Origin of the sequence: Pandoraea cepalis (assembly GCF_902459665.1) — a bacterium.
In the GTDB taxonomy this organism is placed as follows: Bacteria; Pseudomonadota; Gammaproteobacteria; order Burkholderiales; family Burkholderiaceae; genus Pandoraea; species Pandoraea cepalis.
The window spans coordinates 1-52,197 of the sequence record NZ_CABPSL010000028.1 but is presented as its reverse complement, the minus strand read 5'-3'; the positions used below and the strand labels follow the sequence as shown (position 1 = coordinate 52,197).

General features: G+C 62.4%; 48 protein-coding genes and 1 tRNA gene. 18 read left to right on the top strand and 31 right to left on the bottom strand.

The window, feature by feature from the left end; translation table 11 throughout:
- Window positions 1–31: 31 nt before the first annotated feature.
- The 18 genes from PCE31106_RS22795 to PCE31106_RS22710 form a co-directional block, all read right to left on the bottom strand.
- Complete coding sequence (locus PCE31106_RS22795; protein ID WP_150564778.1) at window positions 32–547, bottom strand: GHMP family kinase ATP-binding protein; 516 nt, start codon at window positions 545–547, stop codon at window positions 32–34.
- The gene (locus PCE31106_RS22790) at window positions 544–2,433 is read right to left on the bottom strand and encodes an HAD-IIIA family hydrolase (protein WP_150564777.1); all 1,890 of its coding nucleotides are present in this window, start codon (window positions 2,431–2,433) and stop codon (window positions 544–546) included. The genes PCE31106_RS22795 and PCE31106_RS22790 overlap by 4 nt, the downstream gene beginning before the upstream one ends.
- 36 nt (window positions 2,434–2,469) lie before the next feature.
- Window positions 2,470–3,282 (bottom strand): glycosyltransferase, encoded by an 813-nt coding sequence (locus PCE31106_RS22785; RefSeq protein ID WP_150564776.1) that lies wholly within the window; start codon window positions 3,280–3,282, stop codon window positions 2,470–2,472.
- A 15-nt stretch (window positions 3,283–3,297) separates the two neighbouring features.
- Complete coding sequence (locus PCE31106_RS22780) at window positions 3,298–4,308, bottom strand: SDR family NAD(P)-dependent oxidoreductase (RefSeq protein WP_254441280.1); 1,011 nt, start codon at window positions 4,306–4,308, stop codon at window positions 3,298–3,300.
- A gap of 285 nt (window positions 4,309–4,593) precedes the next feature.
- Window positions 4,594–5,688, bottom strand: a complete 1,095-nt coding sequence (locus tag PCE31106_RS22775) for a hypothetical protein (protein WP_150564775.1) — start codon at window positions 5,686–5,688, stop codon at window positions 4,594–4,596.
- Window positions 5,689–5,705: 17 nt separating this feature from the next.
- Window positions 5,706–6,788 carry a rhamnosyltransferase WsaF family glycosyltransferase gene (locus PCE31106_RS22770; RefSeq protein ID WP_150564774.1) on the bottom strand — a complete coding sequence of 361 codons (1,083 nt, stop codon included), beginning with the start codon at window positions 6,786–6,788 and terminating at the stop codon, window positions 5,706–5,708.
- A gap of 8 nt (window positions 6,789–6,796) precedes the next feature.
- A complete protein-coding gene (locus tag PCE31106_RS22765; protein WP_174975397.1) occupies window positions 6,797–7,855 on the bottom strand; it encodes a hypothetical protein in 1,059 nt (352 codons plus the stop codon).
- Between the two features lie 430 nt (window positions 7,856–8,285).
- Window positions 8,286–8,361 (bottom strand) — tRNA-Ala (locus tag PCE31106_RS22760).
- 91 nt (window positions 8,362–8,452) lie between these two features.
- Complete coding sequence (gene soxB, locus PCE31106_RS22755; RefSeq protein ID WP_150564772.1) at window positions 8,453–10,162, bottom strand: thiosulfohydrolase SoxB; 1,710 nt, start codon at window positions 10,160–10,162, stop codon at window positions 8,453–8,455.
- Between the two features lie 312 nt (window positions 10,163–10,474).
- Window positions 10,475–10,981: a TlpA family protein disulfide reductase gene (locus PCE31106_RS22750; RefSeq protein ID WP_150564771.1), complete on the bottom strand. Its 507-nt coding sequence runs from the start codon at window positions 10,979–10,981 to the stop codon at window positions 10,475–10,477.
- Window positions 10,982–11,281: 300 nt separating this feature from the next.
- On the bottom strand, window positions 11,282–11,932 hold the full coding sequence (soxX, locus tag PCE31106_RS22745) for a sulfur oxidation c-type cytochrome SoxX (protein WP_017233573.1): 651 nt from the start codon (window positions 11,930–11,932) through the stop codon (window positions 11,282–11,284).
- A 19-nt stretch (window positions 11,933–11,951) separates the two neighbouring features.
- Entirely contained in the window at window positions 11,952–12,827 is an 876-nt protein-coding gene (soxA, locus tag PCE31106_RS22740; RefSeq protein WP_083902279.1) for a sulfur oxidation c-type cytochrome SoxA, read from the bottom strand.
- A gap of 165 nt (window positions 12,828–12,992) precedes the next feature.
- On the bottom strand, window positions 12,993–13,304 hold the full coding sequence (gene soxZ, locus PCE31106_RS22735) for a thiosulfate oxidation carrier complex protein SoxZ (protein ID WP_017233575.1): 312 nt from the start codon (window positions 13,302–13,304) through the stop codon (window positions 12,993–12,995).
- Window positions 13,305–13,335: 31 nt separating this feature from the next.
- Window positions 13,336–13,803, bottom strand: a complete 468-nt coding sequence (soxY, locus tag PCE31106_RS22730; protein ID WP_017233576.1) for a thiosulfate oxidation carrier protein SoxY — start codon at window positions 13,801–13,803, stop codon at window positions 13,336–13,338.
- Window positions 13,804–13,939: 136 nt separating this feature from the next.
- A complete protein-coding gene (locus PCE31106_RS22725) occupies window positions 13,940–14,269 on the bottom strand; it encodes a c-type cytochrome (RefSeq protein WP_017233577.1) in 330 nt (109 codons plus the stop codon).
- Between the two features lie 83 nt (window positions 14,270–14,352).
- The gene (locus PCE31106_RS22720) at window positions 14,353–15,546 is read right to left on the bottom strand and encodes a c-type cytochrome (protein ID WP_150564770.1); all 1,194 of its coding nucleotides are present in this window, start codon (window positions 15,544–15,546) and stop codon (window positions 14,353–14,355) included.
- Window positions 15,530–16,897, bottom strand: coding sequence for a sulfite dehydrogenase (soxC, locus tag PCE31106_RS22715; protein ID WP_150564769.1), 1,368 nt, complete (start codon window positions 16,895–16,897; stop codon window positions 15,530–15,532). Before soxC ends, PCE31106_RS22720 begins: the two co-directional genes overlap by 17 nt.
- A gap of 157 nt (window positions 16,898–17,054) precedes the next feature.
- On the bottom strand, window positions 17,055–17,402 hold the full coding sequence (locus PCE31106_RS22710; RefSeq protein WP_017233580.1) for an ArsR/SmtB family transcription factor: 348 nt from the start codon (window positions 17,400–17,402) through the stop codon (window positions 17,055–17,057).
- 254 nt (window positions 17,403–17,656) lie between these two features.
- Here PCE31106_RS22710 and PCE31106_RS24120 point away from each other — a divergent pair, with 254 nt between their 5' ends.
- Complete coding sequence (locus tag PCE31106_RS24120) at window positions 17,657–17,812, top strand: hypothetical protein (RefSeq protein WP_174975395.1); 156 nt, start codon at window positions 17,657–17,659, stop codon at window positions 17,810–17,812.
- Here the strand turns inward: PCE31106_RS24120 and PCE31106_RS22705 are convergent.
- From PCE31106_RS22705 to PCE31106_RS22680, 6 genes are all read right to left on the bottom strand, one after another.
- Window positions 17,795–19,429 (bottom strand): ShlB/FhaC/HecB family hemolysin secretion/activation protein, encoded by a 1,635-nt coding sequence (locus PCE31106_RS22705; RefSeq protein ID WP_232424604.1) that lies wholly within the window; start codon window positions 19,427–19,429, stop codon window positions 17,795–17,797. The genes PCE31106_RS24120 and PCE31106_RS22705 overlap by 18 nt on opposite strands.
- A 328-nt stretch (window positions 19,430–19,757) precedes the next feature.
- Window positions 19,758–21,053, bottom strand: coding sequence for an NAD(P)/FAD-dependent oxidoreductase (locus PCE31106_RS22700; protein WP_150564767.1), 1,296 nt, complete (start codon window positions 21,051–21,053; stop codon window positions 19,758–19,760).
- 10 nt (window positions 21,054–21,063) lie between these two features.
- Window positions 21,064–21,579, bottom strand: a complete 516-nt coding sequence (locus PCE31106_RS22695) for a c-type cytochrome (protein WP_150564766.1) — start codon at window positions 21,577–21,579, stop codon at window positions 21,064–21,066.
- Window positions 21,580–21,611: 32 nt separating this feature from the next.
- Window positions 21,612–22,379 carry a BON domain-containing protein gene (locus PCE31106_RS22690; protein ID WP_017233585.1) on the bottom strand — a complete coding sequence of 256 codons (768 nt, stop codon included), beginning with the start codon at window positions 22,377–22,379 and terminating at the stop codon, window positions 21,612–21,614.
- 118 nt (window positions 22,380–22,497) lie between these two features.
- Window positions 22,498–23,085, bottom strand: a complete 588-nt coding sequence (locus PCE31106_RS22685; protein ID WP_017233586.1) for a phosphoheptose isomerase — start codon at window positions 23,083–23,085, stop codon at window positions 22,498–22,500.
- A 154-nt stretch (window positions 23,086–23,239) separates the two neighbouring features.
- Window positions 23,240–23,593, bottom strand: a complete 354-nt coding sequence (locus PCE31106_RS22680; protein ID WP_017233587.1) for a YraN family protein — start codon at window positions 23,591–23,593, stop codon at window positions 23,240–23,242.
- A 95-nt stretch (window positions 23,594–23,688) separates the two neighbouring features.
- Between PCE31106_RS22680 and rsmI the strand changes: the two genes are divergently transcribed.
- From rsmI to PCE31106_RS22665, 3 genes are all read left to right on the top strand, one after another.
- The gene (gene rsmI / locus PCE31106_RS22675; protein WP_150564765.1) at window positions 23,689–24,573 is read left to right on the top strand and encodes a 16S rRNA (cytidine(1402)-2'-O)-methyltransferase; all 885 of its coding nucleotides are present in this window, start codon (window positions 23,689–23,691) and stop codon (window positions 24,571–24,573) included.
- 178 nt (window positions 24,574–24,751) lie between these two features.
- Window positions 24,752–24,994 (top strand): type II toxin-antitoxin system Phd/YefM family antitoxin, encoded by a 243-nt coding sequence (locus PCE31106_RS22670; RefSeq protein WP_017233589.1) that lies wholly within the window; start codon window positions 24,752–24,754, stop codon window positions 24,992–24,994.
- On the top strand, window positions 24,981–25,271 hold the full coding sequence (locus tag PCE31106_RS22665) for a type II toxin-antitoxin system RelE family toxin (RefSeq protein ID WP_150564764.1): 291 nt from the start codon (window positions 24,981–24,983) through the stop codon (window positions 25,269–25,271). Before PCE31106_RS22670 ends, PCE31106_RS22665 begins: the two co-directional genes overlap by 14 nt.
- A gap of 59 nt (window positions 25,272–25,330) precedes the next feature.
- Here PCE31106_RS22665 and PCE31106_RS22660 read toward each other — a convergent pair whose 3' ends face one another.
- From PCE31106_RS22660 to PCE31106_RS22645, 4 genes are all read right to left on the bottom strand, one after another.
- Entirely contained in the window at window positions 25,331–26,125 is a 795-nt protein-coding gene (locus PCE31106_RS22660; RefSeq protein WP_017233591.1) for an ABC transporter ATP-binding protein, read from the bottom strand.
- Window positions 26,126–26,127: 2 nt separating this feature from the next.
- Complete coding sequence (locus PCE31106_RS22655; RefSeq protein WP_150564763.1) at window positions 26,128–27,033, bottom strand: ABC transporter permease; 906 nt, start codon at window positions 27,031–27,033, stop codon at window positions 26,128–26,130.
- Between the two features lie 234 nt (window positions 27,034–27,267).
- Window positions 27,268–28,254 (bottom strand): ABC transporter substrate-binding protein, encoded by a 987-nt coding sequence (locus PCE31106_RS22650; protein WP_150564762.1) that lies wholly within the window; start codon window positions 28,252–28,254, stop codon window positions 27,268–27,270.
- A gap of 445 nt (window positions 28,255–28,699) precedes the next feature.
- Window positions 28,700–29,317, bottom strand: a complete 618-nt coding sequence (locus PCE31106_RS22645; protein ID WP_017233594.1) for a septal ring lytic transglycosylase RlpA family protein — start codon at window positions 29,315–29,317, stop codon at window positions 28,700–28,702.
- 234 nt (window positions 29,318–29,551) lie between these two features.
- Here PCE31106_RS22645 and PCE31106_RS22640 point away from each other — a divergent pair, with 234 nt between their 5' ends.
- Window positions 29,552–30,208: an MBL fold metallo-hydrolase gene (locus PCE31106_RS22640; RefSeq protein WP_150564761.1), complete on the top strand. Its 657-nt coding sequence runs from the start codon at window positions 29,552–29,554 to the stop codon at window positions 30,206–30,208.
- On the top strand, window positions 30,205–30,966 hold the full coding sequence (locus tag PCE31106_RS22635) for a 3'-5' exonuclease family protein (RefSeq protein WP_150564760.1): 762 nt from the start codon (window positions 30,205–30,207) through the stop codon (window positions 30,964–30,966). Before PCE31106_RS22640 ends, PCE31106_RS22635 begins: the two co-directional genes overlap by 4 nt.
- 73 nt (window positions 30,967–31,039) lie before the next feature.
- Here PCE31106_RS22635 and arsC read toward each other — a convergent pair whose 3' ends face one another.
- On the bottom strand, window positions 31,040–31,396 hold the full coding sequence (arsC, locus tag PCE31106_RS22630; protein ID WP_150564780.1) for an arsenate reductase (glutaredoxin): 357 nt from the start codon (window positions 31,394–31,396) through the stop codon (window positions 31,040–31,042).
- Window positions 31,397–31,694: 298 nt separating this feature from the next.
- Between arsC and PCE31106_RS22625 the strand changes: the two genes are divergently transcribed.
- From PCE31106_RS22625 to PCE31106_RS22610, 4 genes are all read left to right on the top strand, one after another.
- Window positions 31,695–32,201, top strand: coding sequence for an energy transducer TonB family protein (locus tag PCE31106_RS22625; protein WP_150564759.1), 507 nt, complete (start codon window positions 31,695–31,697; stop codon window positions 32,199–32,201).
- 57 nt (window positions 32,202–32,258) lie between these two features.
- A complete protein-coding gene (gene otnI, locus PCE31106_RS22620; protein WP_017233599.1) occupies window positions 32,259–33,047 on the top strand; it encodes a 2-oxo-tetronate isomerase in 789 nt (262 codons plus the stop codon).
- A gap of 731 nt (window positions 33,048–33,778) precedes the next feature.
- Window positions 33,779–34,273 (top strand): CoA-binding protein, encoded by a 495-nt coding sequence (locus PCE31106_RS22615; RefSeq protein ID WP_254441278.1) that lies wholly within the window; start codon window positions 33,779–33,781, stop codon window positions 34,271–34,273.
- A 36-nt stretch (window positions 34,274–34,309) separates the two neighbouring features.
- Window positions 34,310–35,248 carry an alpha/beta hydrolase gene (locus PCE31106_RS22610; protein ID WP_150564758.1) on the top strand — a complete coding sequence of 313 codons (939 nt, stop codon included), beginning with the start codon at window positions 34,310–34,312 and terminating at the stop codon, window positions 35,246–35,248.
- A 20-nt stretch (window positions 35,249–35,268) separates the two neighbouring features.
- Here the strand turns inward: PCE31106_RS22610 and PCE31106_RS22605 are convergent, their stop codons facing one another.
- On the bottom strand, window positions 35,269–36,090 hold the full coding sequence (locus PCE31106_RS22605) for a transporter substrate-binding domain-containing protein (RefSeq protein ID WP_150564757.1): 822 nt from the start codon (window positions 36,088–36,090) through the stop codon (window positions 35,269–35,271).
- A 245-nt stretch (window positions 36,091–36,335) separates the two neighbouring features.
- On the opposite strand from PCE31106_RS22605, the gene hemE reads away from it, so the two are divergent.
- The 7 genes from hemE to PCE31106_RS22570 all read left to right on the top strand — a co-directional run bounded on the left by hemE (window position 36,336) and on the right by PCE31106_RS22570 (window position 49,602).
- A complete protein-coding gene (gene hemE, locus PCE31106_RS22600; protein ID WP_302476069.1) occupies window positions 36,336–37,406 on the top strand; it encodes a uroporphyrinogen decarboxylase in 1,071 nt (356 codons plus the stop codon).
- 394 nt (window positions 37,407–37,800) lie between these two features.
- A complete protein-coding gene (locus PCE31106_RS22595; protein WP_150564755.1) occupies window positions 37,801–40,308 on the top strand; it encodes a primosomal protein N' in 2,508 nt (835 codons plus the stop codon).
- A gap of 130 nt (window positions 40,309–40,438) precedes the next feature.
- On the top strand, window positions 40,439–41,752 hold the full coding sequence (sorA, locus tag PCE31106_RS22590; RefSeq protein WP_017233605.1) for a SorA family sulfite dehydrogenase catalytic subunit: 1,314 nt from the start codon (window positions 40,439–40,441) through the stop codon (window positions 41,750–41,752).
- 15 nt (window positions 41,753–41,767) lie between these two features.
- Complete coding sequence (sorB, locus tag PCE31106_RS22585) at window positions 41,768–42,106, top strand: SorB family sulfite dehydrogenase c-type cytochrome subunit (protein ID WP_150564754.1); 339 nt, start codon at window positions 41,768–41,770, stop codon at window positions 42,104–42,106.
- 117 nt (window positions 42,107–42,223) lie between these two features.
- Window positions 42,224–46,204, top strand: a complete 3,981-nt coding sequence (gene putA, locus PCE31106_RS22580; protein ID WP_437343846.1) for a trifunctional transcriptional regulator/proline dehydrogenase/L-glutamate gamma-semialdehyde dehydrogenase — start codon at window positions 42,224–42,226, stop codon at window positions 46,202–46,204.
- Between the two features lie 502 nt (window positions 46,205–46,706).
- Window positions 46,707–48,251 carry a sodium/proline symporter PutP gene (gene putP / locus PCE31106_RS22575; protein WP_039830227.1) on the top strand — a complete coding sequence of 515 codons (1,545 nt, stop codon included), beginning with the start codon at window positions 46,707–46,709 and terminating at the stop codon, window positions 48,249–48,251.
- 208 nt (window positions 48,252–48,459) lie between these two features.
- Window positions 48,460–49,602 (top strand): branched-chain amino acid ABC transporter substrate-binding protein, encoded by a 1,143-nt coding sequence (locus PCE31106_RS22570; protein ID WP_150564752.1) that lies wholly within the window; start codon window positions 48,460–48,462, stop codon window positions 49,600–49,602.
- Window positions 49,603–49,798: 196 nt separating this feature from the next.
- Here the strand turns inward: PCE31106_RS22570 and PCE31106_RS22565 are convergent, their stop codons facing one another.
- Window positions 49,799–51,214 (bottom strand): alanine/glycine:cation symporter family protein, encoded by a 1,416-nt coding sequence (locus PCE31106_RS22565; protein WP_150564751.1) that lies wholly within the window; start codon window positions 51,212–51,214, stop codon window positions 49,799–49,801.
- Between the two features lie 633 nt (window positions 51,215–51,847).
- On the opposite strand from PCE31106_RS22565, the gene PCE31106_RS22560 reads away from it, so the two are divergent.
- On the top strand, window positions 51,848–52,135 hold the full coding sequence (locus PCE31106_RS22560) for a hypothetical protein (protein WP_150564750.1): 288 nt from the start codon (window positions 51,848–51,850) through the stop codon (window positions 52,133–52,135).
- Window positions 52,136–52,197: the final 62 nt, after the last annotated feature.

Genomic DNA, 52,197 nt, shown 5'->3' with positions numbered 1-52,197 from the left:
GCCTCGCGAGTTCAGGCGAGCAGCGGCGTCATCAACCTAACGGTGTCCACGTGTCCTGAGTTACAGGGGCAACTCCATTCAATCCGCCATAGGCCGCTGCATATTGATCCTGTTTACCAATGGGCTCACCACATCTATCAATCTCAATATGACATGCTTGGCTTGCGAGCGTCTCCTTGTCCGCATACTGCGACTTATACGCGTATAGGGCGTGTAACAAACCAACCACATACGAGCTTGACGAGCCCAAGCCCGCCCCCTTGGACGGAATGTCTGCCATCGAAGCAATCTCGATACCACCATCGATACCGACCAGTCCAAGGGCCTCACGTACAAGCGGATGCTCAATGTCGGATATCTTCGCGACTTCCTCTGTTTTGGAGTAACTGAGGCGGATGCTGCCGTCAAACTTCCGGTTCAGCGCGATGAAGATGTATTTGTTGATAGAGGTCGAGAGGACGGCGCCCAATTCGTCCCGATAGAACGCAGGCAGATCACTTCCTCCGCCAACATAACTCATGCGCAACGGTGTCTTGCTTACAATCATGCTAAACCTCGGATGAAAATCTGGAATTTCGCGGAATCCGCCTGACGGCGTATTAAATCGACTTCGTCAAGTTCCCGAGACTCAAATTTTTCATCGATCTGCCGCTGCGACAGCCCTCTGGCTTGATACGCGCGTTGAAAACGTGCTCGCCGCTCAACACCATCCAGCCCAAGGTACACGGTGTCACCGGTCAATTCTCTGAGCCTCTCATCAACCAGCGCGGTAACACCCTCGACAATCAGAACGTCCTTAGGTCCAATAGACACAGTACTGAGTATTCCTTCGGCCATGGGAATCAAAAGCTGCTCTCTTCCCCCAACGACGACCACCTCTGTCAACGCCTTAACGTATCCGTCGGTATCGTACCTCGCCAACAGTCCGATTCCGTTTTTCCTCTCGAGCTCCGGTCTCAGCCAAGCATCAAGAGAAATAACGTGCGCCGTTCGACCAATTTGGTCGTACAGGTGCGCGAGAAGTCGGGAGGTCGATGTCTTTCCCGTCTTGGATGCGCCGCCGATCAACACCATCCGGCTTTCGGCCAGACTTCCGACAATCGGCAAAAGTGCACGCACCATCCGACTGCGCCCAGTCAATATCCAGTCGATCGCGTCATCGAGGGTGTCAGCTTCAAAATCAGCCGTTGCGGGATATTTCCTATCCGTTCCACCGTATCCCGTTCGGACCAAGGCGGTTTGCAGGCCCGCCCTTTTCCCGGCCAAAATGTCCGAAGTTGTATCGCCAACGATCCAGGAACCTTTGCGATCAATGGCAAAATCCTTGATCGCCGTGTCCAGCATGCCGGTTTCCGGTTTCCGGCAAGTGCACACTATCTTCAACTCCTTCACTTCTCCCTCGAATCCGGACTCAGGATGGTGAGGGCACGCATAAATGCCATCCAGAAATGCCTTTTCCCTGCCGAGTAACTCGTCCAGGCGCGCGTGAATCGAATCAAGGTCTTCAAAGCTAAGTTCCCCACGGGCGATGACCGGCTGGTTGGTGACACATACAGCCAGAACACCCGAGCGATTCAGGCGATGCACCGCCTTCGCCGCCCCCGGTAGTAGCTCCAACTGAGCGCAGTCACTCAAATGGTTGACTTCTTTGTTGAGCGTCCCATCCCTGTCCAGAAAAACCGCTGTCCTGTGGTGCCGAGTCGACAGCCGCTCCGGCAGTCCTGAAACGATATCTCTTTCCACTTTATCAAGGCGCTCCGGCGTACCCATATCCTTGATGTACTCGGGCGTTACGTATCCACGAAGCAACAAGCCGCGCCGCAACATCTCGGGAAACGTATGTTTGGCAAGATCATGCTTTCCAGTCGCGGGAATGACTTTAAACAGTGGCGCCTTTTCGAGAACGTAGAGGGCAGCGTTTACGAGATTCCGATACGTTGCACCGTCCGGATGAGGGTAGGGATGGATTGCGCTCACCAAGGAGTCCCGAGTGAGTGACACGAGATCCGAATCCTGGGGATGATCGTTAGGATGAAGTAGCAGAGTTCCAGCGGACGAAATCTCACGATCAAACGCCCACAAGCGCGCTAGATCGATATCTGCGTAGGTATCTGCGTACAATACGACGAACCGATCATTCATTACATCGAGTGCGTCGCGCAAAGCCCCTGCTGTCCCCCTCGCTTCTTGTTCGAGAACATAGGTCAGCGATACGCCGAACCTCGAGCCGTCACCGAAATACTCCTGAACCGCGTCCGCTCGGAAATGCACCAGTAGCGCAATCTCGTCAAATCCAAAGCGCTTGCAGAGTTGGATCTGATGTTCAAGTATGGGCCGTCCCAATACGGAGGCCATAGGTTTCGGGAGATCGCCGGTGCGCTCTCGTAAGCGGGTTCCCATCCCCCCCGCAAGAATTGCCACTTGACAAGCCATTGTTACATCCAGTGAAGTCGACGTTAAATCCCATGCTTACCGAACTTTACGTTGCAAGATTGCTCGTATCCCCGACCCTTGAACTACGCTCGGCAGCAAATTCCATACAGCAAGTCCGGCGAAGCCAAATATTCTTTCAAAGAAGTAGCGAGACGAAAAATTCTTCGAGCGCGCTCGAAGATTGAATTTGCCGTGGGCGCTATTTCGAATTGCTTCGATTTGACGATAACAAACGAGTGATTCCGACAAGTTCGCAAAACGCGCACCGCGATTCAGCAGTCTGAGCCAAAGCTCCAAATCCTCAGCATATCGAAATGACTCGTCATACCCACCCGCCGCAACCACCACAGAGCGACGGAAGATAACGGAAGGATGCGCAACTGTGCACGTGAATTGCATGCGGCGGGCGATCGACGAATGACCGATAGGGTATGAGCGAGTCGCGAATACGCGGCCGCTTGCATCCATTAGCGCAAGCCCAGTTCCAAGTACGTCAACTTCCGGATTTCGCTCAAGGAATTCCAGCTGCATTGTCAAACGCTTCGGCAGACAAATATCATCGGAATCAAATCGAGCGATCCATTCGCCTCGGGCCTTTGATATGCCAAAGTTCAAACTTCCAGCCAAACCAAGCCGAGAGTTCGGGCGAACGTACCTGAAACGAGGGTCAACCGAACATTGCCGACGACAGTGGTCTGCCAGCGCGGGGTCAGTGCTCTCATCAACCACGATGCACTCATAGTCCCGGAACGTTTGCCCGAGCACGCTCTGCAGACTCTCCTGGAGGATTTCTGGAGATACGTTGAATGCCGGGACGACAAATGAGACCCGTGGGAACGATGTGCTCATGTTCGATTTCAGCAATTAGCGTCCAAACTGCGTTGCGATTTCGTCGATAGCTCGGGACACGGCCTGATCGGATCCTAGCTTAGGCTTCCATCCATACGCTTGGATTCGCGCGGTAGAGTAGTGAAACTTAGGGACATCTCCAACCCAGCCTCGGTTGCCTTGGCCATACTCGGCACGTGCCGGAGGCTGAACCCGCGAAATGGTGCTTTCCGCAATCCATCGTACAGTCACGCCTTCGTCCACCGGTCCGATGTTCACAACTTCAATGCGCCGGGCGTCGGTGCGACCACGAACAACCAGCATTGCTTCGACAAGATCCGATACGTGCAAATAAGCCTTCTGCTGCGTCCCATCGCCGAGGACAGAAAGTGCATCGGGGCGCGCGATGAGCTTTTGGACAAAATCAAAAATCACGCCATGCGTCGCGGGGACACCGACAACATTCGGAAATCTGAAAATGTTCACTTTTGTGAGAAATGACTCCGAGGCTGCAGCAATGGCCGCCTCAGACGCCAACTTCATTGCCCCATAGTTCGAGATGGGCAACAAGGGGCCGACGCTTTCCTCCAACGCCGTGTCCCCAAGGTCACCGTAGATTGCGGAACTAGAAGCGAAATGGAGCGTACCAACATCGAACTCCCTCATCACTCGCAACAATTCAAACGTGGTGAGAAAGGTATCCTTCAGATCGACGCGCGAATCTTCCACCCCGGCTGGGATGTCCGAATTCGCAGCCAAATGCCACACCTCGTCCACCCTTCCCAATTGCACCGCTTGTTCAAACGCTTGTTCCAGTGCTTGTTCGTCGGTGCAATCGCACCGAAGCACATAGACGCGATCGTCGAAACCACGAGTCGCGACTCTAACCAAAGACTCCCGGCCGCGCGACATGTTGTCAAGCACGACCAAAGTCCGCCCTTCTTCAAGTAGCCTGGAGCAAAGATTCACGCCGACGAAGCCAGCACCACCCGCCACAATCGAAATATTGCGTTCTTGACTCATTTCTACCTCAATAGCCACATTCATTTAACAATCCTATACCTGCCATCAACACCTAGCACACGACGGAAATACCGTGGAGGAAGCGCCTTATAGCACCGACGGGCAGGCAAGCATTGGCACACCAATGGGTCTGAGCGGTCCGCATGCGCCGAAGCCTCGGTCGAGATACAACCTGACGAGACCTACCATCTCTAAGACAGAATTGTATGTGAAAACGATGCCACCCTCGATATTGCGCTGGGCCGAGGCATTTCGCACATAATTACACTCTATCGACCACCAGCACAAATTCGCCGAACCTTTGTTACATCAGACACTATTTCTAACATCCGAAGCGCCCATTGGCGAAGACGACTCTGACACAGGACGCGCCCTTTTTATTCCTGACAAAATGAATTTCAACATCATGAATATAATGGAAGTTTTGATAATAATCGAAAATCCCATTAATAAACCGGTTCGCATCACATCTCGAAGATAAAATGCAACAACAAAAAATGCCATTGATAAAATGAAATTCGACTTCGCAAGTCTGGCCAATAATACAAAAGAGACCGCAGTGACCACGATCGGAAATATTGCGAAATCACCAAAATAATACACCATCTCCGCAGCCGGATTCCCAGCCAGACCGATTTTCAATCCAGCAAAAGTGCTAATTACATCGGAATACCAGCCACCCACTGGCGCATTGAAGATCATCGCCCTAGAGTACTCAATGGCCACCGGGATACTCTGCCAAGAGATAGTGAACTCACCAAACATGGCGGCTATCGTCTTCATCCAATCCGACTGCCAACTCGCGAATTGTAAAAATCTGACAATCAGCAGGGAAACAACGGAGATGGACGCAAGAAATATTACAAACCTGCGATTCACTTTACTATTCCAAAGCCACAAAAACATGAAAACCAAAAAATGCGTTATGTAATTGTTCTTTGAAAAAATAACTTCCAATCCGATTGGAGCAGCAAAAAAAATAACCTGCTGCCACCGAAATCCGCGCACGACCACGCTCGACAAAAACACGCACAAGCATATGTTGTATATTAATCGCAAATGGAAATCGGCATTTAATGCCTCGTAGCGAAAATGCGCGAGCACCTTGTCCGAAAACCCATACTGCTGTTGACGCGCAATAATTACACTAAAGACGATGGATATCGAAGAAATTGCTAGAATTTCAAGAAACCGCCAAATTCCCCAACTAAAAGTCATCTGCCGATTCGATTTTATGCGGATTTCCTTCGGAAGCAAAAGAAATACTAGAAAAATCGAGATCCCATAAATTGCCGAAAGGACAAGATCGGATGTTGCTGCCGGCCCGATACCCAACACCTCTCGCGTATCCACAGCAAAAGGAATCGGGACAATCAGGTAAAGCGCGGCAAGCACCAACGCCATCAATCTTATTGGGATTATCATATCTTAATCGCACTAATTTCCCGTCCGACTATATCGGCGAAACTCGATCGATCGCATATATAACCCTCCGCCAAATACCATTCTGATAATTTTCGACACTTTCCTGGCAAATTTTCGGAATCCAGCTCGGAGAGAATTTTTTTGACAATTTCATCAATCCCCCCGTTGACGTGAATTTCCGGCAAATGAAACTCAGGATGAGAATTGAGGTACGGCGAGAGTGGCAAGCAGCCGCACGCTGCCAACTCGAAAGGAATCAACGACGGGTTCGTCAGATTCGATGAGATTCCTATCTTCGAGCGACGATACAGATCGGCAAGCTCCTGTATGCTCGGCACGGCGCCAAAATGTTCCACCTTTGCTGACACGAGATGTTTAGATAAATTAGAGCCATAAAACGCAATTCTTAGGGACGGTCGATTCGTCAGGAGTTGCTCAGCAATTTGTTCACATAAAAATGCACATCGCCGCGGAAGTTCTGGCTTATGAAAAAACAAGACATCTACTTCTCGCTCGACATTAGGCTTTGTTAATTCGTGGTAGATCTGTGAATCCACCGGAAATGGCAATCCAGCAACCCTCCCTGGAAGGGTCATCCATTTACCAGAGGAGATGAATGCATCTGGACCAGATTTTACATTTGCGGCGTAAAAATATTTTGTCGAAACGGGGAAAAATAATTCATCATAGTCTTGAATTATATGTATCCATTTGCTATGATTTTTCCGAACGTAATTTTTTAATTCTTCAGAGAGAGCCCAAGTGGAACTTACTATAATCTCCACCCCCTCTGGCACATGATCAATTAATTCCCCTTCAAATTGATATTCCTTAATCAATGCCGCATCTTGCTTTCCAGAATTCTGAATATATATCGACGTTTTCCGTTTGAGGCTGACTGCCAGCGCATTCACAATTCTCCCAACATTTCTCAATCCACCTGACCGTGCCTCCAGCCTATCGATCACGACAAGCATTGCATCCGAACTGCTCTCCCGTGATTGACGAATACGTTGAGAAAGGGTGCGCGCCGTCCTCTTATATTCCAGCGCATAATATAAATTTTTAATTATCGACATAGTGCTTTCTAGGCATTTCGCAAAACGGCGGGAATGAGGACTAGCAATTGCGGCAAAATATAGACCACCATTAGCACTGACGCTCCTAACATGGGGCCAGCGGAAAGAGCCCATACCGAAAACAACGCGCAGAAGGCTATAGTATTCGCGATGAAAACACGGCGCTCCCCTCCACTCCTGTTCAGTGCGATCGTAGAAAGTGATAAGAATACTCCCGCGCTAAAAAGCCCGGGAATGGCCACCCAAGGCGAGGTATGGCAAGTCCAGGCAATACCGCTAGCTACAACAAAACCAGCCAACCAGCGCAGCAATACAGGAAGATTCTTCGGCAACGCAACTCGGGCGGCGAAGTAGGCCAGAGTGCCCCCTATTGCCAGCGACCGCTCCATCGCTATGTAGTTGCCCACCTTTTGTGCACTATCGAATCCCGCGGCGAGCACGACGAGCATCGTTCCCGAAAGCACTGGGATAAGTTGTCCTGAAATGATAAGTAACAGCGCAGATGTCTTTAGGCGTGAAGGTGACATAACTCCCTCCTCAATCTTCGCCTGCGTGTTTCCAGTCAATCCAAACCCCATAGCAACCACGTACGGCGCGAGAAGCAGCGGAAGCCACAATTGAGTCGCGATCCTGGGACTTCCCAACCCAAGGTAGTCGACAACCACCAATCCGGCTGAAATCCCGATCGAAGTTACGATGATCACGGATTTTACGAGCGAGGGCGGCTCCAGTAATAATCGCGTCGGAAAGAACGCAACGACTAGGACAATCGTAATGAACGTAAGCGCTTGATGCTCAAAACTTACGCTGCGTGAAGAAGCGACGAAAATGAGCAGCGAAGCCAGTCTCACCACCCATTCGCACCAAGTGCAGCCGAAATTTCGCAGCTGCAAACCGAGATTGGCCCGCAAACTCATTGCCGCCAAAAAAAGCGAGAAGAAGAGGAGACCCTTCCCAGGATGGGAATGGGCGATCATCGCATATATCAGGGTATTATTGGCGAAAAATGCTGACTGATACACCAGTCGTTGCACCATATCCGACCCAACAAGTCGGCGCAGCTTCATCCACTGCTGATCCAGATTACAAGGGACTATCAACGGTCTCGTCTCGGTGAATATCCAACTATCGGCAATATCAAATATTTGCGAAGCGTAATACTTTACCAAGTCGCCTCTATAAAGCCGACAAAATCATAACAAGTCACACACGCTTACAAAACGTAACCAGGCGGCGTGGTAGACGTAAAATTCGTAATTATCTAGGCGGAGTATCGGGCGAGCACATTGCTGCCGACGAGCACTGAGGCACCTGAGGCGATCCTGCCGCACGCGAGGGCAGCAAACATTCGCCCATCATAGGAAGGTCCGAGATCCCAAAGGAAAATAGAGGCAAGCCGCTTGCATCGGCTCCGAAGGAACCAGGGGGTTCACGAGTTGAAAATGAGATCCACGTTTGCTTCCGGGTTTGGACCAGGGACTTAGTGCAGACATGAACTGGTGGAGCGGAGGAGGATCGAACTCCCGACCTTCGCATTGCGAACGCGACGCTCTCCCAGCTGAGCTACCGCCCCACACGAGCTGCCAATTATAGCGGTTTTTGGATTCCCGGCGAGCAACCGACAAAAACGCTCGGGATTTGTTGGATTTTCGGAATTTTCGCCCTCAAACCGCCCCCAAATTCCCCTTCATCCCCTTGATGGACGGCACTTTCGGCGCTTTCGCGACCACCGTCTTCTGTGCGCGCAGATACCGCGCCACCACATCCCATACCGCCTCGCCCTGCACTCCCTCGGCCACCGGCGCCCAGCCCGCCACCTTGTAGGTCTTGCCCGCCTCGATCAGTTTGCCGTTCAGGCGCATTTCCGTGATGCGCTGTCCCATCGGCGCCATCGGGTCGATCGTGTAGTCCATCCCGCCCACGCGCACCATGTCTCCGCCCTGCTGGTAGTACGGATCGAGGTTGAACAGGTTGTCGGCCACATCCTCGAGCACCGTCTTGATCGTCTCGCCGGTCATCGGTGTCAGCGTCGTGTGGGGATACGTGATCGCCGTCTGATCAAGCAACTGCTCCATCGTGATCGTTTGCCCCGGCAGCAGCGACGTCCCCCAACGGAATCCCGGCGAGAACCCAATCTCGGCATCTTTCTCCGCCATCACCGCATCGAGCAGCAACTGGTCGAACGTCCCGTTGAAGTTCCCCCGCCGATACAACACACCCTCCGTCACGGCCAGCGGTTCCGCCAGCTTCGCCGCAAACGGTGCGCGCACGCGCTCGATGAGCGCCTGCATCGGCGCATCGGCCGGCAGCAGATTGGCAAAAATTGGCAACAATTTGTAACGGAAGTCCACCGGCTTGCCGCCCTTCACGTCGAAGTCCAGCACCGCCAGGAACTTGCCGTTCGACCCGGCATTCGTCACGAGCGTCTTGCCGCCAGCGTTTTCCACGGTGACAGGCTTCGGCACCCCGTCGTGCGTATGACCGCCCAGAATCGCATCGATACCCCGCACGCGCGACGCCAGCTTCAGATCGACGTCCATCCCGTTGTGCGACAACAAGACCACGACCTGCGCCCCCTTGCCGCGCACCTCGTCGACCATCGACTGCAGACGCTCCTCCTGAATGCCGAATGTCCAGTCCGGCACGAAATAGCGCGGGTTCGCAATCGGCGTGTAGGGGAACGCCTGTCCGATGATCGCCACCGGCACCCCGTTCATCGTCTTGATCGTGTACGGCGCGAAGACCGGGTCGCCGAAATCGTTCGTCTGCACGTTCTGCGCGACGAAGTCGATCTTCCCCTTGAGCTGCTCCTCGACGACGGACTTCACGCGATCCGCCCCATACGTGAACTCCCAGTGCGCCGTCATCACGTCGACACCGAGCGCCAGCGTGGCGTCGACCATGTCCTGGCCCTTCGTCCACATCGACGTGCCGGACCCTTGCCACGTGTCGCCGCCGTCCAGCAGCAGCGCGCCGGGGCGCGACGCCTTCATGCGCTTGACCAGCGTCGCAAGGTGCGCAAACCCGCCGACCTTGCCGTACGTGCGCGCCGCCGCGGCAAAGTCGAGATATGTGAACGCATACGCGTCAGGCGTGCCGGGACGCAGGCCATATGCCTTCAAGAACGCCTCGCCCACCAGATGCGGCGGCTTGTTCGCCTGCTCGCCGATCCCCAGATTGACGCTCGGCTCGCGGAAATACATCGGCAGCAACTGCGCATGGCAGTCCGTGAAATGCAGCAGATGCACATTGCCGAACGTCGGCAGATCGTAGAACACGTCTGCCGCCTTGGCCGCTGCCATCTCCTGGTGCGACAACGCCATCCCGCCCGCCGCCGCCACCGCCAACACCTGCATGAACTCGCGTCGATTCATTTCGTCTCCGTAACGCACACGTCGTGCGGCGCGCCTGCTTTGTCGTTAGCTAATGCATCCGTACCCGTCAGCTCGTACCGCGCCAGTACACCATCGACGCGATGCCGTAGCGAACGTCCCACAGTGATACGGCAACGATCATCTTCCGTCTCGTCCTGCCGATTCACTGAGTCTTCAAATCACTGAGTCGTCGATTCACCGAATTACCGGATCTCTGATTCAAACCCTGATTCATCGGGTTGCCAAATCACCGAAACACCGGGGGCACTTGATCACCTTGCCACCTTGGCGCCTTGTCACTTGGTCATCTGGTCACTTCCCCGCGTAGTCCGCCAGCGCTGCCACGTCCTCGCCGAACATCTCGCCGACTTCCTTGCGCAGCACTTTGCCGTTGCGTCCGATCACATACAACTCCGGCAGCCCGCGACGCTTGCCCAGCGCCGCCCGCCAGGCGTCCGTTTCCATACCCGCCGGAAACGTGTAGCCATGCGTCTTGAGATAGTCGATGGCTTCCTGCGGTTTCTTGTCGATCGATAGCGTGACGATCTGGATCGGCTTGCCGCGGGTGGCGTCGTAAAGCTTCTGCACATGCGGATTCTGCTGCGCGCAGAACGGACACCACGACGCCCAGTACTCGACGATGACCGTCCGGTCCTTGAACGCGCTTGCGGGCAGCGTCTTGCCATCGAGCAGCGTGAGCGACGGCAGCGTGACCGTGTCGCCGACCTCCAGCGCGTGCGCCGGTGCGCCAACAAGGGACATTGCTCCCACGACGAACGCCGCGCCCATCGTCGCTTTCAAACGCCCGAACATGCCCATGCCATTTCGTCGTGCAACGTGGCGCGTTCGACGCACCCCGCAGGCCCCAAAAACAGCGCCCACCCAACCCAGCATCGAGTGCGTCCCCATCTGCCAGACGGTCATTCGCGCAAGACGCGAATCCGAGACAGACGCAAACCCACACCCACCTCGCCAGTTCGCACGCGAGCGCGGCCATCGCGACGGTCGGCGACGATCAGCGACTTGATTCGTATATTCCAGGGATGTCATGCAGCGCTCCGGAAACCGGCGGCGACCGTCGATCAACGATCTCGGGTCGCCCGCCGGAACGGCGGTGGCTTATTGATTGACGGGAGACGCGGGGTCGAGCAGCAACGCCATGACGTCCTTCAACTGTTTCTCGGTCAGAATGCCCGCCGCGCCAAACCTCGGCATGTTCGAGCAAGCCGCGTAGCTATGCGAGTCGTAGACCTTCGCCCACGTGTACTTGACCACTTCGGGCGAATCGCCGCGCAGCTTGCCGTAGTGATACAACGACGGACCGATGTTGCCGAACGAGATCTCACTCTTGGTCAACTGGTGGCACGCATAGCAATTGCCGCCGTTGACGGTATCGGCCTTGTCGGTGAACTGCAGGCCTCGACCGTTCTGGGCAACCTTCTCGCCTTCCTTCCAGTCACCAAGATATTGACCGTCGGCCGGAGCCTTGACCTTCGCCAGCTCGGCTTTTTGCAGCCGTTCAGCCACCTTCGCCGGCATCGGCTTGGTCGCGTACTGCGTGCACAGCTTCTGCAACTCGCTCTGATCGATGCGGTCAAGCTGCGCGATGCCCGAGGCGCGGAACGAATCGCGCAATTCCTGCACAACGGCCGCATCGGTCGTGCCGCTCACCAGCTTCGGACTCTCGTCCTGCGCGAAGGCCGTGCCGACGACGAGTGCCCCGGCCGCTGCCAGCGCGACGCCCGTCGCGCGCAATGCGAATGATTTCATGGGTGTGCCTCGCAATCGGTCAGCGCTTCAGGCCAGGGGCGTCCATCTTGCCGCCATTGGCCATCACGCCGAGGAAGGTAATCAGGTCAATGGACGCCTGCGAGCCGTAATTGAGCACCGGCATGCGCTGCTGGCGGAAGCAATCGTTCATCCGCCACTGCATCGTGCGCAGCGCACCCTGCGAGACACGATAGCCCGGCCACGTCGCAAACGCCTGTCGCGCCGCCGCGGGCTTGGTCAGGTTCGGCAGATCCTGAAGACGGATACGCTTGTCATCCGCCCCGTGGCACGACGCGCATGAGAAATCGTACGGACCGGAACGGTAGTAGAAGATCTTCTGACCGCGCGCGTAGGCGTCCTTCTCTTCCTTGTGCGCCTGCGACACGTGAATGACGGCGCCGCGCGACTGACCCGCCACATAGGCGGTGAGCGCTTCGAGATCGGTCGGATCCTGCCCTTCCTTGGAGAACGGTTGCTTGATGACGTCCGCGCGCTTGAAGCCCTGCAGATGCACCATGCACTCGACGATGCGCGACTCGGCATCGAGCACGCGTTTCGTGTCGGGGAAGTAGCGCGGCAGTTGCGCGTAGGCGTTCTTGACGACACCCGCGCCAAGCCCCAGGTCGCACTGCGCCATCGATACGTTGTTCGGGCCGCGTGGTGTCTTCCAGAGTTCCTCGCCACGCATCTCGACGAGTTCTGCCGGATTGCCGTCGGCGAGCATCTCACGGTATTGCGCGATGGCGTCGGCCGTCGAACTTTCTGCAGCGAATGCGGGGGCACTGACGCCCGCGATGACGAGCACGCCGCCGAGCACAGTCCGTCGCAGCCACGCTGCGTCTCCTGCCGTGCTCTTTCGTTGGCTCGCCCGTGCGCTATGTTGCGCCTCGTTCATCTCGATCTCCTCTTCGTGGGGTTGGTCCGCGCAACGGGGTATCTCCCGAGAGCGCTCGTGCTTGCACACTGCACGGCGCGGATTTCGCTTCACGCCGTCCCACCCGGCCGGATTCGCGTGGCAGCGCCTGTGACTCGCCGCCGCACGTCTGCCGACGTCCGCCCGTCAGGCGATGGCCGTCTCGTCGGTCCGCGAGTCGCCCTTGTTGTCGACCCACATGACCGTGACCTTGTCGCCCTTCTTGGCGCCCTTGAACTTGAACGCCATGAACGGATCTTTCGACACCGCCGGGCCCCATTCGGCCGACAGCACCGTCTTCCCGTTACAAGTCACCGTGACGTTCTGGATGAAGTGTGCCGGGACGATATTACCGGAAGCGTCCTTGCGCTGGCCGGTTTCCATGATGTGACTCATCAGCACCTTGACCTCGACGACACCGCCGGCCTCGGTTGCGCGAATGCGCATCGGATTACCCATGTTGTGGCTCCTCTGTTCTACGATGCGTCGCTTAACCGCCGCAGCCGCCCAACGTGACCTTGATTTCCTTCTCGGCCACGAGGTACTTGTTGTCCGCCTTGACGAGCGCATAGACCTTCGAGGTCTGGCCCATCTTCACACGCGTGGTCACCGCCGGCTCGGTACCGTCGGGAATCTCGAACGACGCCGCAAGCGTATTCGGATTCTTCTCGATCAGAATCGCGATCATCTGCGTATTCGGCGCCTTGCTCGCCACCGCCACCGGCACAACCGCACCGTTCTCGGCGATGTCGGGCGCGGTCAGCACCACCAAATCGCTCGGGCTGGTGCCCGTGCCACCCAGGGCCTTGACCGTGTCGGCCACGCTCCGGGTCGAGAACGCCGCCTTGTTCCAATGCGCCTCTGCCGCGCGCGCCTCTTCGGGCTTGATCAGCCCGGCGGCTACCGCCAGTCCCATTACCGCGGAAAACCGCAGCATGTCGCGTCGCTGTTGGTTCATCTCTGTGTGTTTCCTTCTCTGAGGGCCGCCGATACGAAGTGGACCATCGATCCGCCACGTACCGGCCGCCGTTCGCTCGCCTGACCCGCCGCCCGATCCTGCCGGGCAGCCTGCCGGCGAGCCCCCTGCCCCGGTGTTACTTCGCCGGGGCGCCGGCCAGAACCCACTCAACGAGGATCTTGGCGTCGGCATCCGACAGGTTCGGGTGCGCCGGCATCGGGATCGGACCCCAGACCCCCGAACCACCGCCCTTCACTTTCTTGACCAGCTTGGCCACCGCGTCCTTGTCACCCTTGTACTTGGCAGCCACTTCCTGATAAGCCGGGCCCACCAGCTTCTTGTCGACGGCGTGGCAACCCATACAGGCGTTGGCACCCGCGAGCTTGGTCGCCGCTGCGACATCGACACCGGCATGGGCCAGCGAGGTGCCGGCCAGCATGGCCGCGGCGATCAGCATCTTTTTCATCGTATCTCCTTCGATTTGTGTAGGGGACGGGGGTCCTGCGGCGGCCCGAAACCCTCGGCGCGTCCGTCGAACCTCCTGCCCGCTCAATGTGCACCACGGAGAATCCAGTCGACCATCGTACGGATATCGGTTTCGGCGACCTGCGATTGCGGCGGCATTGGCATGCTGCCCCAATTGCCGGCGCCTCCGGCACGTATCTTCGCCACCAGTTTTTCAGCCGCATCCGGCTGCCCATGGTACTTGGTGGCGACCTCCGAGAAGGCGGGTCCGATCTTTTTGTCGGTCACGCCGTGACACGCCAGACAACCGTTCTTGTCCGCAAGCGTTGCTGCCGATGACGTCGCAGCGGCGGAATGGGCCGGCGCGTCCGAACTCGCCATGCCGAGCGTGGCGAGGGCCGCCGTCTTGCGCACCGACGCGTTTTGCGCGGCAGTGCCCGACAGCGGCGGCAGCTTCGTATCGACACCGCGCACCGGACCGATGATCCGGTTTTGCGCGGCCAGATCCCCATGCGCGTCGCGGGCGTACGCAGGGAGTGCGGACGTCACGATACCAGCCTCAGGACAATCCTGCATACACGCCTTGTTATGAGTATCCGGTTTGTCGCCCACGCGCCACATGCCATGCGCGCGCGTCATCCCGTTGCGATTGGGCATCAGTTTCTGCACGTCGCCAATGGTCTTGTCCGACAGCACGAAGTCCGACGGCACGATCTCCGCAAGATTCAGGAGATAGGCGGTGACCGCGTATACCTCGTCGGGCTTCAACGAACGCGGCGCGTTCCACGGCATGGCGCGACGGATGTAATCCCATATCGTCGAGATCGTATCGACCTTCATGAAGGTGGTGCGCACCGGCTGATTGTTCGCGCGCAGCGAGGCCACGTGCCCCGTCTTGATGTCGTCGGCAGTGGTGCCCCCCACCAGCGGATTGAACACCTCGTTGCTCTCGCCAAACGTGCCGTGACACGATGCGCAGCGCGCGTCGTACACCTTCTGGCCGTCGGCAACGGATCCCTGTCCTTTGGGCAACCCTTTGAAGTCAGGGCGCACATCGATGTCCCACGCGCTCAATTCCGCCGGCGTGGCATCGCGTCCGATCCCAGGTGGCGCCTTGATGGCGGGCTGGACCGGCGCCGCCTGCGCCGGGGCCGAGAACCAGGCCGCGATGGTCAGGCCCGCGAGCGTCAATGCGGCCACCCAGAGCACGGCCAGCACCACCGACTGCGCGCGCCGACGCATGGGGCGCTGCAACTTGCGTTCAATCGACGTGGACATTGGTCACCTCCCCGTTCGTCGCCACTTGCCACGTCTGGATTGCGTTGTTGTGATAGATCGACTTCGTGCCGCGCACTTCCCGCAGTTGCCGATAACGCGGTTGCACGAAGCCCGTCTCGTCCATGGCCCGGCTTTGCAGGAGCGCCGGCGAGCCGTCCCATTCCCAGTCGAAATTGAAGCGCGTGAGGCACTTCGGCAGCACAGGCGATTCGAGCCGCGCCGCGCGCCAGGTCTTGCCGCCGTCGGTCGACACGTCGACCCGTTTGATGCGGCCCCGCCCCGACCACGCAAGACCCGTCACGTTGAAATAGCCGCGATCGAGCAACGCCTGTCCACCGGAGGGCGACGTGATGACCGACTTGCACTCCTGGATCGACGTGTACTGGCGATGCTGGCCGTCCGGCATCAGGTCGACGTAATGGCTCGTTTCATCCTTGGTATTCCATGGCGCGTCGCCAATCTTGATGCGACGCAGCCATTTCACCCACGACACGCCCTGCACGCCGGGCACGACCAGCCGCAGCGGATAGCCGTTCTCGGGACGCAGCATTTCGCCGTTCATGCCCCAGGCGACGAGCACGTCGGAGAGCGCCGCCTCCATCGAGATCGTGCGGGTCATACCGGAGCCGTCGCCGCCTTCGGCGAGCACATATTGGCCGCGCTTGGTATCGGCGCCCACCTCGTCGAGCAGAACCGACAGCGGCACCCCCGTGAACTCGCAGCACGACAGCATGCCGTGCGTGTACTGGACGGTCGGCACGGCGGCATTGCCCCACTCCATGCCGGTGTTCGCGCCGCATTCGATGAAGTGCATGCGCGACACGGACGGCAGGCGCATGATGTCGTCCATCGTGTACACCTTCGCTTCGCGCACGAGGCCATGCACCATCAGGCGATGCTGCGTTGGATCGATCTCCTGCCAGCCCTGGTGATGGCGCTCGAAGTGCAGCCCGCTGGGCGTGATGATGCCGAAAAGACCCTGCAACGGCGTGAAGGCCACCGACGCCTGCGCCGTCTGCGTCAGTCCCGGCGACTGACGGCGTTGCAGGTTCGCTTCGAATTTCGACGGCATGCCGTACGGACGTGCCGCGACCGGCTGGCCGAGCGACGTGGCCCACGGACGCGGTTCGAGAATCATCGGATCCCCGGCGGTCTTGGGCGCGTCGGCGGCAAAGGCCGCACCGCCCGCGAGCGCGGCACCGGCGGCCAGGAAGCTGCGCTGCAGGAAATTGCGCCGGGTGGGATTCAACCCGTCGCGGGCAATGTCGTCGGCAAACGTGCTATCGACGAAGTTCTCCGGAGCCCGGCGCAAACGGCCGGCTCGCGATGCGCTATCGCTGGTCTTGCTCACCCTGTCTCCTCGCGTTTTGTGGCGTCCGCCAGCGTCGCGAGGACACGGACGGCTTACCGCTTGCGTTCGAATCGATATGTGCGGTCTGGTTGCCGCACTGACCTACGGGTATTGCCGTGCTGCAGTACTACGGTATTGCCACGGTCTGCTGCGTGCTTCAGTTGGCGCGTGGCATGAAGCCATCGACGGCACGCTCCGGCAGCGCCTCCTCCTCGAGTCGTCCGGCGACCTGCACGCACACCGCGCGGCAGATCTCGACCACCCCGGTATCCGCGATCGTGTAATACACCTGATTCCCGTCGCGACGCCGTGCCAACACGCCCGCCTGATACATTGCCCCGAGATGCCGCGATACATTCGTCTGCGACGATCCCACCTGCGTCACCACCTCGCTCACCGAGCGTTCGCCACCGCACAGCGCATGCAGAATCCGCAACCGGGTCGGCTCGGAGAGCAGGCTGAAGTAGTGCGACACCTTTTCGAATACGCGATCGAGTTCTTCCATGACGGTCAGTCTTTGAGTTCGTATGCTGGCACAAGGAATTTCGTATATGCCTAATGACGCATATACGGATAATCAAAACAATGCGCGTCGGACGCAAGCTGCACTGCAACACGTTGGCGACCGATGCCTCGTTGCGGAGGGCGCGCATTGGGCGTCGGTCAGACGTGCTGCCGTGTATATCCGGGGATATAGCGCTCCACCTCATATGCGTTTGCGCGACATGCAACGCCGAACCTACCGTCAGGTGCAGCCGCATGCGCGACGACCCGGCGGATTGGCGCATCAGGGAAAAACCCGATAAGAAAGTGGCGGAAGACAGCGTGCCAGAGCACGACATTTTGCGGACGTCGTCCGTGAGCGATGGCGGAATGGCGACGAATCGCCATCCCGTCTTACTCGAATTGATATGACCAGTTCGCATTGAACCGCAGCGGACGGCTCGGCGAGTTGGTCGGCGCGTCGGCCATCGGCTTGGCGACCGACAGGTCGAGCGAGTAGTACTTGCTGTCGGAGACCCGCACGCCCAGGCCCACGGAGGCGAGCTGGTTGTGGAACAACGGCCCCGAACTCAGATAGACGCGCGCCGTATCGAGCATCAGGTACGGCTGAATCGTCTTGAGGAAGCGGAAGTCGGTGCGGAACATCCGATTGAGTTCGATCGACGCCCCCCACCCCCTGTCGCCGGCGATTTCGCCGGCCGGATAGCCGAGGCCGAAGCGCTGACCGCCGAACGTCGCCTGCTCGGACGTCGGCAACGTGTTGGCACTGTACTGCGCGCCCGCCGCGACGACGACACCGAATTCCCACGGCAGCACGAGCCCCTGTTTGCCGTCGAGCGTGAAGCGCCAGAAGCCGAGATCGTAGGGGCCGAGTATTTGCGCGACGCCCGCCGGCTGCGTCGTGTACGACTGGCTCGCCCCCATCCCGGTAAAGCCCTTGAACACGCCGAGCGTGGCGCTGCGGGTCTGCTTCTCGGTGACCTCGTTGTACGAGAGCTGGACCTGCGCGGCCCGCACGTTCGTCTGCGAATTGATGTTGTTCGGCGAATTCGGTACTTCGTAGCGATCGCGCGAATTCACGCCGTACATGCCGCCGCTGACCGTCAGGTTGCGCTGATTGTTGAGCAGGATCGGGTACGACACGGTCACGGCGACACGCTTGGTGTCGAGGTGTCGCGTCAGACCGGCCAGCGCCTGATCGTCTGGCTGTCCGCGATAGTGCGACGCGTCCACGCGCGCCTGCAAGCCGTTCGACCCGAGCGGCTGGATGTACGACCCCGCATAGAACTCTTCGTCGTTATGCCCCTTCGGGGCGATGGCCGTGAGCTGAATCTGTTCGCCGAGCGGGGTGAGCGCGTTGCTTGTCACCGTGAACACACCCCGAATACCGGGGTTGTTATAGGTGAGCGACGTGCCCAGCGCTACCGGCTGACGCGTAACGTCGAGCGAGAGTTCGGTCGCGCCGTCGGTCTGCGTGGGCGGTTGCACGTCGGCCTTGATCTTCATGCCGGGCACCAGCGTGAGCAGGTTCAGATAGCGCTCGAACGTGGCGCGCTTGAGCGGACGTTCCGCCTCGATGTGCGCGGCGATGTCGCGCAACCGCTGTTCCGACGGCCCAGGCTTGCCCGTGATTTTCGTGCTCGAGATATAGCCTTCGACGATCGTCACGCGCACGAAGCCGTCTTTGAAGTCTTGCGCGGGGACGAAGGCGAAGGACAACAGATAGCCCGCGTCCTGATACATCTTCGTGACCTGATTGGCCTTTTCGACCAGATCGCCAATGGTCACTTCCTTGCCTGCCAGCGGCGCGAAGACCCCGGCCACGTCGGCGAACGGCAACGACTTGACGCCTTCGATACCGAAACGCTGTGGGGTCATCTTGCGTGCGAGCAGCGACTTGAGCGCGTCTTCCTGCGTCGGCGGCTGAATGCGAAAGGTGGCGGCGGGCGCCTTGGGCACCTCGATTTTTGGAATGCTTTGCAGCGGGTCGCCACGCACGGGGCTGCCGTCGGCCAAGGCGTTGTGCACGCTTAGCAGGCCAATGGAGTACAACGATACGGCGACGACTCGAACGACCCTGCGGCTTTGCGCCGACTTGACCGAATCCCCACGCGCGACGCGTGGCGCAAGACGGGCTCCTCCCTGGCGATGCGCCATCCCTATGCCCCTTGAATGCTTATTTTTTCGTGCGGCCAGTGTAACCGAGAGGCGTGAGGCCCCGTCAACGAAGGAATTTGCCGTGATGCGGCACCCACACAACAACGCGATCACGCACTACCGTGGCACGGTCATCGCGCCGCTTAGAGCGTCGCCTCCAAACGCGCCTCAACGACGGCGAATGCCACCGGAACCCGCGTCACGCCAGCATGTCGGCCCAGATGCCCTGTGCCCATGCGAGTCCCAGGGCGAATTCGTCCGGTGTGGCGCGCGGCGATGCGCCGCCTGTGCCCGGCACCGGGAGCATGGTGCGCTGCGCGGCGTCGTATCGGTGAACGCTGGCCACATGCATCGCTTCGGTCGCCGAGACGAACGTGTAACAGGTGTTGCTGTAAAGCGGCTCCGGGTTGACCGCGCGCCCTGACAGGGCCGCCACGATGGCTGCGGCGCAAACCTTGCCGTGCTGGTTGGCCATATGGCCGGACTTGGGCATCTGCGGGGCGATCTGAATGGCGTCCCCCAGCACATGGATGTCGGGTTGCGCGGTCGACGCAAACGTCAGAAAGTCGACGTCGCACCAACGGCCGTTGGCCGTCGCCAGCCCACTGTCCACCGCAATATCGCCCGCCCGCATCGGCGGGATGACATTGAGCACGTCGGCCTTGATTTCCTCACCCAGCTCGAAGCGCGCCAGCCACTTCGCACCATCGGCCGCGACTTCCGTGCAATTGAACTGCGGGTGATACTCAACGATTCCGGCATATTGGGTGCCCCAAATCGCCTGAAACTGCTCGGCTTCCGCGAGCACCTGATCGTTGGTGTCAAAGACGAGCACTTTGGCACGCGGCTTGTGACGTTTGAGCCAGGCGGCGACCTGACACGCGCGCTCATACGGCGCGGGCGGACAGCGAAACGGCGCCTCGGGGATCGTGATGGCGACGACCCCACCGTCAGGCATCGCCCGCAAACGCGCGTGCAACGCGGCGCTTTCGCGGGCGTCGGTCCATCCCACCGGCAGGGCGCCGCGCACCGCGGGATCGGTGAGTCCGGCAATGGCCTCCCTGCGCAGCGACACCCCTGGAGCGACGATGAGCTTGTCGTAGGAAAGGCGACCGCCATCGGCGAGCCGCACCTGTTGGTTGGCGGCGTCGATGGCCTGGGCGCGTGTGCGTCGCCAGACCACGCCGTGCCGTTCGACGAGCCTGTCGTAGGGCACTGTCAGGTCGCTTACCCGCAAGTGGCCGCCCACTACGAGGTTCGACAACGGGGCCGAGACAAAGGCGGGATTCGGTTCGACCAAGGTGACGTCGATCGTGTTGCCCGAGAGCATGCGCAACGCCTTGGCCGCCGTCGCGCCACCGAATCCGCCGCCGATCACAACGACACGGGCACGCGTCTTGAGCGGTGTCGGCCAGAGGGGCGCCGCCAATGCGGGGGTGACACCGGCCAGTGCGACCGTCGAGCCCATGCCAAGAAGAAAGTTGCGGCGGCGCATCGTGTCGGCCCTATCGAGGCGTTTGAGACGTTTGAGGCGTGCGCGGCGACGCTGACGCGCCCTTGCCCGCCGGCTGCGAGGCGAAGTACGCGGCGATGCGGCGCAACTCGTCGTCGCGATAGCCTTTGAGCAGTTGGGGCATCAGCGTGGCGGTACGCTGCCCATCGCGCATGGCTTGCAACGTCGACATGAGTTCCGTCGCCGGGCGCCCGTCCAGCGCGGGCAGCGTTGCCTTGCCCGTGCTCACTGGCGCCGACGCGTTATGGCATGTCATGCACGCCATCGCCCAGTCGCGGGCTTGCCAATCGGGCTGGGGCGCCTGCGGCGCCGCCGGCTCGACGTAGACCGGGGAGGCGGCGCGCACGCCGGATACCGGTGCCGCCCATGCTGTCGCGGTGGCGACAACCCCGGTTCCGATCGTCAGAACGAGCGCCGCCGCGATGGTCGGCGTCACCCATCGCGCAGATGGACGAGGCAGACGATCGCGGCAGTCGGCGGCTGAGCCGGTAACGGCACGGGTGCGCACGCGCAGTGTCCGAGGCGCTCGGGTAGCGCGCGTCAGTTACCGGTCTTGTTCGACGGACCGGGCTTGATCGGTGCGTCGCTGATCGGCGCGGGCGAGGACAGCGGCTTGGCCGTGACCGTTTCGGTGTCGATCGGCGTGGTCGTGACCGCCGCGGCGCTCGAATCGTCAGTCACCGGGGCCGGGTTCTTCGAGGCCTCGGTCGACAGGCGCTGCGCCTCTTCCGGCTTGATGTATTCGTACAGCTTGATGACCTTCTGCACCCCGTCGATACGGCTGGTCACGTTGGCGGCAATGCGGCCTTCCTCTTCCGAGACGAGGCCCAGCAGATACACGTCGCCACGCTCGGTGACCACCTTGAAGACGTTGGCCGAGATTTCCTTCGTGTTGATCAGGTTGGCCTTGACCTTGCTGGTGATCCACGCGTCGTTCGAGCGCGAACCAAAGGAGCTGGCCGGTCCGATGGCAAGTTCGTCGACAATACCGCGCACGTTGCTGATCTGCTTGACGATTTCGACGGCACGCTGCTTGCTGGCGTCGTTCGGAACTTCGCCGGTGAGCAGCACGCGACGGTTGAAGACCGTTACGTTGACGTGGGCGGCGTCTGGCAAGTTATTCGCGGTATTGGCTTCGGCCTTGATCTGAATTTCACGGTCTTCCGTCTGCGCGCCGACGGAACGGCGGTCGGTAGCGACGAGTGCGCCGGTCGCGGCACCGCCGAGAATGATGGGGGCACAACCGGCCAGGGTTGCAGCAATCAACGCCGCCGCGGCGAGCGGCTTGACCACGCGTTGGAAATTCATCGGGCATTCTCCTTGTTGGATGATCGAACGGGACGGCCCCCGCCGCGCCCAGCCGGCACCGCCCGCCCCCGCGGCGCAGTACCTGTCATGCTCTTGACGCCGAATGACGGCAATAGGTTCACGCTTCGCCAAACAGCATCGCGTCGACCAGGTCGCACAGGCAGTGGATCGTGAGCAGGTGAACTTCCTGAATGCGTGCGGTACGATCGGCCGGCACGCAGATGTGCACGTCCAGCTCACCCAGCGCCGCATTGACCTTGCCCCCGCCCTTGCCGGTCAGCGCGATTACGTGCATGCCGCGTTCGTGCGCCGCTTCAATGGCGGCGAGCACGTTGCCGGAATTACCCGACGTGGTGATGGCGAGCAGGACATCGCCCTCGTGCCCGAGCGCACGCACCTGCTTCGAGAAGATGGCGTCGAAGTTGTAGTCGTTGCCGATGGCCGTCAGGATCGACGAGTCCGTGGTCAGCGCGATGGCCGGCAATTCGGGGCGCTCGCGCTCGAAGCGGCCGACGAGTTCGGCCGCGAAGTGCTGGCAGTCGGCGGCCGAGCCGCCGTTACCGCAAGCGAGAATCTTGTTGCCGTTGGACAGCGCTTCGAACATGACGTCCGCGGCGGCGGCGATATATTCGGGCAGTGCGTCGCGCGCCGCCAGCTTGGTCTCGACGCTATCCGTGAAGTGTTGCTGAATTCGTTCGATCGACATGGTCGTTTGCCAGGGTGTCGCAAAAGCGGCCGGCCTTGCATGGGTGCCCGAGGGCACTCGCCTGCATCGGCCGGCGTTCAAAGGCCGTATCAGTCTTGAAAATCTTGAAAACGGCGCGTTCGCAAGTGTAACAGGCCGGCGGACACGGGTTTCGTCAGAGATCGTCGGCTCGGAAAGCGTCGGGCAGCCAGCGCACCACCGGCGGACGTCCGTCGAACGTCACCACGTCGAAACGACAACGCCCCGCGGGACGCCGCAGCAGATAGTGACGCGCGGCCAAGGCCAGGCGGCGGCGTTTGGCGCGCGTAATGCTCTCGGCGGCCCCGCCGAAGTCGCTGCGCGCGCGGGCGCGCACCTCGACGAATACCAGTACACCCGCGCAATCCCGCATAATGAGGTCGATTTCGCCGCCGCGACACCGATAATTGCGCGCGACGAGCCGCCAGCCGCGTCGCTCCAGCAACGTCTGAGCGTGGTCCTCGAACGATTCTCCTAACTGATTCGACATGGTTGTTCCGATGTTTACCGTTGCCGGCGCTGCCGGTGTTACCAACGCCTGTGTGCCCCGCACGGCAACGACGCCGTTTGCGGGAGTGCGACGCCATGGATGAGCGCCTGATGTCCCTGGCCGAGGGCCAGCATTACCCGGTGGGCACGCTGTACGTCGTCGCCACGCCGTTGGGCAATACCGCCGACATCACGGTGCGAGCGCTGTACATCCTCGGGATGGTTGACGCTATCGCCTGTGAAGATACGCGCAACAGCGCGCAGTTGCTCCAGCGGTATGGCATCGACAAGCCGTTGATTGCGGCCCACCAGCACAACGAAAACGAAGTGGCGACGCGGTTGGTCGAGCGTCTGCGGGGTGGCGAGCGCATCGCCTACATTTCAGACGCAGGCACCCCGGGCATCTCGGATCCGGGCGCACGACTGGTCGATGCGGTGCGTGCGACGGGGCTCGGCGTGGTGCCTATACCAGGCGCGAGCGCGGTGATTACGCTGCTCTCGGCGGCCGGCGCCTGGGTGGAGACGTTCACGTTCGTGGGTTTCCTGCCATCGAAGGCGCAGCAACGGGCCCAGGCGATTGCTGCGCTTGCAGGGGCGACCTCGGCGCAGGTCTTCTACGAAGCGCCGCATCGGATCGTAGAGACAGTCGCGGCACTCGTCGATGGATTGGGCGGCACGCGGCGACTATTGATCGGACGCGAGTTGACCAAGCGCTTCGAGGAGATTCACGAATGTGCGCTGAGCGAAGGCGTGGCCTGGCTGAAGGCGGACGCGAACCGTCAGCGCGGCGAATTCGTGCTGGCGGTATCGGGCGCGGCAGCGAGCGCTAGCGAAGATGGTGTCGACGCCGAAGCGCAGCGCGTGCTCGCGTTGCTGGTGGCCGAACTGCCGACGAAAAGCGCCGCGAAGCTCGCCGCCGCGATCACCGGCGCACCCAAGAACGCGCTTTACGAGCGAGCGCTGGCGCTCAAAAATGCTTGATCGCCCCGCGTGGGATACGTTTTTTGAGGCCTAAAGATTCGGACGTTTCTGGAAAAATTCTCAGCGACTCCCCAAACTCTCCCCTCGATATTCCCTCTATGATTGGCTCGATCTCAGGGTCTCGGCTGGTACGCGTCAGCGAATCGGCCGCCTCCCCCCGGGCCTGATGAGATGTCACATGAAAAACATCCTTGCCCGCGCATCGATCGGAATCAGCGAATTGAAATCGAACCCCAGTGCCGCCATCCATCGAGCCGATGGCCCCGTCGCCATCCTGAACCGGAACACGCCGGTCGCCTATCTCGTCCCCGCAGCGGATTGGGAAGCGATCTGCGAGCGGCTCGATGACGCTGAACTCGCCGACCTTATCCGTTCACGCGCCGGCGAAACGCCGGTGAGTACCCAGCTTGACGACCTATGACCTGCAGTTCCTACCCTCTGCCCTCAAGGAGTGGCAGGCGCTCGATCCCACGATCCAGCGCCAGTTCAAAGCGAAGTTGCAGCAACGGCTGCAAAGACCCCAAGTTCCCGGCAGTCGGCTGAGGTCGATGCCGGACTGCTACAAGATCAAACTCGCATCGGTGGGATACCGGCTCGTCTACCGAGTCGACGACAAAGCCGTCACCGTGTTGGTGGTCGCCGTCGGCAAACGAGAGGACCTTGCGACTTATCGCACGGCCCGAAAACGCGTTCAGTGACGCCGCCGATAATGAAACAAACCCGCCGAAGCGGGTTTGTTTTCTGGCAGGCCAGCGCGTCAGCTCAGCAGCAGCGCGTCATCGTCGAGTTGTTCGCCGCGGGTGCGCTCGAACATCTGCAGCAAATCGGGAACGTCCAGGCCCTTGCGTTCCTCGCCCGACACGTCCAGCACGACCTTGCCCTGATGCAGCATCACGGTGCGGTCGCCGTAGTCCAGTGCCTGACGCATGCTGTGCGTGACCATCATCGCCGTCAGCTTGCTCTCTTGCACGATGCGCGCCGTCAGTTCCAGCACAAACGCCGCCGTCTTGGGGTCCAGCGCGGCCGTATGCTCGTCGAGCAGCAAGATCCGCGACGGCTGCAACGACGCCATCAACAGGCTCACCGCCTGACGCTGACCGCCGGAGAGCAGCCCGATACGGTCCGAGAGCCGGTTTTCCAGCCCAAGGTTGAGCAGGCTCAGCTTCTCGCGGAACCGCTCACGCAGCTCCCGATTCAGCGCGAACCCGAAACTCCGGCGTTCGCCCCGCTTGACCGCCAACGCCATGTTTTCCTCGATGGTCAGCGCCTCGCAGGTGCCGGCCATCGGATCCTGGAACACGCGCGCCACCTGACTCGCCCGCTGCCACGCCGTCTTCTTCGTGACGTCGTTACCGTCGATGGAAATCGTGCCCGAATCGACCCGCAAGTCGCCGCTGATGGCATTCAGGAACGTAGACTTGCCCGCTCCGTTCGAACCGATCACGGTGACGAACTGGCCCGTCGGGATGTCCAGCGACATGCCGCGCAGCGCACGGTTTTCGATGGGCGTGCCCGGATTGAAAGTGATCTTGAGGTCTTTTGCGCTCAACATGATCAGGCACCTCCGTTCTTGCGGGGGAACAGCTTGCGGCGCGTTGCCGGCAACACCAACGCCACCGCCACGAGCAATGCCGTCACCAAATTCAGATCCTGCGCCTTCAGACCGATGAAATCGCTGTTGAGCGCGAGCGCGATGAAGAAGCGGTAAAGCACCGCACCGACGACCACCGCCAACGTTGTGAGAATGAGGCGTCGGGCCGGCAGAATCGTCTCGCCAATGATGACCGCCGCCAAGCCAATCACGATGGTACCGATCCCCATCGAAATGTCCGCGCCGCCCTGCGATTGCGCGAACAACGCGCCCGCAAGCGCCACCAGCGCATTCGAGAGCGCCATGCCCGCCAGAATCTCGTGACCGGTATTCACGCCTTGCGCCCGCGCCATGCGCGAATTCGCGCCTGTCGAGCGCATCGCCAAGCCCTGTTGCGAAAGGAAGAAGTAATCCAGCCCAAGCTTCACCACGATGACCACGCCCAGCAGCAACAACGGACGCGTCACATAGTCCGGCAACCAGGACACGTTGTCCGGCAGGAGCATCGTGAAGACGGTCGGCGAGGTAATCAGCGGCACGTTCGGTGCCCCCATCACCCGCAGGTTCACGGAATAGAGCGCGATCATCATCAGGATACTGGCGAGCAGATCCATGATCTTCAGGCGCACATTGAGCCAGCCGGTGATGAAGCCCGCCAGCGCGCCCGCCGCCATCGCCGCCACGGTCGCGGCGAACGGATTGGTGCCGCCGGCGATCAGCGTAGCCGCGACCGCGCCGCCCAGGGCGAAGCTGCCGTCGACGGTCAAATCAGGGAAATTGAGGATGCGGAAGGAAATCAGCACCCCGAGCGCCACGAGACTGAAGATCAGACCGATCTCCAGGGCGCCCATCATAGAAAAAAGAGACATTGTCGTAATTCCACTGCGCAAGACGGCCCATGCCGGGTCTCGGCATCAGCGCTCACACGGCCGACGTCGGCCAGTTCGGGGCATCGCCGGTCGTTGTGCGACCGCTGTCGGGGGGAGCCGTCCCACCCATTCGATAGGAAAAGAGCGGCGGGGACAGAGGGTGTCCGGGCGCCGCCCTGTCGCGCTGCGGTGAGCCGGGGAGGTGCACCCCGCCTTACCGCGCTCACGCACGCTTTACTGCTTGATGACCGTCTTGGCTTCCTTCACCAGATCGTCCGACAGCGTCACGCCTTGCTTGGCCGCCGCCGCCGTGTTGACGAACAGTTCCAGTTTCGAGCTGGTCTGCGAGGCAATCGCCCCCGGCTTCTCTCCCTTCAAGATGCGCCCGACCACCTTCCCGGTCTGACGGCCCAGGTCGTAGTAGTTCACGCCCAGTGCCGCAATGGCGCCGCGCTTTACGCTATCGGTATCCGACGCGACCAACGGGATCTTGCGGTCGTTGGCCACCTTCACCAGCGATTCATACGCCGACACGACGTTGTTGTCCGTGTTCGTGTAGATCACGTCGACCTTGCCGACCAGGCTGTTGGCCGCCGAACTGATGTCGACGGTGCGGGGCGCGGCCGCTTCGACCAGCGTCAGTCCGGCAGCGGGCAGCAACTTCTTCAACTCGTTGACGACCACGACCGAGTTCGCTTCACCCGGGTTGTACACCATGCCGACACGCTTGGCGTTCGGCACGACTCGCTTGATCAGCGCGACCTGCTTGTCCAGCGGCAGCTTGTCGGACACACCGGTCACATTGGTGCCCGACGGCGCCCAATTCTTGACCAGTTGTGCCGCGACCGGATCGGTCACGGCCGAGTAGACCAGCGGCACGGACTTGGTCGCGGCCGCCACGGCCTGCGCCGTGGGCGTGGCAATGCCGATGATCACGTCCGGCTGGTCGCCCACGAACTTGCGGGCGATCTGCGCGGCCGTACCGACGTTACCCTGTGCGCTCTGGTATTCCCACTTGAGGTTCTTGCCGACCTCATACCCTTCCGCCTTGAGTTCGTCGCGTGCGCCATCGCGGATGGCGTCCAGCGCCGGGTGCTCCACGATCGCCAACACGGCCACCGATTTTGTCCCCTGCGCGAAGGCCGCGCCGGTCGTGCCCAACAACGTTGCGGCCACGGCGCACAGCAGGGTGCGCTTGGCGAATTTGCCCATCGTCGACATCAAAACTCCTCCAGGAATGCTCTTTGATAGGTGCGCTGAGCCCGTGTCTCGCCGGGTCTCATTCGGATGCACACAAAACGTGCACCGGCGCGTGGGGCACAGTCTACCCACATCCCCCTGAGCGAACAACGGTTGCCAACGCAACCGCCTGAAAGGCCCGTGGAATATCGGGTTGCGCCGAATCGCTGGCAGATTGATGCGGCAATCGGAAAAAAATTAGTCGATTTGGTCGTCAAATTTCCGATGTGCGCACATTCGTGCGTGGCATTCGCCCTATCAGATGCAGCAAAAATCGGAATAATGCGCGATTTTTTATACACAATAGATGGATTTTGCACAACAAATGTGCGGCGAGCATCCCGCGGCTTGGGAAGCCATCAACGCGATTTCAGAATTGGCCGTCGGGAAAGGAGGCGCCGCGACGACGCGCGTACGCCGCGTGGCGTCAGGGCGCGTTCTTGCTGTCGTCCAGGCCGAGGGCAGCGACTTCGGTGCGGGAGAGGCGGCGTATTTCGACCTTGGCGTGGCCGGCGCGAATAAAGCCGAGCTGCTTGGCCGCCCCGTAGGAAAGGTCGATGATGCGATTGTGCGCGTAGGGGCCGCGATCGTTGATTTTGACGACGACAGTCTTGTTGTTGGCGATGTTGCGCACGAGCGCAAAGCTGCCCAGCGGCAAGGTCGGATGCGCGGCGGTCGGCTCGTTCATGTCGAACGTCTCGCCGGTGGCCGTGCGACGTCCATGAAACTTCTTGCCATACCAGGATGCCATGCCAGTCTGGTAAAACGTGCCGGCGTCGGCGCGCAGATGCGCTTCGCCGTCGCGATCCGGCGCTTCGGGATCGCCCGGACTGAGACCTTCGGTACGATACGACTTGCCGGGCCACTGCAGATCGAAGTTCGACCCGACGGGCGCGTTGGCTTCGCGCGCACGGGCGCGCGCGCCTGTCGCCGAAGCGGCGGCAGCCGTGGGGCTGAGGGGTTCGAGCGGCGTTGTGCAGGCTGTCAACGTCAGGGCGAGGGCGCAGCCGACCGCGAACCGTGTGAGGATCTCGCGTGTTCGCATAGCGCGCAAGTTTAACACGACGCAAAATGCAACCTATCAGCGAGCGTTCACTTACGTGCCGAGACTCGCTGAATCAGCATCGCACAGGCTTGGTCAGTCTCATCGGACACGGCTCGCTCAAGCGCTCCGACCCGCTTGGCGAGCAGCGCTCGGGCGTGTCGTCGATTGCGACGCGCCCGGCGGGTCCCCTCGCGCCCGAATTACAATAGGCGAAAACTGCGTCCTCGATATCCCATGAACGTCACTCTGATTCCTGTCACGCCTTTCCAGCAAAACTGCACCCTGCTCGTCTGCGATGCGACGAAGCGCGCCGCCGTGGTCGACCCCGGTGGCGACATCGACCGGATCGTCGGCGAGATCGAACGCCAGGGCGTGACGCTCGAGAAAATCTTCCTGACGCACGGCCACCTTGACCATTGCGGCGGCGCGGGCGCACTTGCCGAAAAATACGACGTCCCCATCGAAGGCCCGCATCCCGACGACGCGTTCTGGATCGACCAGCTTCAGACACAAAGCGCGCGCTTCGGCTTTCCCGACCCCCAGCCGTTCACGCCCGACCGCTGGCTGGGTGACGGCGACACGGTCACGTTCGGCGAGGTCACCCTCGACGTGCTGCATTGCCCGGGGCATACGCCGGGTCATGTCGTGTTCTTCTCGGCGGACGAGCGTCTGGCCAGCGTGGGCGACGTGCTCTTCGCCGGCTCCATTGGCCGCACCGATTTTCCGCGCGGCAACCACGCCGACCTGATCGCGTCGATCCGCAACAAACTCTGGCCGCTCGGCAACGACGTGACCTTCATTCCCGGACACGGCCCTGTCTCCACCTTCGGTCAGGAACGTCAGACCAATCCGTACGTGGCGGATACCGTGCTCGCCGGGAGCGCCGCATGAGCGAGGCCGTGTCGCGTACCCCCTCGCGCATCATCCCCGCAGACGAGGAGATTTTCGTCAGCACCGACGTCGAGGCCGACGGCCCGATCCCCGGCCCGCATTCGATGCTCAGTTTCGCGTCGGCGGCCTACACGGCCGACAAGGAGCTGATCGGCACGTTCAGTGCCAATCTCGAGTGCCTGCCCGACGCGAAAGGGCATCCGCTGACGATGAAATGGTGGAAGACCGAGCCAGACGCGTGGACGGCCTGCCGCGTCGATCAGGAAGACCCGACCAAGGCGCTCAAGGCGTATGTGAAGTGGGTGGAGAAGCTGCCGGGCAAGCCGGTGTTCGTCGCCTATCCGGCAGGGTTCGATTTCACGTTCATGTTCTGGTACATGATGCGCTTCGTCGGTCGTTGTCCGTTTTCATGGTCGGCGCTCGACATCAAGACGCTCGCGTTCGCCATGACCGGCATGCCCTACCGCAAGTGCATCAAGCCGCGGCTGCCGTCCGTCTGGCTCGACCCGCTGCCGCACACGCACGTGGCACTCGACGACGCGCTCGAACAAGGTGCGCTCTTTTGCAACATGCTCGCCGAGCTGCGCGAGCAGCAGAAGACGTTGACCGAACTCCCCGGTTGGCGCGGCGCCGGACTCACGGCGAATGCCGACGCGCCGGTGTTCAGGTCGCCCGCAGCACAAGCGGCGGCCGAGGCGGTGGCGCACGCCGAATCGCCAGACACCGGCCCCGGCAAGGACAGCGCGGCGCACGGCTGAGCCAGGACCTCGCGGTGCCATGCGCGAGGGGCTCGACGCGCATGGCGCGGGGACCGCTTCCGCCGTCGGCCGATTACAGCACCTGGCTCGCCAACTCGGGCGGACGCGCAATCACGGCCTTGTCGCCGTTGACCACGATGGGCCGCTGCAACAATTTGGGATGCGCCGCCACGGCGGCGAGCAACGCGTCCTCGGTCATCGCCGTGTCGGCCAAGCCCAGCTCGGTGTACTCGGTTTCGTTGCTTCGGATCATCTCGCGCACCGGCACGCCGAGTAGGTTGTGCAAACGCTTGAGATCGGCGAGCGTCGGCGGGGTCTTCAGATACTCGATGATCTGCAGATCGCCCCCGCCCACCGCCGGCGACCCCTCCACCAGAGCCAGCGCTTCGCGCGACTTCGAGCAGCGCGGGTTGTGATACACGGTAATCATGATCCCTCCAATACGTTCAAAAGGCGTCAGACGCGACGGCGTCGTGCGCGCCTGAAACAGGCGCTGGCGAGTATGCATGGTATCGCCGGATACCGCCACTTGCCGACATCCGGGTCCGCATCGACACCTACGTGTTAACCGCGCTGCGCGGCGCCCGTGGGCCATCTAAGATAGGCAATGAGGGCTTCGCGTTGTGTCGAGAGACGCTTCGCGCGGACGAGTTCGCGATCTGCGAGACCGCTCCCGCCCGGCAGATGAACAAGAAGACAAGTGTCGCGAATGTTGCGGGAGACGATGTATGTATGCGCAACCTTCTCAATGCCGGCGGGCACTGCATGCCGCCGGAGGCTTCACCGTCATCGCCTGTGTTCTGGCGGTGTCGGGCTGCGCCAATCCGGATTTCGAGCCCAAACAGCCGCTCATCCTCAACCTGACGCCCGCCCGGGTCCCATACACGGCGCTCGATCAGTACAAGATCGCCGCGGCGCAACGCGTGACGGCGGTCAACGCCCGCCAGATCACGCCGGGCAATCCCCAGCCGATGCTGCGCTCGGTGGTGTCGCTCGAGTACTGGGTAGACCGCAACGGGAATATCACGAGCGTGGCGCTGTATCGCAGCAATGGCGACCAGGAAGCGGAGCGCATCGCGGTGGCGAGCCTGCGACGGGCCAGCCCGCTGCCGATGCCGAGCCGTGCGCTGGTCGACAGCAGCGGCCGCGTACGCGCCGTCGAAACCTGGCTCTTCAACGATGACGGGCGCTTCCAGTTGCGCAGCGTGGCCGCGCCTCAGATCGACGGGCAGTGATATCGTGACAGGCATCGGTCCACCCTGCCCGGCCCGCGCCGGGCGACGGAGATGCTCATGCCGCGATTTGCCGCGAACCTGACCCTGCTCTATCAGGAAGTGCCGTTTCTGGAGCGTTTCCGCGAGGCCGCAAGCGACGGCTTCCGGGGCGTGGAATGCCTGTTCCCTTACGATCATCCCGCACAAGAGGTGCGGGCGCGTCTGGACGACGCGGGGCTCACGCAAGTGCTGTTCAACACCCCCGCCGGTGACTGGGCCAACGGCGAGCGCGGGCTGGCAGCGCTGCCAGGGCGCGAAGCGCAGTTTCGGGACGGCCTCGAACGCGCGCTCGACTACGCCGATACGCTGGGCTGCCGCCAACTGCACGTGATGGCCGGATGCCCCGACCCCGCCGCGTCGCTTGAGCGCTGCCGCGACGTTTATCTCGACAATCTCGCCTACGCGGCCGGACAGGCTGCCGCGCATGGCGTCACGATTCTCATCGAACCGATCAATCCGCGCGACTTTCCGCGCTATTTCCTGACACGACAGGATCAGGCTCAGGCCATTCGCCAAGCGGTCGGCGCGAGCCATCTCAAGGTGCAGTTCGACGTATATCACTGCCAGATCGTCGAGGGTGACCTGGCGGTCAAGCTACGCCAGCACATCGACAATATCGGCCACGTGCAGGTGGCAGGCGTGCCTGCGCGTCACGAACCCGACACCGGGGAAGTCAACTATCCGTTTCTCTTCCGTCTGCTTGACGAACTCGGCTACGCGGGATGGGTCGGGTGCGAATATCGCCCGCAGGGTGCAACGCGCGCCGGACTCGGCTGGCTCAAACCGTGGCTCAGGGCCACCCGATAAGCTGTTGAATCGCCGCGACGACCATGCCGACCACCGGTCGGCATGTCGCTTACCCATTTACGCAGGGATAAATCGATTTCCGAAAAGTAAATCGGAGAGCGAAATAATCGTTGGGATGACGACGAAAGGCGTAGGAAAGATGTAGGTGTGCGCAGGCAAAAAAAATGGCGGGACACGTAGGCCCGCCAAAACCACACGCTACGGGGTTAGCGCGAGGAGACCAGATTCAGAGCACTGCATCGAACCACCCTGCAGATCGCGCCGGGGGACGCGTTCCGCCGATACAGTCGCGCTGCGGTGTTACCGGGGGATAAGCACATCAGCGTTGAGAAGCATTTTGGTGGAAACGTATGGGGGGAGGGGTAACAAAGTGTTTCAGGTTGTAACACCTGAGACCTTCGCGCGACCTTTCATGTTGCCGCTTCGCCTTCTCCGGCATGGGTTTCCGGCGTATTGACGGATGCGCCATTTGGTTCGTGATCCTGAGTAACTCGCCCGGCGAAGCATCGACACGGACGATGCCCGCGCGAGCCGGCCCATCACATCGGTCGCAGCATCGGCGCCGCCGCCGCGTTTCACGTGCGCGCCGTCAATGTGCTAAGTTCATTCCTTGTGCGTGGCAACAAAGTGGGCATCTGACATCCGAAGACACGTCAACGCCGCGGATCGGCAGCGCACCGAGAGCAGCAATTCCGTCAACGACCGCACCGGCCCCGTCGGGCCGCATTCGCATGCAAACCATGGAACGTTTGGGGCAGATACTGGCGCGCGACCGCGTCATCGGGGTGGTGGGCCTGTCGCCGCGGCCGGACCGGCCGAGCTACACCACATCGCGCTACATGCAACAGCACGGATACCGGATCGTCCCCATCAACCCGCAAGCGGCCGGCGCGACGATTCTGGGCGAGCCCGTTTATGCGAGCCTGGCCGAGGCGGCCGACGCCTTGCGCGCCGAGGGCCTGCGGATCCAGATGGTCGACTGTTTCCGTCGCAGCGGCGACATTCCGCCCATCGCGGATGAAGCCGTCGCCATTGGCGCGACCAGCCTATGGATGCAGTTGGGCATCGAAAACGACGACGCCGCAGCCGTCGCGCTGGCGGCAGGGCTGGACGTCGTGATGGACCGATGCGTCAAGATCGAACACCAGCGCTGGCAGATGCAAGCGGGTCACCCCCGCACCAGCGCAGACGCCCGCCCGCCGGGACAGCCGCTTCCGAAACGCTGAACCGCCGACCTCCAACGCCGCCAATGACCCGCTGACATGACCATCGACGCCGATTTACTCGCCTATTACGACCAAATGGCGCGCAAGTACCCCGCCAGTGCAGACAACGGCGCGCCAAGCGCGCAAGACGTGCGCGCCCGGTTCGCCGCCGTCGCCAACGAGGCCTTGCGCCCGTTGCCGGCGGGATTGCGCAGCGAGACCTTCGACATTGCGCTGCCGGGCCGCACCCTGCGCGCCAGGCTCTATCGCCCGGTCGAACGCGAAGTGCCGCTGGTGGTGTTCTTCCACGGCGGCGGCTGGGTCGTGGGAGATGTCGACACCCATGGGACGTTGGCCGCCTTCCTGGCGCAGGACGGCGACGTGGCGGTCTTGAGCGTCGATTACCGGTTGGCGCCCGAGCATCCGTTCCCGGCGCCGATCGACGATGCGCGCGATGCCTTGGCCTGGGCGGCCGAGCAGCGCGCGCGGCTCGGCGTGCGCGTCGACCGTCTGGCCGTGGCGGGCGACAGCGCCGGCGGCCACTTGGCGGCGCAGGCGGCGGCGTGGTTCAACGATCGACACCCGGGGATTGTGGGGGCGCAGTTGCTGATCTATCCGGTGGTGCAGTACCGGTTCGATACGCCGAGTTACGAGCGTCTGGCGAACGGCGTGGGCCTGACACGCGACGAAATGCGCTGGTACTGGAAGGAATTTCTGGGCAACGTGGCACCGTCGGCAGACGACGTGCGGGTCAATCTCACCGCGCAAGCGCCGCGTCACGCCTTGCCGCACGCCTTGGTGATTGCCGCGGAATACGATCCGTTGCACGACGAAGCGGTGTCGTACGCCCAATTCGTGGCGAGTTCAGGCGGCCGGGCGGAGATCATCGAGGCGCCCGGCCTGACACATAGTTTCGCGAGGTTACAACCGTTCGTGCCGCAGGCGAGGCTGGTCATGCACGACGCGGCGCAGCGTCTGCGTGACTGGCTGGGATGACCCGCGCGGGACTCACGCCGTCACTTCAGCCACTTGTCGACGACCTTCTGATATTCCCCGGTCTTCTGCGCAAGATTCAGCCACTGGTCGACGTATTGCTTGAAGATGTCGTCGCCGCGCGGCAGCAGGTACGCCTTCTCACCGAACTGCAACGGCTTGTCGGGGTTGACCGGGCACAGTGACGGATTGAGCTTGTGCTGCAACAGCGTTTCCGAGGCGTCGGTGACCATCACGTCGGCTTTGCCGTCGACGATCTGCTTGAAGATCGTGACATTGTCCGGATAGATCGTGAGCGTGGCGTTCGGCAGGTACTGGCGGGCGAAACGTTCGTTCGTGCCGCCCGGGTTGGCGATGACGCGCGTGCTCGGTTTGTTCAGATCGGCGAGCGTCTGGTACTTCGCCACGTCGGCGCAGCGCACGATCGGCGATTTGCCGTCGACCATGACCACGTTGCTGTAATAGGCGCGCGCCGCCCGATCCAGCGTGACCGACACACCGCCGACGGCGATATCGCATTTGCCGGCGGTGAAGTCGTCCATCAGCCCCTTCCAGGTCGTCGGAACGATCACCGGCTTCACGCCGAGCGACTTCGCCAGCGAGGCGACCAGATCCACGTCGATGCCCTCGACCTGGCCATCCGGGCGGCGATACGAGTAAGGCTTGTAGTCACCCGTCGCGCAGGCGCGCAACGTGCCCGATTTGACGATGTCGTCGAGCCGGGAGTGGATGGCGGGGTTCGCGGAAGGGCTCACGACAGCGGCCGATTGCGCGTGGGCCGCAGCGCCGGCGAGCACCGCCCCGGCCACGAAGGCCGCGCTGGCGGCCGTCAACATGACTTTCATGCTTGTCTCCTGAGGTTTGACGTGTTGGCGCACTGCGCTCCCGAACTGTCTGACGCAGCGCGTGGGGCTCAATACTAAAGACACTCCCGGCCCACGCCAATCGGAATGACGCCACTGTTCCGCGCGCGCCACGCCGACGCGTCGCCGATGGCTGATGTGCGGCATAACAGCCCGCCATGCGTCCGGGCCGAGGATACGCGAGTAAAATGACCGCTTGCCCCAACCCTCCTACCCACCGCCGCGACGTGTCCCAAGCTCTGCAAAACGATACTTTCCTGCGCGCACTGCTGCGCCAGCCGACCGAGTACACGCCGATCTGGCTGATGCGCCAGGCGGGCCGGTACCTGCCCGAATACAACGCCACACGCGCCAAAGCCGGTAGCTTCCTGGCGCTCGCCAAGAACCCCGCCTACGCCACCGAGGTCACGCTGCAGCCGCTCGAGCGCTTCCCGCTCGATGCCGCCATCCTGTTCTCGGACATCCTCACCATTCCCGACGCCATGGGCCTCGGCCTGTCGTTCGAGGCGGGTGAAGGGCCGCGTTTCGCCCACCCGCTGCGCACCGAGGACGATGTGCGCCGCCTGCGGGCGCCGGACCTCGACAGTCTGCGCTACGTCTTCGACGCCGTCGCCGAGATCCGTCGCGCCCTGAACGGACGCGTACCGCTCATCGGCTTCTCCGGCAGCCCGTGGACGCTCGCTTGCTACATGGTCGAAGGGGCGGGGTCGGACGACTTCCGCACCGTCAAGACGATGATGTACGAGCGTCCCGACTTGATGACGCATATTCTGGAGACCAATGCGCGCGCCGTTTCGGCCTACCTGAACGCCCAGATCGAAGCGGGCGCGCAGGCGGTCATGGTGTTCGACACGTGGGGCGGGGCGTTGGCCGACGGTCTCTACCAACGGTTCTCGCTCGCCTACATGCAAAAGGCGCTCGCGGGCGTGCATCGCGAGTGGAATGGCGCACGCATTCCCCACATCGTCTTCACCAAGGGCGGCGGTCAGTGGCTCGAAGCCATCGCCGACACCGGACCCGACGCCATCGGACTCGATTGGACCGTGGATCTCGCGGCCGCGCGCCGTCGCGTCGGCGATCGTTGTGCGCTGCAAGGCAACTTCGATCCCACCGCCCTCTTTGCAGCGCCCGAGGCCATTCGCGCCGAGGTTCGCCGCCTGCTCGACGCTTATGGCAACGCACCAGGCCACGTATTCAACCTGGGGCATGGTATTTCGCAGTTCACGCAACCCGATCACGTTGCGGCACTCGTTGACGAAGTCCACCGCTACAGCCGAAAGCTGCGCCAAACGGCGTAATTGGCGACACGCACCAGCGGCGGTGCGGCTCGCGAGGCCATTTGCCTTGCAGACCCAACCGCCGTTTCAAGCACCGAATGTCAAGCGTAAACCTGTCGAGTAACCCCTCCAATTTACGGAGTTGTCCCGAAGACTTATGCACAAATTCTCGCTGCGCCGCCGCAAGTGAGAGGTAACGGGGGGTAAGCTTCGACGCCGCTCATAAGCCATTGATCAAAAAGCATTTTTGATTCAGGCAAAGTCTAAGCACGGCACCGCGTGAGGGCCGCCTGGTGAGGCTGACGAGAGATAATCCCCACAGTTCTCAACATAGTTATCCACAAGCACTTCAAGTCCACCGGAAACCCGACTTAAATCCGGGGTTTACCGACACTTCTCAGGATTCACTTTAAGTTTGACCTGCGCCGACGACCTGCCCGACCCGTCTCTTGCATCGACTGCGGATGCCCTGCCCCCGGTCGCCCAGCCGCGCCTCGGTGCGCCCGCTATCGCCCGCGTGGCGCTCGATACGCCCCTGCTCACGCTGTTCGATTATCGGCTCGACCAGGCCGCGAGCCCTGGGCAACTGGTGCAGGTACCGTTCGGACGCCGACAGGTCGTAGGCGTCGTCTGGGAATTGACGCACCGCAGCGAAATCGCACCGGGCAAGCTGCGTGACGTCACCGCCGTCTGGCATGAATTACCGCCGCTCGGCGAGGATTGGCGTGAGCTGATGCAGTTCGCCTCGCGCTATTACCAACGCGGTATCGGTGAGGTGGCCCTGCCGGGCGTCCCGGCGCATCTGCGCACGCCGATGCGCTGGCCGCGGCTACTCGCCCAGCGTGGCGTGCAACGTTACCGGCTGGCCGACGGCGCCCTGGCCGCGCTCCTGGAGAACGTGCCCGCCCGGCTGCGCGCCCAGCGCCGTTTGGCCGAGGGTCTGGCGCAAGCCGGCACGCTCGATGCGGACGAGGCGCGCGCCCTGTGCGCAAAGGCCGCCGACGTGCTCAAACAGTGGGCCGCCGCCGGCTGGGTCGTCGTCGACACCGTGCCGTTCCACGAAGCGGTACGCCATGCCGATGAAGCTGACGATGAGGATGGCGAATCGAGCGCCGCTGACGCCAACGCTCCCACCGATTGCGCACTCGCCGACGCTTTGGCCAATATCGACCTCGGCACGCAGGACACGCCGCGCGCCACCAGAACGTTGACTGTCGGGCAAGCCGACGCCGTCGCGGCCATTCACGACGCGCTCGAAGTCGCCGGCGCCCAACGCCTCGACGCCACAGCGCCATTGGGCAAGCTCGACGCCGGCAATGCGGGCGACACGGGGGACCTCCCCGCCTGCCCCCCCTTCCTGCTCTACGGCGTGACCGGCAGCGGCAAGACAGAAGTCTATTTGCGCGCCGTGGCCGAGGCGCTTCGCGAGCGCGACGCCCAGGTCCTCGTGCTCGTGCCGGAAATCAATCTGACGCCCCAACTCGAAGGCGTCTTCCGTGCGCGATTCCCCGGCGAGACGCTCGTCACACTGCACAGCGGACTGGCCGAAGGCGAGCGAGCCCGGCACTGGCTGGCCGCCCATCGCGGCGAGGCGCGCATCGTGCTCGGCACCCGACTCGCGGTGATGGCGTCGCTGCCGCACCTGCGCCTCATCGTCGTCGACGAAGAGCACGATCCGTCCTACAAGCAACAGGAAGGGTTGCGCTACTCGGCGCGCGACCTCGCCATCTGGCGGGCGAACCGGTTGCGCATCCCCGTCGTCCTCGGCTCGGCCACGCCGTCGCTCGATAGCTGGCGGCGCGCCGAGCAGGGCCGCTACGTGCGCCTCGCGATGCCCGAGCGCGCCACGCCCGATGCCGTGTTGCCGCGCGTCTCGCTCATCGACATGGACATCGAGCGCAAACTTCAGCGCACGGTGCACGAGGGCCTGTCGCAATCGCTGCTCGCCGCCATTCGCGCCCGGCTCGAAGCGGGCGAGCAAAGCCTGCTGTTCCTGAACCGCCGCGGTTACGCCCCGGTGCTCAACTGCGATGCCTGCGGCTGGATCAGCGACTGCCGCCGGTGCAGCGCCCACATGGTGTTGCACAAGCCCGAGCGGCGGCTGCGCTGCCATCACTGCGGCGCCGAGTCGCGCATTCCGCATGCCTGCCCCGATTGCGGCAATCTCGATCTCGCGCCGCTGGGGCGCGGCACGCAGCGCATCGAGGAGGCGCTGGCTGAACAGTTCCCGGACGCCCGGCTCGCACGCATCGATGCTGACAGCACACGCCGCAAAGGCAGCGCGCAGGCGCTGTTCGCGCAGGTCCATGCGGGCGAAGTCGACATCCTGATCGGCACGCAGATGGTCGCCAAGGGCCACGACTTCCGTAACGTCACGCTCGTGGGCGTGGTCAACGCCGACAGCGCCCTCTTCTCCCACGACTTCCGAGCGGCCGAGCGTCTGTTTGCACAACTGATGCAGGTGGCCGGGCGCGCCGGGCGCGCCGCCCGCGCCGACGGCCCCGGCGACGTGCTGATTCAGACGCGCTACGCGTCGCACCCGTTGTTCGCGTCGCTCATGCGTCACGACTACGCGGGCTTCGCGGCGCAGCAACTGGAGGAGCGGCGCGTCGCCCTGCTGCCGCCGTTCACGCATCAAGCGCTCCTGCGCGCCGAAGCCCGGCGCCTGGACGACGCCATGACGTTTCTCAAACAGGCCCGCGAGATCGCCGCCACGCCCGCGCTGCACGACGCGCGCATCTCCCTGTGGGATCCGGTGCCGATGACGATGGTCCGGATCGCGGGCACCGAACGCGCCCAGCTCGTGGTCGAGAGCCCGCATCGCGGCGCGCTCCAACGCTTCCTCACGCACTGGATGAGCGAGCTGCGCGCACTCAAGGCGCCCGTGCGTTGGCACCTCGAAGTCGATCCTCTCGAAATATAAATCGGTATATAGCGTTCCGGAAATTTGACAACATCGCCCGAATCCCCGACGATGCGGACAGTAGTCGATCACCGCACGCCGAACGGTTCACGTCATCTGCACGATAAGAAGTCCTACAGGAGACATCCCGATGAAATCGCACGACCGGCGCGCCGCCCCTACGGCGCCGCACATCGCCACACCGCCCCTCCCGCCCACCGAATCGCCTTTGGCCGAGGCTTCCCGGCGCCGCTTCTTACGACGCGCGGGTGCACTGGGCGTTGGCGCCAGCCTCGCGGGGCGCGCGCTTGACGTCCTCGCCGCCACCACCGCACCCCAGATGGTGACGCTGCCGTTTGCCAATGGGGAACGCGAACTCGTCGCATATCCGCAGAAGCGCCCGCTGATCCGCTTGACGGCGCGCCCCCCGCAACTGGAAACGCCGTTCGCGATCTTCAACGACGGGCTCATCACACCGAACGATGCGTTCTTCGTGCGCTACCACCTCGCGGGCATTCCGACCGACATCGATCCGGCGAAGCATCGGATTCACGTGCGCGGTAGCGTTGCCAAACCGCTCGATATCTCGCTCGCGTCGCTCAAGAAGGACTACGGCGCCCCGGTCGAGATCGTGGCCGTCCACCAATGCTCGGGCAATAGCCGTGGCTTTTTCGAGCCGCGCGTCGCCGGCGGACAGATTGCCAATGGTGCGATGGGCAACGCGCGCTGGCGCGGCATTCCGCTCAAGCGGATTCTCGAACGGGCGGGCGTGTCGGCCAGCGCAAAGCAAGTGACGTTCGAAGGGCTTGACCGGCCGATCGTCCCCACGACACCCGAGTTCGTGAAGGCGCTCGACCTCGATCACGCGATGGATGGCGAAGTGATGATCGCGTTCGCCATGAACGGCAAGGATCTGCCGATGCTCAACGGCTTTCCGGTGCGGCTGGTCGTGCCGGGCTACTACGGCACGTATTGGGTGAAGCATCTGGCGGACATCAACGTTATCGACAAGGTGTTCGACGGCTTCTGGATGGCCACGGCGTATCGCATTCCCGATAACGACTGCAATTGCGTCACGCCCGGCAAGGCGCCCGAGAAGACAAAGCCGATCGAACGCTTCACCGTGCGCTCGTTCGTCACGAGTCTTGCCGACGGCGAGCACGTGGCGGCGGGCAAGGCGGTGCGCGTGCGCGGCATTGCGTTCGACGGCGGCGAAGGTATTCGCGACGTGCAGTTCTCGGCCGACGGCGGCCAGACCTGGCAGGCGGCCCAGCTCGGCCACGAACTGTCCAAGTATTCGTTCCGCGAATGGACGGCGTCGTTCACGCCCCCCAAGCCCGGCGAGTACGCGCTCCAAGTGCGGGCGACGAATCGTGCAGGGGTGTCGCAACCGCTGCAATCGCTGTGGAATCCGGCCGGCTATCTGCGCAACGGGGTGGAAACCGTGCGTGTGATCGCGGCTTGAGACGGGGGAACGATCATGAACCTTTCGAAGATTGCGCGCCGCGCGGCCCTGCTGTCCGGCCTGTTGGGTCTGTTCGGCGCCTTCGCCGCCCCCGTCCATGCACTCGAGATCAAGCTGCCGCAGGAGACGTCGCAGTTGAAGGCCTCGACGCTGGCCGGTTATCAATCGGCGAACTCGTGGTGCGTCATGTGCCACTCGCTCGACTACGTCAACACCCAACCGCCTATGTCGGCGGCCTTCTGGAGCGCGGAAGTCACGAAGATGGTGAAAGTGTATGGCGCCCCCATCCCGGAAGATCAGGTCAAGCTGATTTCGGAGTATTTGGGAAAAACGTACGGCACCGACCAGAAATAACGCCTCCTGCCCCGGCCCGCGGGCCGGGGCGTCACGCGGCGTTTCGCGTTTCTCCCTCGCACCTAGGTGCAACCCTAATATTGCCTCCGGTTGCACCTCTTTCGAAACCCGGTTACGATGCCGCAATTCACCCGCTATGGGTGTCACGTTTTCGCGTCATCAGGTAACCCTTCCATGGCTAACACCACCCTCGGCGTCAAGGTCGACGACGTACTGCGTACCCGGCTCAAAAGCGCCGCCCAGCAAATCGAGCGCACCCCGCACTGGCTCATCAAACAGGCCATCTTCGCTTACCTGGAGCGCATTGAGAGCGGCGTGCTGCCGCCCGAATTGAGCGGCGCGACCCAATCGGGCACCGAGGTGATCGACGGCCACGCAGGCGACGACACCGTGCCACATCCGTTCCTCGAATTCGCCCAGAACGTGCAACCGCAATCGGTGCTGCGGGCGGCGATCACGGCGGCCTACCGCCGCCCCGAGCCGGAATGCGTGCCCGTGCTCGTCGGTCAGGCCAAGCTGGCCCCGGCGACCGCAACGTCGGCCTCCGACCTCGCCCGCAAGCTCGTCGTCGCGCTGCGCGGCAAGAGCACCGGCGGCGGCGTGGAAGGCCTGATCCACGAATTCTCGTTGTCCAGTCAGGAAGGCGTGGCGCTGATGTGCCTGGCCGAAGCCCTGCTGCGCATTCCCGACAAGGCCACGCGCGACGCGCTCATCCGCGACAAGATCAGCAAGGGCGACTGGCACGCCCACATGGGCAATTCGCCGTCGATGTTCGTCAACGCCGCCACCTGGGGCCTGATGATCACCGGCAAGCTCGTGACCACCACCAGCGAAGCCGGTCTCACCAAGGCCCTCACGCGCCTGATCGGCCGCGGCGGCGAGCCGCTCATCCGCAAGGGCGTGGACATGGCCATGCGCCTGATGGGCGAGCAGTTCGTCACCGGGGAAACCATCTCCGAAGCCCTCGCCAACAGCCGCAAGTACGAAGCCCAGGGCTTCCGCTATTCGTACGACATGCTCGGCGAAGCCGCGACGACCGAAGAGGATGCCCAGCGCTACTACGCGAGCTACGAGCAAGCCATTCAGGCCATCGGCAAGGCTTCGGCCGGCCGCGGCATCTATGAAGGCCCTGGCATCTCGATCAAGCTCTCGGCCCTGCATCCGCGCTACTCGCGCAGCCAGCACGAGCGTACGGTCGCGGAACTGCTGCCGCGCGTGCAGGCGCTCGCCAAGTTGGCGCGCTCATATGACATTGGTCTGAATATCGATGCCGAGGAAGCCGATCGCCTCGAAATCTCGCTCGACCTGCTCGAAGCGCTGTGCTTCGATCCCGAGCTGGCCGGCTGGAACGGCATCGGTTTCGTGGTGCAGGCCTATCAGAAGCGTTGCCCGTTCGTGATCGACTTCATCATCGATCTGGCGCGTCGCAGCCGTCACCGCATCATGGTGCGTCTGGTCAAGGGCGCTTACTGGGATACGGAAATCAAGCGTGCGCAGGTCGACGGGCTCGAAGGCTATCCGGTCTATACCCGCAAGATCTACACGGACGTGTCGTACCTCGCCTGCGCGAAGAAGCTGCTCGCCGTGCCGGACGCCATCTACCCGCAGTTCGCCACGCACAACGCCTACACGCTTTCTGCCATCTATCACCTGGCGGGCAACAACTACTACCCCGGCCAGTACGAATTCCAGTGCCTGCACGGCATGGGCGAGCCGCTGTACGAAGAGGTCGTCGGCCCGATCGCCTCGGGCAAGCTCGCGCGGCCCTGCCGCGTGTATGCGCCGGTCGGTACGCACGAAACCCTGCTCGCCTACCTCGTGCGCCGTCTGCTCGAAAATGGCGCGAACACCTCGTTCGTGAACCGGATTGCGGATGAGACCGTCAGCGTCGACGAACTGATCGCCGATCCGATCTCGGAATCGGAGAAGGTGCAACCGCTCGGCGCACCGCATGCCAAGATTCCGCTGCCGCGTGAACTGTATGGTGTGGCGCGCGCCAACTCCTCGGGCTTCGACCTGTCGAACGAGCACCGTCTCGCGTCGCTGTCGTCGGCCCTGCTCGCCAGCGCGGGCACGCCGTGGCGCGCCGCGCCAATGCTGGCCGACGGTGAGCGCACCACGGGCACGCCACGTGCCGTGCGCAATCCGGCCGATCTGCGCGACACCGTGGGTCAGGTCATCGAGGCCACCTCGGCCGATGTGGATGCCGCGCTCGTCAACGCCGTAGCCGCTGCCCCGATCTGGCAAGCCACGCCGGTCGAGGAACGCGCCGACAGCCTGATGCGCTCGGCCGATCTGCTTGAAGCCCACATGCCCACGCTCATGGGCCTGTGCGTGCGCGAAGCGGGGAAGTCGCTGCCCAACGCCGTGGCCGAAGTGCGTGAGGCCGTCGACTTCCTGCGCTACTACGCCGCGCAGATCCGTCAGGGCTTCTCCAACGACACGCACCGCCCGTTGGGCCCGGTGCTGTGCATCAGCCCGTGGAACTTCCCGCTCGCGATCTTCGTTGGTCAGGTCGCCGCCGCGCTGGCCGCCGGTAACCCGGTCATCGCCAAGCCGGCCGAGCAGACGCCACTCATCGCCGCCGAAGCGGTTCGCCTGATGCACGCCGCCGGCGTTCCGGCCGGCGCGCTGCAATTGCTGCCGGGCACAGGGGAAACAGTCGGCGCCGCGCTCGTGGCCGACGCCCGCACGAAGGCCGTCATGTTCACCGGCTCGACCGAAGTGGCGCGCATCATCGCGCGCACGCTGGCCGAGCGCCTCGACGCCAATGGCCGTCCGATCCCACTGATCGCCGAGACCGGCGGTCAGAACGCGATGATCGTCGATTCGTCGGCGCTGCCCGAACAGGTCGTGTACGACGTACTCGCATCGGCTTTCGATTCGGCCGGTCAGCGCTGCTCGGCGCTGCGTGTGCTGTGCCTGCAGGACGACATCGCCGACAAGACGTTGCATATGCTCAAGGGCGCGATGCAGGAACTGGCCATCGGCAATCCGGATCGCCTGTCCATCGACGTCGGTCCGGTGATCGACGCCGAAGCGCAAAACGGCATCAACCGCCACATCGAGCAGATGCGCGACAAGGGCTTCCCGGTCGAACAACTGCCGCTGCCCGACGCCGCCCGCCACGGCACGTTCGTGCCTCCGACACTCATCGAGCTGACCGATCTCACGGCGCTGCAACGCGAAGTCTTCGGCCCGGTGCTGCACGTGATCCGCTTCAAGCGCGCGCAACTCGACAAGCTGCTCGATCAGATCAACGGCACTGGCTACGGCCTGACGTTCGGCGTGCATACGCGTATCGACGAAACCATTGCCTATGTGACCGAGCGCGCCCATGTCGGCAACGTCTACGTGAACCGGAACGTGATTGGCGCCGTGGTCGGCGTGCAGCCGTTCGGCGGCGAAGGCTTGTCTGGGACGGGTCCGAAAGCCGGCGGTCCGATGTATCTGCCGCGTCTGCTGGCGACGCGTCCGGCTTCGCTGCCCGCCGAGCTGAACCGCAACGAAGCCGCGCTCTCGCCGTTGGTGAGCTACCGCGACTGGCTGCGCGCGCAGGACAACTCGGCCGATAGCGCCGCCGCGATTCATCGCGTCGACCGTTATCTGGCCACGTCGGCACTCGACGCCACCGCCGTGCTGCCGGGACCGACCGGTGAGCGCAACACCTATGGTCTGGAGCCACGCGGCCCGGTCCTGTGCGTGGCTGCCACGCCGCTCGGCGCGCGCACGCAACTGGCTGCCGCGCTGGCGACGGGCAACAACGCCGTCTTCACGGAGAGCGTTGCCGCCCGCGAACTGGTGAGCGCCCTGCCGGCCGCCCTCAAGGGACGCGCGTCGGTGTTGGCGGCAGGGGCGGACGCCGCCGCCGAGCCATCGCTCGCCGCGGTGCTGTTCGAAGGCGACAGCGACGAGCTGCGCGCCCTGAACCGCCGCATCGCCACCCGCAACGGTCCGATTCTGTCGATGCAGGGCCTCGCGCCCGAGGCGCTGGCCGCCGGTGACGACTACGCACTCGAGCGTCTGCTGTGCGAGCGCTCGGTGTCGGTCAACACGGCTGCCGCAGGCGGCAACGCCAACCTCATGACCATCGGCTGATCGCGGCGGACCGTCAGGTTTCGCGACGAATCCCGTCGGATTCGTCCGAAATCTGATGGCTGAATCCGCAGGATTCGCAGGTTCCGACTGCCGATTCCGCCCCCCCCTCCCCGGACGCGCCGTCGTCCCAATCGCGTTGTCCTCAGCGGCTGCCAGCGTCCTGCCTTCCGGGACAATGGCGGCCGCGATGGGTTAACGGGTCAACCGCCCGCCTCATTCCAGCGCCTTCCTGCGCTTTTCTCGCGCCTCCCCGCCCATCTCCCCGATCAGCCCAACGCTTATCACGCCCCGCCGCACCTCCCGTACTCACGCACGCCGCGCGCATTCGCGGTATCTTCGCGCCCGCCCCCGACATATCACGCGTCTCACCGCCATTGCGCGGTCAACCCGTGCCAGCGACACGTATCGCTGGCCATAGCGTTCGTCGTCCCGCGTCGCCGCCTCTTTCGTCATGCCGGCAGAGGCGCGCAACGCACGTGACACCGACGCTCGAGGAGGCTACATGTCCCTTTGGAATCCCACTGCGGTGTCATTCACCGTGTATTTGCTATTGATGCTGGTGATCGGATGGCTCGGCTATCGCGCCACCCACGATCTTTCCGACTACATTCTCGGCGGACGTCGCCTCGGCAGCTTCGTCACCGCGCTCTCCGCTGGGGCCTCCGACATGAGCGGCTGGCTCTTGCTCGGCCTGCCTGGGGCGATCTACATGGGCGGCCTGTCGGGTGTCTGGATCGCCATCGGCCTGGCGATCGGCGCGTGGGCCAACTGGCATCTCGTGGCCGCGCGCTTGCGTGTGCATACGGAGGTGTGCGGCAACGCGCTGACCCTGCCCGAGTACCTCACGCAGCGCTTCGGTGACCGCAGCCACGTGCTGCGCATCGTCACGGCGCTCGTGATCCTCATCTTCTTCACGATTTATTGCGCGTCGGGGGTCGTTGCCGGCGCCCGGCTGTTCGAAACGATGTTCGGCCTGGAATACCGCACGGCGCTGTGGATCGGCGCTGTGGCGACCATTGCCTACGTCTTCATCGGCGGATTCCTTGCGGTGAGCTGGACCGATACGGTGCAGGCCTCGCTGATGTTCGCCGCACTGGTCGTCACCCCGATCGCCGTGATTGCGCTCGACGGCAGCCCTGCGGCGGCCGTGGACGCGGTCACCGCCGTGCACCCCGCCCATACCGATTGGTTCGGCGATCTCGCGCCGATCGGCGTCATCTCGATGCTCGCCTGGGGTCTGGGCTATTTCGGCCAGCCGCATATTCTCGTGCGGTTCATGGCCGCGCGCTCAGCGGCGGCGATTCCGCAGGCGCGTCGCATCTGCATGACCTGGATGGTGCTGTGCCTGACCGGTGCGGTCGCCGTCGGCTTCTTCGGACTGGCGTTCTATAGCGCGCGGCCCGATCTCGGTGCCGGTGTGGCGGCAAACCCGGAGACCATCTTCATGGCGCTCACGACCCAGCTCTTCACCCCGTGGCTCACGGGCGTGCTGCTGGCGGCGATTCTCGCCGCCGTGATGAGCACCTTGTCGTGCCAGCTGCTCGTGTGCGCCAGTGCACTGACGGAAGACCTCTACAAAACGTTTGCGCGCGGGCCGGTCAGCCAGGGCCGCCTCGTGTGGATCGGCCGAGCGATGGTGTTGAGCGTGGCAGTGATCGCCGTGGTGTTGGCCCTCGATCCGCAGAGCCGCGTGCTCGGCATGGTGAGTTACGCCTGGGCGGGTTTCGGGGCGGCCTTCGGTCCGCTGGTGCTGGCCACGCTGCTGTGGCCGCGCGTCACCCGTAACGGGGCGCTCGCGGGCATTGTCGTGGGGGCGGCCACGGTCCTGATCTGGAAGCAGTTCGGCTGGTTCGACCTGTACGAAATCCTGCCGGGCTTTGTGCTGGGCGGCCTGGCGCTCATCGTGGTGAGTCGCTTTGACAAGGCCCCAAGCGCCGACGTGCTCGCCCGCTACGCCAGCGCCGAAGCGACGCTGCGTGCGATCCAGCAAGGCGCAAAGGGCGATTCGGGTAGCACCGGCGCTCCGACGGCGCAACCCTCGCCATAAGCGGGTAGCACCTTCCATCGGAACTTCTCCCTCTTGACCGGCGCGCGCAGCCATCCAATACTGCCGCGTCGGACGCATATTGCGTTTGATTGCGATTGAAGCCGTCCCGGGCCGACCGGCCTTGTGCAGACGGCGATCCAAGAAAGGCGTGCCGCGGCGATCCCGCAGGCATGCCACTCAACGACATACACATGCAAGGAGAGGGTTGATGCAATCGAAGCTTACGCTCAGCGCGGTCGCCGTCGCGGGACTGCTCGCGTTCGGTACGGCCAACGCGCAACAGGCGCAGGAAGTGAAGCTGGGTTTTGCCGCACCGCTCACGGGCGCCCAGGCGCACTACGGCAAAGACATGCAGAACGGCATCCAGCTCGCCATTGACGAGTACAACGCCACGAAGCCGACTATCGAAGGCAAGCCGGTGAAGTTCGTGTTGCAGTCGGAAGACGATCAGGCCGACCCGCGTCAGGGTTCGCTGGTCGCGCAGAAGCTGGTCGACTCGGGCATCAAGGGCATGCTCGGCCACTTCAACTCCGGCACGACGATTCCCGCTTCGCGCATCTATGCGCAGGCAGGCATTCCGGAAATCGCCATGGCGACGGCCCCTGAATACACGAAGCAGGGCTTCAAGACGACGTTCCGCATGATGACCTCAGACATTCAGCAAGGGTCGGTCGTCGGTACGTTCGCCGTCAAGAAGCTGGGGTTCAAGAACATCGCCATCGTTGACGATCGCACGGCTTACGGTCAGGGCTTGGCCGACGAGTTCGAGAAGGCGGTGAAGGCCGCCGGCGGCAAGATCGTGCGCCGCGAGTTCGCTAACGACAAGGCCGTGGACTTCCGCGCCATCCTGACCAACCTCAAGCGCGCCAATCCGGACATGATCTTCTATGGCGGTGCCGACGCGCAAGCTGGCCCGCTCGCCAAGCAACTGCGCGAACTGGGCATGAAGGGCACGCTGATGGCCGGTGAAATGGTCAAGTCCGACGCGTTCCTGAAGATCGCTGGCGACGCCGCCAACGGCTCGGTGGTGTCGCTCGCCGGCCTGCCGCTCGACAAGATGCCCGGCGGCGCCGCGTACGAGTCGCGCTACAAGGCCAAGTTCGGCAGCGCGCCGGAGACGTACTCGCCGTACGCCTACGATGGTGCCATGGCCATGATGTCGGCCATGAAGAAGGCCAACTCGACTGATCCGGCGAAGTACCTGCCGACGCTCGCGAAGACCAGCATGCCCGGCGTGACCACGCGCGAGCTGGCGTACGACAAATCGGGCGATCTGAAGTACGGTTCGATCACGCTGTACAAGGTGGTCGATGGCAAGTGGACCGTGCTGGAGACCATCGGCGGCAAGTAAGCCTCTGACGATGGGCCGATAGCGGTAACGACGAGGGCCGGTGAGGATGACTCACCGGCCCTCGTGCTTGATGTGTGCCGCCGTGGCATGACGCCGTTACAGCGTTACAGCGTTGGGGCGTTAGGGCTTTCCCGCCATACCGCTTCACCGCGTTAGCGCACAACGGCGTTTCGCCATGACCGACGGCACGCCCCCGTCACCAGACATCCTTGGGCAAACGCTCACGCATCTCAGGCGGCAATGCGTCGCGCGTGAAAACCGGCTCGGCGACACCCGCACGGCGCTGGGCCTGATAGTCGCGCCACGCGAGCAACGCGTACTTCATCAACAAGCCGATGGCGACCAGATTGATGAACGCCATCAACGCGGTACCGACATCCGCGAAGCTCCACACCAACGGCAGGCTGGCGACCGACCCCAGCATGACGGCCAGCAGCACCAGCGCGCGGAAAATGTTGAGCAACCACAGACGCTGCGTCAGGTAGTCCATGTTGACCTCGGCATAGGCGTAATTGCCGAGCACGCTTGAGTAAGCGAGGAAGAACACCGTGATGCCGGTGAAGATCACCGCCCAATTTCCCACGTGAGCGGCCAGGGCGCGCTGGGTGAGCACGGCCCCTTCGGGTGCGGCACCCGGCATGAACTCGCCCGAGAGCAGGATCATGAACGCCGTGGCCGAACACACGACGATGGTGTCGAAGAACACGCCGAGCATCTGCATCAGGCCTTGCTGTACCGGGTGTTTGGTCGTGGCCACGGCGGCGGCATTGGGCGCGCTGCCCATGCCCGCTTCGTTGGAGAAGAGGCCACGCTTCACGCCCATCATGACGGCCTGGCTGACGGCATAACCGGCGATACCGCCGGCGGCCGGCTCAAGCCCGAACGCGTGCCGCAGGATCATCGCGATCATGCCGGGGATCTGATCGAGGTTGACGACACAAACATAGATGGCCAGCCCGACATAGGCGAGCGCCATGACCGGCACGATCCATTGCGCGAGGCGTGCGACGCGTCGCACGCCGCCGTAGATGATCGGTGCCGTCATCAGCACCAGCGCAACGCCGATCCAGATCCGCTCCCAGCCGAACGACGCTTCCAGCGCCTCGGCAATCGAGTGCGACTGCACGGAGTTGAGCGCGAACCCGAAGGTGAACAGTAGCGCCAGCGCAAACAGGACACCGAATTTGCGCGACCCAAGGCCGATCTGTATGTAATACGCCGGGCCGCCGCGAAAGGTGTTGTCGTGGCGCGGCACCTTGAAGATTTGCGCCAGCGTGGATTCGACGAAGGCGGACGCCATGCCGAGCAGAGCGGTCATCCACATCCAGAAGATGGCACCCGGCCCGCCGATCGTGAGCGCGACGGCGACACCCGCGATATTGCCGGTGCCGACACGGCTCGCCAGCCCGGTGGCAAACGCTTGAAAGGGTGAGATGCCGGAGGTACTCCCGGAGGTACGCAGCAAACAGATGCTGTGCCAGAGCGCCCGGACCTGGATTCCACCGAATCGGACGGTGAAGTAAAGCCCCGCCCCCAACAAGGTGATCACAAGCGGGTATCCCGACAGCACCCCGCCGAGGGTATCGACCAACGGCTTGAGCCAGCTCTCCATGTCACGTGTCTCCTGTCGCAACCACTTATTGGCCCCGCAATGCCAGGGGGCAAGCGACGAAGAATCTCAAGGTTTGACCCTGCGCGATAGAAACCGGCAAATCTTTCCGCCAATTCCTATACGCAACAGCGTGAGAAGAAAAAAAGCCGCCCGGCAAACGCCGCGCGGCTTAAAGACAAGGCAAGGAGACATCGGGAGCAGATTAACTGCCGACTGTGTCTCGAGTGTGACGGTGACAAGGGGTGAAATGATCCGTCACGCCGAGGTGCATCGCATCACCTGCGCGCTTTCCAACCCCCACCAGACCCTTGCTGGTACACCTGGGGGACAAACTTGATCCGGTTGTAGTTATTCAGACTGCGCCTGAAAGCCCTCGCGTCACTCTCGTAAATGGTCTCGGTAGGTCGAATCGGCGCCAGTACCGCGTCCACGACAGGACGCCCCTCGTGCTGTCGACGGCCTCGAGGCACGGCCCCATACCCCAGGACCTCCTCCAACCGGAGCAAGACAGGAACGTGATTTCCCGTCGAGACGCACACCAGTTCAGGGACAACGTATCCATAACCAGAACGCGTCCTGGGGAAGTAGACAAACTCGCCAGGGGCAATATGGTCAGTTCCATCCGAGACCGTTTTGAAAACACTTCCCCAGTTGTGGTCGCCGATGCTGTTTATATGGTCTATCGCCGCGTTATCGGAAAATTTGCACTGCGTCGAACTCGACGAGGCATTGGCAAGTTTGAAACCCGGGATTTTCGATCGGTTGGGTGTATTAGTGCCCACCAAGGTGAATGTCGTGATGACCTTTCCGCCATTGCGCGGAGGAGCGACGACCGGCTTTGGAGGGGGCGGCTCAGGTTTTTTGACTTCAGGGACTGTCGGCGATCGCATCGCGAGCGTCCACCGCCGGGGCTGTCATTAATTTCGTGTTTGAGGCATAACATGTCGCCAAGGAGTGACGATGCCTCGCAAACCGAAAACCCC

What these genes read in the sequence shown, in the direction of transcription:
- PCE31106_RS22690 (WP_017233585.1), bottom strand. Translation starts at nt 22,379, where the DNA reads ATGAATTTCCAACGCGTGGTCAAGCCGCTCGCCGCGGCGGCGTTGATT.
- otnI (WP_017233599.1), top strand. Translation starts at nt 32,259, where the DNA reads ATGCCGCGATTTGCCGCGAACCTGACCCTGCTCTATCAGGAAGTGCCG.
- PCE31106_RS22710 (WP_017233580.1), bottom strand. Translation starts at nt 17,402, where the DNA reads ATGGAAGAACTCGATCGCGTATTCGAAAAGGTGTCGCACTACTTCAGC.
- PCE31106_RS22770 (WP_150564774.1), bottom strand. Translation starts at nt 6,788, where the DNA reads ATGTCGATAATTAAAAATTTATATTATGCGCTGGAATATAAGAGGACG.
- PCE31106_RS22720 (WP_150564770.1), bottom strand. Translation starts at nt 15,546, where the DNA reads ATGTCCACGTCGATTGAACGCAAGTTGCAGCGCCCCATGCGTCGGCGC.
- PCE31106_RS22615 (WP_254441278.1), top strand. Translation starts at nt 33,779, where the DNA reads ATGCAAACCATGGAACGTTTGGGGCAGATACTGGCGCGCGACCGCGTC.
- sorA (WP_017233605.1), top strand. Translation starts at nt 40,439, where the DNA reads ATGAAATCGCACGACCGGCGCGCCGCCCCTACGGCGCCGCACATCGCC.
- PCE31106_RS22780 (WP_254441280.1), bottom strand. Translation starts at nt 4,308, where the DNA reads ATGAATGTGGCTATTGAGGTAGAAATGAGTCAAGAACGCAATATTTCG.
- PCE31106_RS22790 (WP_150564777.1), bottom strand. Translation starts at nt 2,433, where the DNA reads ATGGCTTGTCAAGTGGCAATTCTTGCGGGGGGGATGGGAACCCGCTTA.
- PCE31106_RS22640 (WP_150564761.1), top strand. Translation starts at nt 29,552, where the DNA reads ATGAACGTCACTCTGATTCCTGTCACGCCTTTCCAGCAAAACTGCACC.
- putA (WP_437343846.1), top strand. Translation starts at nt 42,224, where the DNA reads ATGCCGCAATTCACCCGCTATGGGTGTCACGTTTTCGCGTCATCAGGT.
- PCE31106_RS22785 (WP_150564776.1), bottom strand. Translation starts at nt 3,282, where the DNA reads ATGAGCACATCGTTCCCACGGGTCTCATTTGTCGTCCCGGCATTCAAC.
- PCE31106_RS22660 (WP_017233591.1), bottom strand. Translation starts at nt 26,125, where the DNA reads ATGTTGAGCGCAAAAGACCTCAAGATCACTTTCAATCCGGGCACGCCC.
- PCE31106_RS22670 (WP_017233589.1), top strand. Translation starts at nt 24,752, where the DNA reads ATGAAAAACATCCTTGCCCGCGCATCGATCGGAATCAGCGAATTGAAA.
- arsC (WP_150564780.1), bottom strand. Translation starts at nt 31,396, where the DNA reads ATGATTACCGTGTATCACAACCCGCGCTGCTCGAAGTCGCGCGAAGCG.
- PCE31106_RS24120 (WP_174975395.1), top strand. Translation starts at nt 17,657, where the DNA reads ATGCGCGACGACCCGGCGGATTGGCGCATCAGGGAAAAACCCGATAAG.
- soxY (WP_017233576.1), bottom strand. Translation starts at nt 13,803, where the DNA reads ATGAACCAACAGCGACGCGACATGCTGCGGTTTTCCGCGGTAATGGGA.
- putP (WP_039830227.1), top strand. Translation starts at nt 46,707, where the DNA reads ATGTCCCTTTGGAATCCCACTGCGGTGTCATTCACCGTGTATTTGCTA.
- PCE31106_RS22680 (WP_017233587.1), bottom strand. Translation starts at nt 23,593, where the DNA reads ATGTCGAATCAGTTAGGAGAATCGTTCGAGGACCACGCTCAGACGTTG.
- PCE31106_RS22610 (WP_150564758.1), top strand. Translation starts at nt 34,310, where the DNA reads ATGACCATCGACGCCGATTTACTCGCCTATTACGACCAAATGGCGCGC.
- sorB (WP_150564754.1), top strand. Translation starts at nt 41,768, where the DNA reads ATGAACCTTTCGAAGATTGCGCGCCGCGCGGCCCTGCTGTCCGGCCTG.
- PCE31106_RS22765 (WP_174975397.1), bottom strand. Translation starts at nt 7,855, where the DNA reads ATGAAGCTGCGCCGACTTGTTGGGTCGGATATGGTGCAACGACTGGTG.
- soxZ (WP_017233575.1), bottom strand. Translation starts at nt 13,304, where the DNA reads ATGGGTAATCCGATGCGCATTCGCGCAACCGAGGCCGGCGGTGTCGTC.
- soxA (WP_083902279.1), bottom strand. Translation starts at nt 12,827, where the DNA reads ATGAACGAGGCGCAACATAGCGCACGGGCGAGCCAACGAAAGAGCACG.
- soxX (WP_017233573.1), bottom strand. Translation starts at nt 11,932, where the DNA reads ATGAAATCATTCGCATTGCGCGCGACGGGCGTCGCGCTGGCAGCGGCC.
- PCE31106_RS22750 (WP_150564771.1), bottom strand. Translation starts at nt 10,981, where the DNA reads ATGGGCATGTTCGGGCGTTTGAAAGCGACGATGGGCGCGGCGTTCGTC.
- rsmI (WP_150564765.1), top strand. Translation starts at nt 23,689, where the DNA reads ATGGATGAGCGCCTGATGTCCCTGGCCGAGGGCCAGCATTACCCGGTG.
- PCE31106_RS22605 (WP_150564757.1), bottom strand. Translation starts at nt 36,090, where the DNA reads ATGAAAGTCATGTTGACGGCCGCCAGCGCGGCCTTCGTGGCCGGGGCG.
- PCE31106_RS22645 (WP_017233594.1), bottom strand. Translation starts at nt 29,317, where the DNA reads ATGCGAACACGCGAGATCCTCACACGGTTCGCGGTCGGCTGCGCCCTC.
- PCE31106_RS22700 (WP_150564767.1), bottom strand. Translation starts at nt 21,053, where the DNA reads ATGCGCCGCCGCAACTTTCTTCTTGGCATGGGCTCGACGGTCGCACTG.
- PCE31106_RS22725 (WP_017233577.1), bottom strand. Translation starts at nt 14,269, where the DNA reads ATGAAAAAGATGCTGATCGCCGCGGCCATGCTGGCCGGCACCTCGCTG.
- PCE31106_RS22650 (WP_150564762.1), bottom strand. Translation starts at nt 28,254, where the DNA reads ATGTCGACGATGGGCAAATTCGCCAAGCGCACCCTGCTGTGCGCCGTG.
- PCE31106_RS22655 (WP_150564763.1), bottom strand. Translation starts at nt 27,033, where the DNA reads ATGTCTCTTTTTTCTATGATGGGCGCCCTGGAGATCGGTCTGATCTTC.
- PCE31106_RS22565 (WP_150564751.1), bottom strand. Translation starts at nt 51,214, where the DNA reads ATGGAGAGCTGGCTCAAGCCGTTGGTCGATACCCTCGGCGGGGTGCTG.
- PCE31106_RS22625 (WP_150564759.1), top strand. Translation starts at nt 31,695, where the DNA reads ATGTATGCGCAACCTTCTCAATGCCGGCGGGCACTGCATGCCGCCGGA.
- soxB (WP_150564772.1), bottom strand. Translation starts at nt 10,162, where the DNA reads ATGAATCGACGCGAGTTCATGCAGGTGTTGGCGGTGGCGGCGGCGGGC.
- PCE31106_RS22570 (WP_150564752.1), top strand. Translation starts at nt 48,460, where the DNA reads ATGCAATCGAAGCTTACGCTCAGCGCGGTCGCCGTCGCGGGACTGCTC.
- PCE31106_RS22795 (WP_150564778.1), bottom strand. Translation starts at nt 547, where the DNA reads ATGATTGTAAGCAAGACACCGTTGCGCATGAGTTATGTTGGCGGAGGA.
- PCE31106_RS22775 (WP_150564775.1), bottom strand. Translation starts at nt 5,688, where the DNA reads ATGGCGTTGGTGCTTGCCGCGCTTTACCTGATTGTCCCGATTCCTTTT.
- PCE31106_RS22685 (WP_017233586.1), bottom strand. Translation starts at nt 23,085, where the DNA reads ATGTCGATCGAACGAATTCAGCAACACTTCACGGATAGCGTCGAGACC.
- PCE31106_RS22635 (WP_150564760.1), top strand. Translation starts at nt 30,205, where the DNA reads ATGAGCGAGGCCGTGTCGCGTACCCCCTCGCGCATCATCCCCGCAGAC.